This is a genomic window from Mycobacterium basiliense, assembly GCF_900292015.1.
In the GTDB taxonomy this organism is placed as follows: Bacteria; Actinomycetota; Actinomycetes; order Mycobacteriales; family Mycobacteriaceae; genus Mycobacterium; species Mycobacterium basiliense.
Genome location: NZ_LR130759.1, coordinates 5,292,657 through 5,350,327, shown reverse-complemented (window position 1 = coordinate 5,350,327; position 57,671 = coordinate 5,292,657). Strand labels below are relative to the sequence as shown.

Annotated in this window: 30 protein-coding genes and 5 pseudogenes (2 of these 35 cut by a window edge); 16 read left to right on the top strand and 19 right to left on the bottom strand. The window is 70.6% G+C overall.

The annotated features are described in order from the left end of the window. The 3 genes in view from MB901379_RS22745 to MB901379_RS22735 are tightly spaced (at most 17 nt apart) and all read left to right on the top strand, a layout consistent with a single transcriptional unit that may run on beyond the window. A protein-coding gene (locus MB901379_RS22745; RefSeq protein WP_158018661.1) for a WS/DGAT/MGAT family O-acyltransferase crosses the window boundary here: on the top strand, positions 1-1,022 show its 3' portion. 337 nt of this gene lie to the left of the window's left edge; 1,022 of the gene's 1,359 nt are visible here — the last part of the coding sequence; the start codon falls outside the window, past its left edge; it ends in the stop codon at positions 1,020-1,022. Between the two features lies 1 nt (position 1,023). After that, positions 1,024-1,506, top strand: a complete 483-nt coding sequence (locus tag MB901379_RS22740) for an NUDIX domain-containing protein (protein ID WP_158018660.1) — start codon at positions 1,024-1,026, stop codon at positions 1,504-1,506. Between the two features lie 17 nt (positions 1,507-1,523). Then, entirely contained in the window at positions 1,524-2,429 is a 906-nt protein-coding gene (locus MB901379_RS22735) for a haloalkane dehalogenase (RefSeq protein ID WP_158018659.1), read from the top strand. Here the strand turns inward: MB901379_RS22735 and MB901379_RS22730 are convergent. Continuing rightward, entirely contained in the window at positions 2,426-3,511 is a 1,086-nt protein-coding gene (locus MB901379_RS22730) for a DUF2330 domain-containing protein (protein ID WP_158018658.1), read from the bottom strand. The genes MB901379_RS22735 and MB901379_RS22730 overlap by 4 nt on opposite strands. 81 nt (positions 3,512-3,592) lie before the next feature. On the opposite strand from MB901379_RS22730, the gene MB901379_RS22725 reads away from it, so the two are divergent. Beyond that, a complete protein-coding gene (locus MB901379_RS22725; protein WP_158018657.1) occupies positions 3,593-4,837 on the top strand; it encodes a cytochrome P450 in 1,245 nt (414 codons plus the stop codon). A 21-nt stretch (positions 4,838-4,858) separates the two neighbouring features. On the opposite strand, the gene MB901379_RS22720 is transcribed toward MB901379_RS22725, so the two are convergent. The 3 genes from MB901379_RS22720 to MB901379_RS22710 form a co-directional block, all read right to left on the bottom strand. Then, positions 4,859-5,329 carry a hypothetical protein gene (locus MB901379_RS22720; protein WP_232021941.1) on the bottom strand — a complete coding sequence of 157 codons (471 nt, stop codon included), beginning with the start codon at positions 5,327-5,329 and terminating at the stop codon, positions 4,859-4,861. Between the two features lie 68 nt (positions 5,330-5,397). Continuing rightward, on the bottom strand, positions 5,398-6,297 hold the full coding sequence (locus tag MB901379_RS22715; RefSeq protein ID WP_232021940.1) for an alpha/beta fold hydrolase: 900 nt from the start codon (positions 6,295-6,297) through the stop codon (positions 5,398-5,400). 90 nt (positions 6,298-6,387) lie between these two features. Then, a complete protein-coding gene (locus MB901379_RS22710; protein ID WP_158018655.1) occupies positions 6,388-7,464 on the bottom strand; it encodes an ATP-dependent DNA ligase in 1,077 nt (358 codons plus the stop codon). Between the two features lie 37 nt (positions 7,465-7,501). Between MB901379_RS22710 and ligD the strand changes: the two genes are divergently transcribed. From ligD to MB901379_RS24905, 3 genes and pseudogenes are all read left to right on the top strand, one after another. Beyond that, positions 7,502-8,533, top strand: a complete 1,032-nt coding sequence (gene ligD / locus MB901379_RS22705; protein ID WP_158018654.1) for a non-homologous end-joining DNA ligase — start codon at positions 7,502-7,504, stop codon at positions 8,531-8,533. 10 nt (positions 8,534-8,543) lie between these two features. After that, positions 8,544-8,954: a hypothetical protein gene (locus tag MB901379_RS22700; protein ID WP_158018653.1), complete on the top strand. Its 411-nt coding sequence runs from the start codon at positions 8,544-8,546 to the stop codon at positions 8,952-8,954. A gap of 49 nt (positions 8,955-9,003) precedes the next feature. After that, positions 9,004-9,267, top strand: a pseudogene (locus MB901379_RS24905) (adenylate/guanylate cyclase domain-containing protein); the annotation flags it as partial. A 10-nt stretch (positions 9,268-9,277) separates the two neighbouring features. On the opposite strand, the gene MB901379_RS22690 reads toward MB901379_RS24905, so the two are convergent. Next, positions 9,278-10,432: a zinc-binding dehydrogenase gene (locus MB901379_RS22690; RefSeq protein WP_158018651.1), complete on the bottom strand. Its 1,155-nt coding sequence runs from the start codon at positions 10,430-10,432 to the stop codon at positions 9,278-9,280. Positions 10,433-10,572: 140 nt separating this feature from the next. On the opposite strand from MB901379_RS22690, the gene MB901379_RS22685 reads away from it, so the two are divergent. Both MB901379_RS22685 and MB901379_RS23930 read left to right on the top strand, forming a co-directional pair. After that, positions 10,573-10,956 (top strand): PPOX class F420-dependent oxidoreductase, encoded by a 384-nt coding sequence (locus MB901379_RS22685; RefSeq protein WP_158018650.1) that lies wholly within the window; start codon positions 10,573-10,575, stop codon positions 10,954-10,956. A gap of 37 nt (positions 10,957-10,993) precedes the next feature. After that, a complete protein-coding gene (locus MB901379_RS23930) occupies positions 10,994-11,131 on the top strand; it encodes a hypothetical protein (protein WP_162334293.1) in 138 nt (45 codons plus the stop codon). A gap of 16 nt (positions 11,132-11,147) precedes the next feature. Here the strand turns inward: MB901379_RS23930 and MB901379_RS22680 are convergent, their stop codons facing one another. Genes MB901379_RS22680 through MB901379_RS22670 form a run of 3 tightly spaced genes read right to left on the bottom strand, consistent with a single transcriptional unit; the run spans position 11,148 to position 13,070 of the window. After that, a complete protein-coding gene (locus MB901379_RS22680; RefSeq protein ID WP_158018649.1) occupies positions 11,148-12,125 on the bottom strand; it encodes an NAD-dependent epimerase/dehydratase family protein in 978 nt (325 codons plus the stop codon). Between the two features lie 56 nt (positions 12,126-12,181). Continuing rightward, positions 12,182-12,856, bottom strand: coding sequence for a cutinase family protein (locus MB901379_RS22675; protein ID WP_197717843.1), 675 nt, complete (start codon positions 12,854-12,856; stop codon positions 12,182-12,184). A gap of 40 nt (positions 12,857-12,896) precedes the next feature. After that, a complete protein-coding gene (locus tag MB901379_RS22670; RefSeq protein ID WP_158018648.1) occupies positions 12,897-13,070 on the bottom strand; it encodes a CsbD family protein in 174 nt (57 codons plus the stop codon). A 158-nt stretch (positions 13,071-13,228) separates the two neighbouring features. Between MB901379_RS22670 and MB901379_RS24900 the strand changes: the two genes are divergently transcribed. Both MB901379_RS24900 and MB901379_RS22665 read left to right on the top strand, forming a co-directional pair. Further along, positions 13,229-13,378, top strand: a complete 150-nt coding sequence (locus tag MB901379_RS24900; protein ID WP_232021939.1) for a hypothetical protein — start codon at positions 13,229-13,231, stop codon at positions 13,376-13,378. Further along, positions 13,366-13,902: pseudogene (locus MB901379_RS22665) on the top strand (esterase); the annotation flags it as partial. The gene MB901379_RS24900 and the pseudogene MB901379_RS22665, both read left to right, overlap by 13 nt. Here MB901379_RS22665 and MB901379_RS22660 read toward each other — a convergent pair. The 4 genes and pseudogenes from MB901379_RS22660 to MB901379_RS22650 form a co-directional block, all read right to left on the bottom strand. After that, positions 13,899-14,957 (bottom strand): NAD(P)H-dependent amine dehydrogenase family protein, encoded by a 1,059-nt coding sequence (locus MB901379_RS22660; protein WP_158018647.1) that lies wholly within the window; start codon positions 14,955-14,957, stop codon positions 13,899-13,901. The pseudogene MB901379_RS22665 and the gene MB901379_RS22660 overlap by 4 nt on opposite strands. Positions 14,958-15,252: 295 nt before the next feature. Next, positions 15,253-22,209 (bottom strand): PE family protein, encoded by a 6,957-nt coding sequence (locus MB901379_RS25470; protein WP_232021938.1) that lies wholly within the window; start codon positions 22,207-22,209, stop codon positions 15,253-15,255. Positions 22,210-22,280: 71 nt separating this feature from the next. Next, positions 22,281-22,760 (bottom strand): annotated as a pseudogene (locus tag MB901379_RS25465) (PE family protein); the annotation flags it as partial. Between the two features lie 612 nt (positions 22,761-23,372). After that, complete coding sequence (locus tag MB901379_RS22650) at positions 23,373-27,308, bottom strand: PE family protein (protein WP_158018646.1); 3,936 nt, start codon at positions 27,306-27,308, stop codon at positions 23,373-23,375. Positions 27,309-27,992: 684 nt separating this feature from the next. Between MB901379_RS22650 and MB901379_RS23925 the strand changes: the two are divergent. Then, positions 27,993-28,209: pseudogene (locus tag MB901379_RS23925) on the top strand (IS1380 family transposase); the annotation flags it as partial. Between the two features lie 139 nt (positions 28,210-28,348). Here the strand turns inward: MB901379_RS23925 and MB901379_RS22645 are convergent. The 3 genes and pseudogenes from MB901379_RS22645 to MB901379_RS25130 all read right to left on the bottom strand — a co-directional run bounded on the left by MB901379_RS22645 (position 28,349) and on the right by MB901379_RS25130 (position 44,810). Then, positions 28,349-36,127, bottom strand: a complete 7,779-nt coding sequence (locus tag MB901379_RS22645; protein WP_158018645.1) for a PE family protein — start codon at positions 36,125-36,127, stop codon at positions 28,349-28,351. Between the two features lie 168 nt (positions 36,128-36,295). Then, a complete protein-coding gene (locus MB901379_RS22640; RefSeq protein ID WP_158018644.1) occupies positions 36,296-42,322 on the bottom strand; it encodes a PE family protein in 6,027 nt (2,008 codons plus the stop codon). A 930-nt stretch (positions 42,323-43,252) separates the two neighbouring features. Further along, positions 43,253-44,810 (bottom strand): annotated as a pseudogene (locus MB901379_RS25130) (PE domain-containing protein). A 973-nt stretch (positions 44,811-45,783) separates the two neighbouring features. Between MB901379_RS25130 and MB901379_RS22630 the strand changes: the two are divergent. The 3 genes from MB901379_RS22630 (at position 45,784) to MB901379_RS22620 (ending at position 50,075) form a co-directional block, all read left to right on the top strand. Further along, positions 45,784-47,466 (top strand): PE family protein, encoded by a 1,683-nt coding sequence (locus MB901379_RS22630; RefSeq protein WP_158018643.1) that lies wholly within the window; start codon positions 45,784-45,786, stop codon positions 47,464-47,466. 662 nt (positions 47,467-48,128) lie between these two features. Further along, positions 48,129-49,562: a flavin monoamine oxidase family protein gene (locus MB901379_RS22625; RefSeq protein ID WP_158018642.1), complete on the top strand. Its 1,434-nt coding sequence runs from the start codon at positions 48,129-48,131 to the stop codon at positions 49,560-49,562. A 174-nt stretch (positions 49,563-49,736) separates the two neighbouring features. Next, positions 49,737-50,075 carry a PAS domain S-box protein gene (locus MB901379_RS22620; protein ID WP_158018641.1) on the top strand — a complete coding sequence of 113 codons (339 nt, stop codon included), beginning with the start codon at positions 49,737-49,739 and terminating at the stop codon, positions 50,073-50,075. A 569-nt stretch (positions 50,076-50,644) separates the two neighbouring features. Here the strand turns inward: MB901379_RS22620 and MB901379_RS22615 are convergent. The 3 genes from MB901379_RS22615 to tcuA all read right to left on the bottom strand — a co-directional run bounded on the left by MB901379_RS22615 (position 50,645) and on the right by tcuA (position 55,670). After that, positions 50,645-52,612 (bottom strand): PE family protein, encoded by a 1,968-nt coding sequence (locus MB901379_RS22615; RefSeq protein WP_158018640.1) that lies wholly within the window; start codon positions 52,610-52,612, stop codon positions 50,645-50,647. A 388-nt stretch (positions 52,613-53,000) separates the two neighbouring features. Continuing rightward, on the bottom strand, positions 53,001-53,585 hold the full coding sequence (locus MB901379_RS22610; protein WP_158018639.1) for a TetR/AcrR family transcriptional regulator: 585 nt from the start codon (positions 53,583-53,585) through the stop codon (positions 53,001-53,003). A 612-nt stretch (positions 53,586-54,197) separates the two neighbouring features. Further along, a complete protein-coding gene (gene tcuA, locus MB901379_RS22605) occupies positions 54,198-55,670 on the bottom strand; it encodes an FAD-dependent tricarballylate dehydrogenase TcuA (RefSeq protein WP_158018638.1) in 1,473 nt (490 codons plus the stop codon). Positions 55,671-55,899: 229 nt separating this feature from the next. Here tcuA and MB901379_RS22600 point away from each other — a divergent pair, with 229 nt between their 5' ends. Continuing rightward, positions 55,900-56,625 (top strand): FadR/GntR family transcriptional regulator, encoded by a 726-nt coding sequence (locus MB901379_RS22600; protein WP_158018637.1) that lies wholly within the window; start codon positions 55,900-55,902, stop codon positions 56,623-56,625. Positions 56,626-56,783: 158 nt separating this feature from the next. Here MB901379_RS22600 and MB901379_RS22595 read toward each other — a convergent pair whose 3' ends face one another. After that, positions 56,784-57,671: the 3' portion of a PPE family protein gene (locus MB901379_RS22595; protein WP_158018636.1), read on the bottom strand. The gene runs 294 nt beyond the window's last position; 888 of the gene's 1,182 nt are visible here — the last part of the coding sequence; its start codon lies beyond the right edge, outside the window — the gene reads right to left on this strand; it ends in the stop codon at positions 56,784-56,786.

The window sequence follows — 57,671 nt, the reverse complement described above, 5'->3', positions numbered from 1 at the left end:
GCCATCGCCCGCTGTGGGAACTGTACGTGGTGGAGGGGCTCAGTGACGGCCGGTTCGCCATGTACACCAAGATGCACCACGCCATGATCGACGGCGTCTCGGCGATGAAGTTGATGCAGCGCACGCTTTCGGTCGACCCGGACGACGCCGAGGTGCGCGCGATGTGGAACCTGCCTCGGCCGCCGCGCCCACCGGCGGCCGCTTCCTCACCGCTGAATTCCGTGGTCAAACTGGCCGGATCGGTTGCGGGACTTGCCCCTTCGACGTTGAAGCTGGCTCGTGCCGCGCTGTTCGAACAGCAGCTGACGCTCCCGTTCGCCGCGCCGCGCACCATGTTCAACGTCAAGATCGGCGGAGCGCGCCGGTGTGCCGCGCAATCCTGGTCGATGGAGCGCATCAAGGCCGTCAAACAGGCGGTCGGAGTCACCGTCAACGACGCCGTGCTGGCGATGTGCGCGGGTGCGCTGCGCTACTACCTGCTCGAACAGAATGCGCTGCCGGACGCGCCGTTGATCGCGATGGTCCCGGTAAGCCTGCGCTCGAAGGACCAGGCCGACAGCGGCGGCAACCAGGTCGGCAGCATCCTATGCAACCTCGCCACCAACGTCGAGGATCCCGCGGAGCGGGTCAAGACCATCAGCGCCTCCATGAGCGGCAACAAGAAGGTGCTCTCCGAATTGCCGCGGCTACAGGTGTTGGCGTTGTCGGCGGTGAACATGGTGCCACTCACTCTGGCGGGGGTACCGGGCTTTCTGTCGACCATGCCGCCGCCCTTCAACATCGTGATTTCCAACGTGCCGGGCGGTGGCGAGCCGCTGTATTACGGGGGAGCCCGGCTGGACGGCAGCTACCCGCTGTCCAACATCCCCGACGGCCAGGCGTTGAACATCACGGTGGTGAACAACGCGGGCAATCTCGATTTCGGGTTGGTCGGCTGCCGACGCAGCGTGCCTAGCTTGCAGCGTCTCCTGCTGCACCTGGAGGCGTCGCTGAAGGATCTGGAGCAGGCCGTCGGGGTCTAGCTTGCCCAGGCTCAGCGCGGGTGTGCTGTTACACCGGGCCCGCCGCGGCGTCGTCGAGGTCTTCATCGCCCATCCTGGGGGCCCGTTCTGGGCCCGAAAAGATGCCGGAGCCTGGTCGATCCCGAAGGGTGAATACACCGACGAAGATCCATGGCCGGCGGCCCAGCGCGAGTTCTGCGAGGAGATCGGTGTGCCCGTCCCGGACGGACCACGAATCGATTTGGGTCAAGTCAAGCAACCCGGCGGCAAGGTGGTGACCGTCTTCGCCGTGGGATGCGAACTCGACATTGCCGAGGTGTGCAGCAACACCTTCGAGCTGGAATGGCCCAAGGGATCGGGCACGTGGCAGGAGTTTCCTGAGGTTGATCGGGTCGGGTGGTTTCCGGTGGCGCAGGCACGAGCCAAGCTGCTCATGGGACAGCGCGAATTCCTGGACCGATTGATGGCCGATCCCTCGGTGACGGGCCTGGACGAGGGTTCCTAGGGCGTATGTTCTCGGGTATGCAGACATTGCGGACACCCGAGGAAAGATTCGCCAATCTAGTGGAATTCCCTTACCCGCCAATGTATTGCGAGTTGCCAGATGGTGAGGGTGGACAGTTGCGGGTGGCGTGGGTGCACGACGGTCCCGACGGTGCCGACCCGGTGCTCATGTTGCATGGCGAGCCGTCCTGGTCCTATCTGTACCGCAAGATGATTCCGATACTGGCCTCCGCGGGCCATCGGGTCATCTGCCCCGACCTGGTGGGTTTCGGTCGCTCCGACAAGCCCACCCGGCGCGCCGATCACACCTATGCGCGTCATGTGGAATGGATGCGCGCCCTTGCCTTCGACGTGCTGGACCTGACCAACGTGACACTGGTCGCCCAGGATTGGGGCGGGCTGATCGGGTTGCGCTTGGCCGCCGAACACCCCGAACGTTTTGCTCGATTGGTCGTGGCCAACACCGGGCTGCCCAACGGAGACCAGCCGATGGCAAAGGTATGGTGGCGCTTCCGCGAGGCGATCCAGAACGCACCCGACCTGGACATCGGCTGGTTTGTGCAAGGTGGTTGCCGCACGCAGCTGAGCGACGCCGCGCGTGCGGGTTATGACGCGCCGTTTCCCGACGACGATTACTGCGCCGGGCCACGCGCCATGCCTGGCCTGGTTCCGACATCACCCGACGACCCGGCGGCGACGGCCAACAAGACCGCCTGGACGAAACTGAGCGTGAGCCCGACGCCCATGCTGGTGGCCTTCAGTGACAGCGACCCCATCACCGGGCCCATGGCTGAGATCTTCCAGCATGCGATGCGCGGTGCGCAGGGCATCGATCACCCGGTGGTGCGCGGCGCCGGCCACTTTTTGCAAGAGGACGCCGGCGAAGAGCTGGCCAACTACATCGTGGAATTCCTGCGTCGCTAACCCGGGCGCGGTGGGCCGCCGATCACCGCGCCCGGCCCACGATGCCGCACGATCAGCAATATGACCGCGCCGGCGACCGGGATGGCCAGCAACAATCCCGCCAACAGCAGTGCCACCACCGGAATGGTGACGTGGTCGTAGACGACAATCGTTTGCCGGTAGGCGTCGTCGGTCGGCGCATTGCCGAAGGCGAAATCCGACGAGATCCGCGAGGTCTGGTAGACGTCCACCGCGGTCTTGGTCAGATAGGAGCCACGGTTCGCGGCCAATTCCCGCAGCAAAGGGTCATGGACGAGATTGCCAACATCGCCGGCAAATTGGACCTCGGTGTTCTGTGTGGTCTGGTCGGCATCGATGCGTTGCTGACGGTGGTCGGACAAGGTAAAGATGACCACATGTTGTGGGTCCTGCGCGGCGACCGAGAGCCGCATGGGATAGACCAACTGTGACGAACGAAATGTCAGCCGCACCGGGCTGAGCCCGCCCACGATGGGGGTGGTGCTGGTCAACCGCATCGCAACGAACGCCCATCCGTCGCGCACATAGGGATCCAATGCCGCTGCCACTTCCGGCCGGATGGCGTACCCGTTGTCGGCCAGCCACTGCCGCAGGCCGGTCAGGTCGCCACCGGCCAGCGTGGTGGCCTCCAGCGGGCCCAGGTGTACCTGATTGACCACCACGGGATCCCGCCCGGCATGCGTCGCCTCGCGCTGCTTGGCCCCGCCGAACCCGATCCCCACGTTCCATCGGCGTTGGTGCCGGATCTGAGGTTCGGTCAAAGTGTCCAATTCCAGGAAGGTGGCCTGGTCGCCCGCGGCGACGATCGCCGGGTTGGGTGTGGGGACCACCAAGGCGATGTTGTCCGTCGTGGTGTCCATCGTCAGCTGCATGACGATGTTCTCCGTCGACCCGTCCCAATGCGCTAGTGCAACTTCACGATTCATAGTGGCCTGGACACCGCCGGGAGCGATCGCCGCACCGCACGCGCATGCCCGCCCGGGCGCGGCCAGCAACGTGGCCATGGCCGCAGTGGCCATGAGAACGATGACAAGCCCCAACCGGCACACCCCTAGCACGGCCATGCCGCCGATGCTACGCGGGGCTGCGACGCCCGCCACCCCTTTCAAACGCAGCTCCCATGAACGCGCAGGCACAATGTCAACATGACGACTGGGCATCTGGAGCACACCGAGCAAACCGAACCGCAGACATTGCTGCTGCGGTTGCTGGACCCGGCAATCCGGGCCGACCCGTATCCGGTGTGCGCGCAGCTGCGCGAATACGGACCGTTGCACCTGCCAGAGGCCAATCTGATGCTCTTCTCTAGCTTTCAGGACTGCGACGAGGCGCTTCGGCACCCCGCATCGAGCAGCGATCGGGCCAAGTCGACGGTGGCCCAGCGCATGATGCGGGAGCAACCGACGCTGCGGGATGAGTTGCCGCCAGCTTTTCTGTTTCTCGATCCGCCGGACCACAGCCGGTTGCGCAAGCTGGTCAGTAAGGCGTTTGCACCCAAAGTGGTGAACGCGCTACGGCCCGAGATCAGCGCGTTGGTGGATGGATTGCTGGACCGGATCGCCGAAAAGCAGGTTTTCGACGTGGTCGACGACTTTGCCTACCCGCTGCCGGTGGCGGTGATCTGCCGGCTGCTCGGCGTGCCCATCGAGGACGAGTCCCAGTTCAGCGATGCCTCGGCGCTGTTGGCGCAGTCACTGGACCCGTTCCTGGCGTTCACCGGCGAGTATGCGGCCACCTTGAACGAATCACTGGAGGCGGGTATGTGGCTGCGCCAATACCTGCGTGACCTGATCGAGCTGCGACGGTCGGGACCCGGCGACGACTTGATGTCGGCTCTGATCGCAGTGGAGGAGTCCGGCGATCAGCTGACCGAGGAAGAGATCATCTCCACCTGTATTCTGCTGCTGGTGGCCGGACACGAGACCACCGTGAACCTGATCGGAAACGCCGTCTTGGCCCTGCTGCGCGACCGTCGGCAGTGGGGCGCATTGGGCACCAACCCCGGACTGGCGTCGGCGGTCATCGAGGAAACCTTGCGCTACGACCCCCCTGTGCAACTGGTCGGCCGAATCGCCGCCGACGACATGACGATTGGGCGGGTGGAGGTGATCCGGGGTGACGTGATGATCTTGCTGCTGGCGGCCGCGCACCGTGATCCCGCGGAGTATGACCGGCCCGATGTTTTCGATCCGCTTCGGGGATCGCTGCGGCACCTGGGATTTGGCCACGGCGCGCACTACTGCCTGGGCGCTCCGTTGGCGCGGCTGGAAGCCGGTGTCGCCCTGTCGGCGATCACGGCTCGCTTTCCCGACGCGCGGCTAACAGATGAACCGGCCTACAAATCGAACGTCACGCTCCGCGGTCTGCAGGCGCTGTCGGTCGCGATCTAAGCGCGAATCGCGGGGTGGCGACTAGATGTTATCGGGGCTTTCGGGGTTTTCGCTGTCGTCGCCGTCCTCCTCGGCGGGAGGCGTCGCGGGCGCGGCCAAGATGATGGAAATCGGTATCGGGGTTGTGATCTCGAATTTACCTTCTTCGTCGTAGTAGGCGCCGATTGTGTATTCGCCCTCGGTCTCGATCGGGAATGAGAGTTCCTGGGTGAAACACCGGTATTTGGATGCTCGATTGGCTTCGTCCGGCCAGTGCCAACTGGCTCGAAGGTATCCGCGCGGCACTCCTGCCGGGTCTTTGCACACCACGTGCAGTTCCGGGTCGTAGTCGCCGCCCACGGGCGCATGCACCACCAAGACGATGGGAACCTTGGCCCACAACGGAATCTGATCGACCTGAAACCAGGTCATCGGTATGCGGGTGGCATTGATCGCACCGTGTTCGTCCAGCGCCGCCGTACCGGCAACGAACAATGTGGATACGTGCAACATCAAGTCATCTTAAATTGCGGCCAATACTTGAATCCGTACGTTGGAATTCTTGGCGCGCCGCGCTGCTGCTAGCGGATGCTGTGCAGGAATTCGATCGTCACTTTCGACAGCTGGGTCGGTTGCTCGGCGACCATGCAGTGGCCAGCGTGGTCGATTTCCACCCGACTGGCGCGGGCCCCCATCCGGGCCTGCAGGTCTCGGGATTTCTGTGGTGGCGCGATGAAGTCCTGCAGGCCCTGCACGATGAGAATTCTCGCGGTGCCGCCCAGCTGGTAATCGGCGACTGGTGTTGTGGTTGAGGCGGCCCACTCGCTGACGCCACCTCGGGTGTACCAGCCGGTGTACCAGACTCGGGGATCGTTACCGGGTGCAAAAAATCCCTTCTTGACCGCGGCCTGGAAGCGGTCGACCGGTGCGTTGTCGTCGATCACGGTGTTGAGGATCTGCAGCGCCTCCGGCTCGGGTGTTCCGGCGCCGGCTGCCCACAGGGTCAGCGATCGCACCAACTGCGGATGATCGACCGCGACCGTGCGCATCACCCGGTTGCCATAGTCGTGGCCGATCAGGTGCGCCGACGTGGCGCCCAGCGCGGCAACCAACGCACGCACATCGTCGGCCAGATCGTGCAGGGTGATGTCCCGCAGCCGCTCATCGGAGTTCCTGGTGGCCCCGATCCCACGTGGGTCAAAGCTCACCACGCGGTAGCCCGCACGGGCCAGCGTGGGCAGCACGATGTCGTAATCCAGGGCGCCGCGGGCCAAACTTGGGTGAATCAGCACCAGCTCGTCACCGCCGCGCGCCTCGCGGGTGGCTATCCGCATATCGCTGACATCTACGACACCGGGAATGATCTCGATTCGGGCTCTTGCCGGGCCCGAATCCTGCTCCCCGCGCCCACACGCCGTCGCGGCCATCAAGCCGGAGCCGACCGTGAATCCGGCCAACCCCAACCCCAGCGCTGAGAACACTTCTCGTCGTTTCTGCACATCACACTCCACGTATCCGACACAGCCACGAACCACCATCCCCGCCGAAGCCGGCGTCGGCAACTTCGCCAGCTAGGGCGCCGTGCGGGCGCCGAGGCCGGGCACGATGTCGCCCAGGCTGAACGTCACCGGCTGTTCGAGCTGGGCGTAGGTGCAAGAGCGCGGATCGCGGTCGGGGCGCCACCGGTTGAACTGTGCGGTGTGGCGAAACCGCGCGCCCTCCATATGGTCGTAGCGCACCTCCACCACGCGCTCTGGTCGCAGCGGCACGAAGGAAAGGTCTTTGCCGGCGTTCCAGCGAGAGAACTCGTTCTTGCGGGGAGTGCGCTCGCCGGCTTCGTGGGCGGCCCAGTTCCACGGATGGTTGTCGAAGTCGGTGACTAGCGCCTGCATCTCGGTGAACAACTGCCGACGCCGCGCCATCGGGAAAGCGCCGATCACACCGACCGAGGCGAGTTGCCCATCCGGCTGGTAGAGGCCCAACAGCAGTGAGCCGATCGCGTCCGGACCGGACTTGTGCACCCGATACCCGGCGACCACGCAGTCGGCGGTCCGCTCGTGCTTGATCTTGAACATGACGCGCTTATCCGGCTGATAGGTGATGGTCAGCGGCTTGGCGACCACCCCGTCGAGGCCGGCGCCCTCGAACTCGTCGAACCAGCGCTGTGCCGTCACCAGATCGGTGGTGGCCGGCGTGACATGGATCGACGGGCCCGAGCCGACCGCGTCGACCAGCGTCGCGCGCCGCTCGCTGAACGGCCGCCCGGTGAAGTCCTCGTCGCCGAGGGCTAGTAGGTCGAAGGCGATGAACGAAGCCGGCGTGTGTTCGGAGAGCATCCGCACCCGCGAGTCAGCCGGATGGATGCGCTGTTGCAGCGCCTCGAAATCCAGGCCGTGATCGGTGGCGATAACGATCTCGCCGTCGATGACGCAGCGCTGCGGCAGTTCGGCCTGGACCGCGGCGACCAACTCGGGGAAGTAGCGGGTCATCGGCCGCTCGTTGCGGCTGCCCAGCTCCACCTGATCATGGTCGCGAAAACAGATGGACCGGAAGCCATCCCATTTTGGCTCGTATGACGCATCCGGCGGAATGGTCTTGACCGACTTGGCCAGCATCGGCGAGATCGGCGGCGTGACTGGTAGGTCCATTGCCCCATTGTTGCCTGCGGCATGCTGGAATCCAGATATGGCTGCTGCAGCGGAAGAACTCGACGTTGACGGTGTCGCGGTCCGGGTGACCAACCCGGACAAGGTGTATTTCCCGCGGCTGGGGTCGAAGGGCACCAAGCGTCGGCTGATCGAGTATTACCTGGCCGTAGCGACCGGCCCGATGCTGACCGCACTGCGGGACCGGCCGACGCATCTGCAGCGCTTTCCCGACGGCATCGATGGCGAGGAGATCTACCAGAAGCGGGTGCCCCAGCACCATCCCGACTACCTGCAGACCTGCCGGGTGACGTTCCCGTCCGGTCGCACCGCCGATGCGCTGCGGGTGACCCACCCGGCCGCGATCGTGTGGGCCGCGCAGATGGGCACCATCACGCTGCATCCCTGGCAGGTGCGCTGCCCCGACACTGAGCATCCCGACGAGTTGCGCATCGACCTGGATCCGCAGCCCGGCACCGGCTTTGTCGAGGCGCGCTCGGTTGCCGTCGACGTGCTGCGTCCGCTGCTCGACGAACTCGGCCTGGTCGGCTACCCCAAGACCTCCGGGGGCCGCGGTGTGCACGTGTACTTCCGGATCGCCACCGACTGGGACTTCATCCAAGTGCGCCGTGCCGGCATCGCGCTGGCCCGCGAGATCGAACGCCGCGCCCCCGAGGCGGTCACCACGTCGTGGTGGAAGGAAGAACGCGGCCAGCGGATTTTCGTCGACTTCAACCAGAATGCGCGCGACCGCACCATGGCATCGGCATACTCGGTGCGGCCCACCCCGATTGCGACCGTGTCGATGCCTTTGACGTGGGACGCACTTGCCGATGCCGACCCGGATGACTACACCCTTGCCACGGTGCCCGATCTGGTAACGGCGCGCAGCGACGACCCCTGGGCCGGGATGGACGACGTCGCGCAGTCGCTTGTTCCGCTGCTAGAGATGGTGGAGGCCGACGCGGAGCGCGGGCTTGGTGACCTGCCGTATCCGCCGAACTATCCGAAGATGCCGGGCGAACCTAAAAGGGTGCAGCCGAGCCGGGACACCGACCTCAAGGGGGGCTAGCATCGGCCCCATGGCGCTGACCGTTCCGCCGACCACGCAGCGCGACTTAGAGGGCTGGGCCGACTACACGGCCCCCATCGTGCTGACGCCAGCGGCGGCCGCCGACGTGTCGCCAGGCTGCGGTGATCCGGCGTTGGCGGTCATCGGGTTCTACGCCGCACTGATGCGAAACGATGACGTGACCGGCTACCTGCTCACACCTGACGACAATGTCATGGTGCGCAAGCTCGAGACCTTGCGCAGCTGGACCTTTCGCAGGCTTGAGGTGCGGTCCGTTCGGTTGCGGGGCAGTCGCAAGGCGACCATTCGCATTGCCGTCGAGATCGATGTGGATGGCAAGCGCGACGACGGGACCGACGAGATCAAGCTGCAGCGCGACGGCGACGACGGGCCGTGGCGGATCGAGCGTCCGCCGACCTAGGCGATCCGTAGGCGCCCGGGTCCTAACCCGGGAAGACGGACACTCTGGGTCCGGCGACGACATCATGGCGATGTTCGGCGCGCCGACCGACCTTGCGGACCATGCGATCCGCGCATGGTTGGCCGCACTGGCCATTCAGGATGAGACGCGGCGGCTGGCCGGTGAAATCGAGCACCGCGACGGCGTCGCCCTGCAACTTCGGGTCGGCCGCAATTCCGGCCAGGTGGTTGCCGGCGAAATCGGTTCCGCCGCTTTGGGATACACCGCGATTGGTGAGCAGGGCGGTATGGCTCAGCGGATGGAGTCGGCGGCCGGCTACCCGGCTATGGGGCCTTGACTTCACTCTTGGGGTCGATGAGGATCTTCGCGTGCGCCTCCGGGTCGCCGAGGGCCTCAAACGCGGCCTCCACGCCGGGCAGTCCCACCCTGCCGGTGATGAGCGGCGTGGCATTGATCTTCCCGTCGGCCAGCATGTGCAGCGTGTCGCGGAATTCGATGGGGGTGTAGCCGAGCACAAACCGCAGATCGATTTCTTTGTTGATCGCCATCGCTGGGCGGATGTGGTCTGCGCCCATGCAAACTCCGACGACGACGACCCGCGAGAACAGCGGTGCGCTGGCCATGATGGTATCGATGACTCCTGGGACGCCGACACACTCGAAGATGATGGGGTGCTTGGGAGCCGCAGCCCCGACCGCTTCGGCGGCGCGCCACACGTGCCACCAGGGCAGCCGCAACCTATGCAGCTTTTCGACCGTGCCGAGCGCGAGGTCGAACGCGTCGATGATGCTGTGCACGTGTCCCTTCCCGTGTTCGTAGGGCGAGTCCCGAGTGGGGTCGACGACGACGTCGGCGCCGCAGGCGGTTGCCAGCGCGCGCCGGCCCGCTGAAAAGTCGCTCGCGATCACCATCCGTACTCCGTGCGTCTTCAGCATGCAGATCACAGCCAGTCCGATTGGCCCGCAGCCGATCACGATGGCAACGTCACCTTTACCCACCTCGCCACGCCGCACGGCGTGCCACCCGACGGCCATCGGCTCGGTCAGCGCGGCGATCTCGGGGGCCAATCCATTCGGCACGGGGAAGGCCAGCGCCTGCTCGACGAGCAGCTGTTCGGCGTAGGCGCCCGGTGCCAGCGTGGACAGCCCGATTCCGTGCACCTCGTCACCGCGTCGCAACAGCGGCAGGGCAACCACAGGGGTACCGGGCCGGGGCGTCTTGCGGGTGCGTGGGCCGTGGTCAACCACCTCGCCGCAGAATTCGTGTCCGAACACGACCTGTTGACCCGACCGCATGAAGGCGTCGTACCCCGATTCGGCCATGACATCGGCAAGCTCGTCGCAGTGCTTGCGGGCATGCAGATCCGAACCGCAGATGCCGCACCGGAGCACCTCGACCAACAACTGTCCCTTGGCCGGCGTCGGGGTTGGTTGATCGACTACCTCGAGCTTTGCGTTGGTACAGGTCACCGCCCTCATCGCAGAGTTCCTCTCCTCGACCAATGCAGGTCGACCCTAACTCGCTGCGCGCGTGCGCTGAAGTTGCGATCGTCACGATTAACGTGGGCGCATTTGGATATTGTCTTTTGTGACATTCACCCACAGAGCGGAAGAGTCGCGTGGCTGCCAATTTTCGAGACGTCATCAAGTCCAAGTACCTGCTGTTGACCACTTTCACCAAAGACGGCCGGCCCAAACCCACCGCCATATGGGGGGTGCCCGACGGCGACCGGCTGCTGGTGATCACCGATGACGGATCGTGGAAAGTCAAGCGGATCCGCAACACGCCGCGAGTGACGCTCGCCAAGAGCGGGGCGTTGGGCAAGCCCAAGGGCGAGCCGGTCGAGGCCGTCGCCCGGGTGTTACCCAAGTCGGAGACCAAGCGGGTCTACAACGCGGTGCTGAAGCGCTACTGGTATCACGCCTGGTGGTTCTATCCACACTCGCTCGTGCGCGGCGGAATCGACAAGGTCCACATCGGTCTTGAGGTCAAGTCCGCCTGACGGCCGCCCAGCTCGGGCACCTGTCACGATGGATCGTGTGACCTCCGCGATTGTGGCGACGCTGGCGCTGTTGGGGATCGGCATTGTGACCAACGAACTTCTTCGGTTACGAAGGTGGCTGAAGAATTCGCCCGCCGAGGGGGACGACGCCGAGCCTCCCGATGAGCCGACGTGAACCGAACCGCGCGCGGCTAGCGGCGCAGGGCCGCGACGGTATCGGAGAGAGTGACGCGCGGGTCCCGATAGATGATGCCGAGTTCTTTTTCGCTCGGTGAATCATCGGATTCCGGCATCTGGGTGTAGTACTGCATTCCGGCTGCGGTGAACGGATTCTCGAAGGGTAGATAGGGGCCGGCGAGGTCGAGCAACGAACCGGCAACTCGCAGCACGGTGTCCGGGACCGGGAAGGTCAGCATGGGGGTGTTGGCGACCTGTTCGAGCATCTTGGCCAGCTCGGCCACCGGAATCCGGTGCCCGCCGACCATGTATCGCCGCGGCCCCATCCCGGGCTCCAGCAGGGCCGCGTGCACCGCCGCCACATCACGGACGTCGATAACCAACCACGCGGCCCGCCGGCCGGGAATCGTGTGAATCTGTAGCGCCGCCTTGACCCCTTCGCCGGCCTCACCGAACTGGTTGCCCACGGGCGGACCAAGCACCATGCCCGGATAGGTGATATTCACCGGTGCGCCGGCGTCCTGCAAACCGCGAGCATAGATTTCGACTTGCGCCTTGGACGTGCCGTAGCCGTCGGTGCCACCGACAACCGGCAGGTCCGCCGTCAGCCTTTCCAAATCCGGATGGAACAACGCGGTGAAGCTCGACACATGCACGATCGGATCGAGTCCGAGTTGCACGGCCTGGCCAAGGACGTTGCGGGCACCCTCCATGTTGGTGCTCTGCATCCGCGGGGTCTGGCGTGGGTCGGTTGCGACCAGGGCGGCACTGTGGACGACGGCGTCGCATCCGGTCAACGCCTCACGCACCGAGTCGCGATCCTTGATATCGCCGACGACGAAGTCGGAAACGTCGACGCCGAGTTCGGCCACCGACGTGTCCAGCTTCGCGGGATTGCGGACCAGGAAGCGGACCGAATGGCCCTCGTCCGCGATGGCCCTGGCGGTCCAGCCGCCGACAAATCCGGTGCCCCCGGTTACCAGTACGCGCATACTGTGATTCTGCCCGGCGCGCCCCCGGTGGTATCCCCGGGGGCGCCGCGGTCGCGTTAGAGGTGGCTGGCCGCGAAATCTGCGCCTTGGGACGTCATTCCGTTCACCACGTAGGCCGCATGGGCGGCGGGGTTGTTCCCCGCTCCGCAGATGCCGTCGCCATCCGCGCACAACTCGATCGTCTTGGGCTGGTAGAGGGGCCCGATGACGATTGGCGGCGCTCCGTATTGGTTGAGGAAGTCATCCGACGGCGTCCCGAACAGCGTGACCGCCGCAACGTGGCTGGCGATTTCCGGCGGCATCGGCTCGGGTACCGCAGCGGCGGGAACACCCGGCGGCACGGCGGCCGAGGTGACGTAGCCGGCCACGGCCGCACCCTGCGAGTACCCACCCAGCACTTCCTTGGTGTTGGGGCAGTTCGCCGCCGTCGCTTCGATATGAGAGCTGGCGTCGCGAATCCCCGCAATGACCGTTTGGGGGAAGTCAGGGTTGGAGAAGTCGGTGCTGGCCGGGTAATTGATCGGGTATACGGCAAGCGATCTGGAGCCGATCTGCGAACGCAGCGCCTCCACAAACGACCCGCCGATGCCACCGACGCCCGGTGGTTCTCCGGTACCGCGGGCGAACAACACCTCGACGTCGGGGCAGGGTTCGGCGGCCGCCGGCGGGGCGGGCATGCCCAGCATCGCCGACACACTCACCAGCATCGCCACCACAGCGCTAACGGCCATCCCGCGGCGGTGGACTCGCCGTCGTCGTGACGTGTCTGGACTACTTTCGGAGAGCATCCTTAACCTTCTCACCAGCGTCTTTCAGGCTCGCCTTGGCCTGGTCGAGGCGACCTTCATCCTTAGTGTTCTTGTCTCCGGTGGCGTGCCCGATGGCTTCTTTGGCCCGTCCACCCAAGTCCTCGATCTTGTTCTTGACCTTATCTTCAGCGCTCATGCGTTTTGGGCTCCTCATTACTGAGCGGTAATCGTTGCTGCAGCGAATACCCGATAGCGAGGGAGCGTGAAACCTCTACATTTGAGGCCTCGGCCCGCCGGACTCTGTGCTGATAATGTCGATTTTGTGATGGCCCCGGAAGCATCGGGTCCGAAACCGTGACAAAGACCGCCCTTCTGGTTACCGGCGATGGTTTGCCACGCGGTGTATCCGGTGCTGCCGATCCGCACTTTTTCAGCGCCCTCACGATCTTTGCCCGACTTTCCCCGGGCGGCGATTCGGTGGGGGAGCGCCCGCGCAGGTTCTGATGCCGCAGTCCAAGCTGGCCAACCCGATTTTCAATGTCATCGCGCCGCGGGTCGCCGGTCTGGCGTTCTCCGGCGGCTTTGGCGCGATGTACTTCCCTGGCGTGAAGTCCCTTGTGCAAGGCGATACTTCGTTCCAGGACGGCGAAGTCCCAGGCGCCAACGGCGTGGTGACCGGGCGCGGCCTGGCCAAAATGTATGCCGCACTGGCCAACGACGGCCATCTCGGCTACCACGAATCACCAGTTCCCGGTTTACTCAACGGCTTTGGCCATGTCGGATTGGGTGGCACGTTGGGCTGGGCAGACCCGGAGACCGCAAGCTCATTCGGTTACGTGCACAATCGGTTGCTGACGCCGCTGTTGTTCGACATGGGGTCGTTCGCGGGCCTGGTGCGTCCGTTGCGCAACGCTATCCGGGCCGCCCGCCGCCACGGCTTCTTCGAAGTGCCCGAGTTTGGCGCGAACTACCCCAAACCCGCTCGCCAACAGGTGGTTTCCGAGCATGCCGCCGTCGGGGACGGCTAGCGCCGTGGAACCACGCCCCGGGGAACTGTCAGCGGTAGGTCGTTGTAGGTGACGATGCCAGGCTGGGCGGCAACGACCGCGGGGATCGAGTTGATGGTGGGCATGGCGGTCATGATGTGCCCAAGCATCATAAAGTCGGCAATCGTCTCCGCCTCGAAATAGGGCGGCGGCAGAAAGCTCACCGTGGTGGTCACCGTCGGCCGTCCGTCGACCTTGATGACCCAGCCGTCTTGGTCGATCCTCCAGTCTGGCTCAAGCGTTTGCCCCTTACGCCACCGGACGTTGAGCTCGACGAGGGTTCGGTGGCCTAGCACTCCCTGCCAGCTCGCCGCCACGCCGGCCACGCAGCCCGCGGGAATGCTCCACGACCCGAGGTTGAGTTCGGCGGTGGTTTGCGCGTATTCGGCCTCGCAGTGCACGTCGTCGAGCTCGAGGCCGAGCGCGTCGGCGATCAACCGGACCGCTTCGCCGAAGATGGCCGTGCCCACGGCGGTCATGGCCTGCAGCTCGGGGTGGTCGATCGGCTGGCCGAAGCCGACCGGCCGCTCGGTCGCGGGGGAGTCGTAGAACGTGGTGTCGGCGGCCTCGTTGACGGTGACCTTGTCGACACGGTTGCAGACCATCGTCGACACGATGGCCAACAGCTCGGCGAAGCCGGGACTGACGCCGGACCCGAAGATCGTCGACCCGCCCTGGTGGCAGGCATCCAGAATGCGATCGCGACCGGGGCCCAGGTTGTGTCCGGTGATGAAGGCGGCCGTGGTCACCACGTTGACGCCCGCGGAGAGGATGCGGACCAGCTCGTCGACGTCGATCCACATCGGGTTGTAGACCACGCAGTCCGGTTTCAGGGCCAGCAGCGCGTCGGTGTCGTTGCTGGCGGTCACCCCTAACGGGGCGATGCCGCAGAGATCGCCGGCGTCACGGCCGACCTTCTGCGGCGACCAGGCATAGCAGCCGACCAGTTGCAGCGCGGGGTGGGCGGCGATGGCTTGCAGTGAGCTTTTGCCGACGTTTCCGGTGGTCCATTGCACCACCCGATAGTTGTTTGGCACTCGCTCAGCATAGGTACAGTGCCGGCCCCGCCGACAGTGCGTCTTTGCCGAACCGGCGTGCGAGGGGATCGCTTGGTCGGCCAATCTCGGCGCCCATCAACTCTTCGGCATGGGCGGCTGCCGAGGCCGGTGGGCGGTGATGCTGTCGCTACTCGTCCCGCCGAGGCTGCCGTTGCCGCCCTGGCCCCTGAGGACGATCGCCGTCCCTGGCCGGCTATCGGCGGCAGCTCGGTTCCGGTGGTCTGGCCCGTTAACTCAAAGACGCTGTGCATGCCGCCGATCCGCCTACTGTGGCTCACGGAAACGGTTGTACGACGTAATTTCCGAGTTCTCCATCGTTGCCGTCCCTGCCGCCGCTGCCGGCGGTGCCGTCGGGGTTGCCGCCGGCCCCGCCGCTACCCCCGCTGCCGGCACTGCCGCCATAGCCGGGGGGTGCACCATCGCCGCCGGTTCCGCCGTTGCCGCCGAATCCGCCGTCGCCGCCGGTACCGCCAGGGACCCCGGGGGCGGTGCTAGTGCCGCCGGTCCCGCCGGTGCCGCCGAATCCGCCGTCGCCGCCGGTGCCGCCGTCGCCGCTGCCTTTGCCATGACCGCCGGCCCCGCCGGCGCCGCCGGAGCCGCCGTAACCACCGTCGGCGCCGACCCCGTTGCTGCCGATCCCGCCTTGCCCGCCCTGGCCGCCGGTGCCGCCCTGGCCGCCTATGCCGCCGTTGAAGTTGACGTCGCCGAACCCACCGGCTCCACCGGCGCCGCCGGTGCCGCCGCCACCACCTTTACCTCCGCTGCCAGGCGCTCCGAGGCCGGAACCAGCGTCGCCGCCCGCGCCGCCTTTCCCGCCGGTGCCGCCGGTGCCGCCGGTGCCGCCATCGCCGCCGTCACCGTTCACGCCCGTTAGGCCGTAGCCGCCGGCACCGCCGTTGCCGCCTTGGCCCCCGTTGCCGTTGGTTCCGCCGACACCTGCGTCGCCACCAGCTCCACCTGCGCCGCCATTGCCGCCGGTGCCGCCTTGAAAGATTTCAAAGCTGTAGCTGCCGCGGCCGCCTTGACCGCCGACGCCACCCTCGCCGCCGATGCCGGCATTACCGACGGCGCCGCCGTTGCCGCCGCTGCCGCCGGCACCCGCAGCGCCGCCGGCTCCACCGGCGCCGCCATCACCACCACTACGGGCGATGCCGCTCGCATTGGCGCCTACGCCGCCGTAGCCGCCTTTGCCGCCGTTGCCACCGGTGCCGCCGTCGGCGCTGATGCCGTCGCTGCTTAGGCCGCCTTGGCCGCCTTGGCCACCCTTGCCGCCGACTCCGCCGGCGCCACCGGCGTTGCTGGTCTGCGGTTCACCGAATCCGCCGTTGCCGCCCGTGCCGCCATTACCGCCGGTGCCCGCGGCGCCGCCGGTGCCGGCGTCGCCGAGCCCGGTGCCCGCGTTGCCGCCGTTGCCGCCTGTGCCGCCGTTGCCGCCGGTACCGCCGACACCTTCCAGGGTTCCGCTAGCCGCGTATCCGCCGGTTCCGCCGGTGCCACCGGCTCCGCCGTCGCCGTTGGTACCGCCGAGGCCCGCGTTACCGCCGTCGCCGCCGTCGCCGCCGCGGCCGCCGTCATCGCCCGCGTCGGCCGCGAAAGGGCCGCCGGCTCTACCGGTGCCGCCGTTGCCGCCTCGGCCGCCGTCGCCGGCGTTGCCGGCGTTGCCCACGACTCCGCCATTGCTGGCCGCACCGCCGTCGCCGGCATCACCACCGGCTCCACCGGTCCCTCCGGAGCCGCCGGTCGCCACCGTGCCGGTCCCACCGTTACCGCCACGACCGCCGACTCCACCGTCGCCACCTTGGCCGCCGCTGGTGCCTGCGCCGGTGCTATCGGTGCCGCCGAGTCCGCCGGTGCCACCATCGCCGCCTTTGCCGCCTTGACCGCCGATGGAGTCGTTACCGGCGGCACCGCCGTTCCCGCCGGCCCCGCCATGGCCGCCGCTGCCCGCTGCGCCCGCTGCACCGGTTGCGCCGATGCCGGTGCCGGCGTTCCCGCCGTTGCCGCCGTTCCCGCCGTCGCCGCCGTCGCCGCCCACCGCGCCATCGGCGCCGAAGCCGTTCTCACCGGCCTGGCCGTACCCGCCGTTGCCGCCTGTCCCGCCGGCGCCGCCGGCGCCATTGGTGCCGCCGGTGCCCGCGTTGCCGCCGTTGCCGCCGTTACCGCCAGCGCCGCCGGCAAAGCCCGCATCGCCGAGTTGGGCGCCGTACTCGCCGGCGCCCCCGTTGCCTCCGTTGCCGCCGCGGCCGCCGGTGCCGGCGTTGCCGGTGTTTCCGCCCACGCCGCCGGCGCCGCCCGAGCCAGCGTCACCCCCGTTGCCGCCGTTGCCGCCATCACCGCCGTCTGAGACGATCCCGTCTCCGCCCGCGCCGCCGTTGCCGCCGATGCCGCCGTCTCCGCCGGTGCCGCCGTCTGCGCTGATGCCGTCGCTGCTCGTCCCGCCGAGGCCGCCCTGGCCGCCTTGGCCGCCGTTGCCGCCCCTGCCGCCGTTGAAATTCTCGACGCCGGCCCCGCCGGTACCGCCGGTGCCACCGATGCCACCGGTGCCCGCGGCGCCGCCGTCGCCGACTCCGCCAGCGCCGCTGCCGGCGTTGCCGCCGTTGCCGCCGATACCGCCGTTGCCGCCGTTGCCGCCGGTTCCGCCGTCGGGACTTTGACGGATGCCGTCGACACCGGCACCGCCGTTGCCGCCGGTACCGCCGGTACCGCCGGTGCCGCCGGTGCCGTTGGTGCCGCCGGCGCCCGCATCGCCGCCGTTACCGCCGTCGCCGCCGGCTCCGCCGGCAAATCCGGTGCCTACGCCGGTGCCGCCAGCGCCGCCGGTGCCGCCAGCGCCGCCGTCGCCGGCAACGCCCGCATTGCCGGCGTTGCCGCCGTTGCCGCCGGCCCCACCGACGCCCGCGTCGCCCCCGGTACCGCCAGCGCCGCCGGTGCCGCCGTCGTCGTAGGTGCCGGTGCCGCCGTGGCCGCCTTGGCCGCCGGTGCCGCCGTCGCCGCCGGTGCCACCGTCGGCGCTGATGCCGCTGCTGTCCAGCCCGCCGAGGCCGCCGTGGCCGCCTTGGCCGCCGGTGCCGCCTTGGCCGCCGGTCCAGCCCGTGCTGTCGCCGAGGCCGGCGGCGCCGCCGGTACCTCCGGCCCCGCCGGATCCACCGTTACCGGCTGCGCCGCCGTTGCTGAGTTCGCCGGCGCCGAAACCGGCGTTGCCGCCGTTGCCGCCGTCTCCGCCGGTGCCGCCGGTGCCGCCGGTGCCGCCGTCGGAGGAGGCTTTGCCGTCCAGTCCGGCCGGGCCGGTGGCGCCATTTCCGCCGTCACCGCCGGCGCCGCCGGCGCCATTGATGCCGCCAACGTCCGCGTTACCGCCATTGCCGCCTTCGCCGCCCTGGCCGCCGGCGAAGCCAGCGTTCGTCATGCCGCTACCGCTGCCGTCGCCGCCATGACCGCCGCGGCCCCCGTCGCCGCCGTTGCCCGCGTTGCCTGGAGTAGCGCCGGATCCGCCGGCCCCGGCGTGACCACCGGCACCGCCGGTGCCGCCGTCGCCGGCCGGACCCGTGGTGCCCGCACCGCCGCTACCCCCGGCACCGCCGATCCCGCCGTTACCGCCGGCGCCGCCGGCAAGGTTGCTTCCGACGGTGCTCGCCCCACCGTTGCCACCTTGGCCGCCGACGCCGCCATTACCACCGTCGAAGTTGTCGCCGCCATCCCCGCCTTCAAAGGCGTTCCCGCCGTTCCCGCCGGCTCCGCCGCTGGCAGCCGCTCCGGCTCCGTTACCAGCGTTCCCGCCGGCCCCGCCAGTTCCGCCCATGCCGCCGTCGCCGCCGCTCTTGGCGAAGCCAGCCGCACTGCCGCCACCGCCGCCCTGGCCGCCGCGACCGCCGGCCCCGCCGGTGCCATTGGTTCCGCCGGCGCCGGCGTCACCGCCGTGTCCGCCCGCTCCGCCGTCGCCTCCGTCGAAGCCGTCATTGCCACCGTGGCCGAAGCTGCCGCTGCCGCCGTGTCCGCCCGCTCCGCCGTCGCCGCCGATACCGGCGTCGCCAGCAATACCGCCATTGCCCCCACCGCCGCCATCGCCGGCCGCGCCTCCGTTACCGCCGGCGCCGCCGTCGGTGCCGTCGCTGCCCAGGCCCGAATTTCCGTCGCCGCCCTCGCCGCCCTGGCCGCCGTTGCCGCCGATGCCGCCGTCCGCGTTGATGCCGTCGCTGCTCATCCCGCCCAGACCGCCTTGGCCGCCCTGACCGCCATCCCCGCCCTGGCCGCCGCCGTCGCCGCCGGTGCCGCCGTTGCCGCCGGTGCCGCCCGTGCCGGCCGCACCGCCGCTGCCGTTGGCGCCTAGGCCGGTGCCGGCGTTGCCGCCAGCACCGCCGGTGCCACCGGTGCCGCCGTTACCGCCGCCGCCGCCGGTGGCCCCGACACTGTCTGCGCCGGGAGCGCCGGCCCCGCCGGCCCCTCCTTGACCGCCGGCTCCGCCGCTGCCGTTAGTGCCACCGAAGCCAGCGTCGCCGCCGGCCCCGCCGGCCCCGCCGTTGCCGCCGCCGGTGCCGTCGCCGCCGGTCCCGCCGGGACCCGCGGGCGATCCCGCGCTGCCGACTCCACCAGTACCTCCCTGGCCACCGGTACCTCCGGTGCCGGCGTTGCCGGCGATACCGCCGTTTCCACCGCTGCCTCCGGCTCCGGCCTGGCCCCCAGCGCCGCCGGTGCCGCCGTCACCGCCGGCGCTATCGAACCCCGCACCACCGGCGCCGCCTCGACCGCCGGTGCCCCCGGTGCCGCCGGTGCCTCCGTCGGCCCTGACCCCGCTACTACTCAAGCCTCCTTGACCGCCAGTGCCGCCGGCTCCTCCCGCGCCGCCTTGGCCGCCGGTACGGGTGACTTGACCGGAGCCACCGGTACCGCCAGCGCCGCCGGTACCGCCGGTGCCCGCCGCGCCACCGGCGCCGTCTGCGCCGGCTCCGGCTCCCGCGTCGCCGCCGGTCCCACCTTGGCCGCCGTTACCGCCGGTGCCGCCGTTGGCTCCGAAGCCGTCCGCCGCCGCGGCGCCCTGGCCGCCGGTTCCGCCGATACCGCCGGCGCCGCCGGCGCCGTTGATGCCGCTGGCGGCTGCGCTGCCGCCGGCGCCGCCCTGGCCGCCTTGTCCGCCGGCAAACCCGGCCAGTCCCGCGCTGAGTCCATCGCCGCCGGTTCCGCCCTGGCCGCCGGTGCCGCCGGTGCCGCCGGTACCCGCATCGCCGACGGCGCCCGTGCTGCCGCCGGTGCCGCCGGTGCCGGCGGCGCCGCCTGCTCCGCCGGCGCCTGCTTGGCCGCCGGTGCCGCCGGTGCCGCCGGTGCCGCCGATGTCGGTGGCGCTGTCTTTGCCGGTGCCGCCGGTGCCGCCGGTGCCGCCGGTGCCGCCGGTCCCGCCCGCGCCGCCGGAGCCGTTGGTGCCGCCGGCGCCGGTGTCTCCGCCTTGGCCGCCCTGGCCGCCTTGGCCGCCGGTGAACCCGATTTCGCCGGTGCCGCCCGTGCCGTCGGCTCCGGCCGCGCCCTGACCGCCCTGGCCTCCCTGACCGCCGGTGCCGCCGGTGCCGCCGGTACCCGCATCGCCGACGGCGCCCGTGCTGCCGCCGGTGCCGCCGGTGCCGGCGGCGCCGCCTGCTCCGCCGGCGCCTGCTTGGCCGCCGGTGCCGCCGGTGCCGCCGGTGCCGCCGATGCCGGCGGCGCTGTCTTTGCCGGTGCCGCCGGTGCCGCCGGTGCCGCCGGTGCCGCCGGTCCCGCCCGCGCCGCCGGAGCCGTTGGTGCCGCCGGCGCCGGTGTCTCCGCCTTGGCCGCCCTGGCCGCCTTGGCCGCCGGTGAACCCGATTTCGCCGGTGCCGCCCGTGCCGTCGGCTCCGGCCGCGCCCTGACCGCCCTGGCCTCCCTGACCGCCGGTGCCGCCGGTGCCGCCGGTACCCGCATCGCCGACGGCGCCCGTGCTGCCGCCGGTGCCGCCGGTGCCGGCGGCGCCGCCTGCTCCGCCGGCGCCTGCTTGGCCGCCGGTGCCGCCGGTGCCGCCGGTGCCGCCGATGCCAGTGGCGCTGTCTTCGCCGGTGCCGCCGGTGCCGCCGGTGCCGCCGGTGCCGCCGGTCCCGCCCGCGCCGCCGGAGCCGTTGGTGCCGCCGGCGCCGGTGTCTCCGCCTTGGCCGCCCTGGCCGCCTTGGCCGCCGGTGAACCCGATTTCGCCGGTGCCGCCCGTGCCGTCGGCTCCGGCCGCGCCCTGACCGCCCTGGCCTCCCTGACCGCCGGTGCCGCCGGTGCCGCCGGTACCCGCATCGCCGACGGCGCCCGTGCTGCCGCCGGTGCCGCCGGTGCCGGCGGCGCCGCCTGCTCCGCCGGCGCCTGCTTGGCCGCCGGTGCCGCCGGTGCCGCCGGTGCCGCCGATGCCGGTGGCGCTGTCTTCGCCGGTCCCGCCGGTGCCGCCGGTACCGCCCCGACCGCCGACTCCGCCGCTACCCCCGGAACCGTTGGTGCCGCCGGCCGCGGCGTTACCGCCCTGCCCGCCGGTCCCGCCGGCGCCGCCGGCGAATCCGACACCACCGGTAGCGCCGCGGCCGTCGGCCGCGTCCATACCAGCCGATCCGGCCCCACCGGCACCACCTTGGCCGCCGGTGCCGCCGGTACCTGCCACACCGGCGGCGCCGCTGGAGCTAAGCAGTTGGCCAGCACCGCCCGCGCCTCCGGCGCCAGCTTGGCCACCGGTGCCACCGTCGCCTCCCGTGCCACCGACTCCGCCGAGCCCGGCGGCCGCTCCGTCTGCGCCTGCACCGCCGATCCCACCGACTCCGCCGGCGCCGCCGAACCCGCCTTGGCCGCCGGATCCAAGTAGCAGCGCGCCGCGGCCACCGACGCCGCCGTTACCGCCGGTGCCTCCGGTGCCGCCGGTATCGCCGAGCGCCGCACCCGCGCTGCCCGCCCCACCCGCGCCACCGGCCCCGCCGGCGCCACCGGCCCCTCCGGGCGCGAGCCAGCCGCCGTCACCGCCGGCGCCGCCAGTACCTCCGGTGCCCCCGGTTGCGCCGTCGGCGCCCGCGTCCAAACCGGCGCCGCCGGCCCCACCGGCACCGCCAGCGCCGAACAACAACTGGGCCCGGCCCCCGGCCCCGCCGGCGCCCCCGCCGTAACCGCCGGCGCCGCCGTCCCCACCGCCACCCCACAGCAACCCGCCGGCCCCACCAGCACCCCCGGTCCCCCCACCGAACCCACCGGTGCCGCCAGCACCACCCACACCGAAGAGCCACCCCCCGGCCCCCCGGCCCCACCCGTGGCCCCGCCGGTTCCCCCGGCCCCCCCGGTGCCGCCGTTGCCCCACAAACCGGCGGCACCGCCGGCGCCACCGGCCTGCCCCGGCGCCCCAGCGGCACCATTCCCGCCGCTGCCGAACAACAACCCACCCGGCCCGCCAGCTTCACCCGGGATCGTCGCGTTGACGCCGTCACCGATCAGCGGTCGCCCCAGCACGGCCTGAGTAGGCCCATTAATCAGACCGAACAACAACTGGTCAACGCTGGCGGCCTCGGCCGACGCATACGACTCCGCACCCACCCGCAACGTCTGCACAAACTGCTCATGAAAAGCCGCCGTCTGCGCGCTGACCGCCTGATACTCCAACCCGAACCCATTGAACAGCGCGGCAATCCGTGCCGAGACCTCGTCGGCGCCCGCAGCCAACATCTCCGTCGTCGAGCCCACCACCGCCTCATTGGCAGCGCCAACTGCCGATCCCACGGCCGTCAAATCCTCGGCCGCCGCAGCCACGACCTGCGGCGAGATCAACATGAACGACATCGAGCCTCCGTACCGAAATGAACATGGCCCAGCCAGCACTCCCATTGCTGACCTAGCACATAGTTGATGTGGTGATTGATCTGGATGCTAATGCTCGCCGGCTCTGCCCGCAGGGCTTTGTTGACATCTGACAAACTTGACCGGTATGGCCCGCCAGGCCCGCGGGGGATCCTGCACGACCCGAGGCCGGGGTCGGCGGTGGTTTGTGCCGGCTGGCTGCGCAGCTCACGTCGGCGAGTTCGACGCCGAGTACATCGGCGATCAACCGGACCGTTTCTCCGAAGGTCGCTGTTCCCTGGTCTGCCTTCGCCGGCAGCTCGGGGTGGTCGATGGGCTAGTCGAAGCCCACTGGTCGCTCGTCGACGGGGACTCGTAGAACCTCGTAGGACCTGGTGTCGGCCGCCTCGATGACGGTGATCTTGCCGACTCGGTTGCCGACCATCGCCGACCCAATGGCCACAACTCGGCGAAACCGGGCCTGGCTTCCGCCGCCGGCGCAACGCCGATAAACGCCGCATGACCAGGCTAATCCCACGGTTCGACCGCGTTGTATCGACGCACGTCGCCTGCCAGGGCTGAACGCGCGATGATCGGGATTCGTCGTCAGGTGTTACCCGGGCCACCTGGCCCGCCGCCGCCGCCGATGCTGCCGCCACCGCCAGCGCCACCGTCGTTGCCGCTAGGGCCGCCGCCCGGGCCGCCATCTTGACCGGCGGCACCCGGCTGCCCCGGCCCATGGAGACCAGTGCCGCCATGACCACCGGTGCCGCCGTCGCCGCCGTCGCCGCCGAAGCCGCCGAGCCCGGAGCCGCTTCCGGTGCCGCCTGTGCCGCCGTGTCCGCCCATGCCGCCTTGGCCACCGTCGCCGCCGCCCAGACCCTTGCCCGCACCGCCACCGCCGCCCTGCCCGCCCATACCGCCTTGCCCGCCGACTCCGCCGGTGCCGTTGCCGCCGCCGGCATTGCCACCGGTCCCCCCGGCGCCGCCTTGTCCGCCGATGCCACCGGCACCACCCTGGGCAGCGTCGTCGTCCTTGCCGGTAGCGCCGACGCCGCCGGCTCCGCCGGCTCCGCCGGCTCCGCCCGAACCGCCGTCGGTTCCGCTGCCGCCGGTGCCACCGGCGCCGGCCTCGCCACCAGCTCCGCCGACGCCATCGTTCGCGGTGCCGCTGGCGCCGCCCGTTCCCCCGGTGCCGCCGATGCCACCGGTTCCGCCGTCGCCGCCGCCAAGGCCGTCTATGCCGGCGCCGCCCACTCCGCCGGCGCCGCCTTCGCCGCCCATTCCGCCGGGGCCCGGGGCTGAGAGACCACCGGCGGAGCCGGTGCCGCCCTGTCCGCCGCGTCCGCCGGTGCCTCCGGTGCCGCCCGTGCCGTTGATCCCGTCAGCGGCGCCGTCGGTGCCGCTGCCGGCCGCGCCTGCTGCGCCTCCCGCGCCGCCTTGACCGCCGGAAGCGCCAGCGCCTCCCGTGGTGTCGGTGTTGGTGCCGCCGGTGCCGCCGGTGCCGCCCGTGCCGCCGTTTCCGCCGTTTCCGCCTTGGCCGCCGCCGACGCCGCCGATACCGATGCCGCCGGCGCCACCTGTGCCCCCGGCGCCGCCCTGGCCGCCCTGGCTTCCCGGGGTGGGTGTATCTGAGCTCGTGCCGATGGCGCCGGTGCTGCCGGTGCCGCCGGTGCCGCCGGCGCCGCCGGTGCCGCCGGTGCCTATGTTTCCGACCGCGCCGCCGTCGGTGCCGCTACCGGCCGCGCCCGCCGCGCCTCCAGCGCCGCCTTGACCGCCGGCGGCACCGTCGCCGCTGCTACCAGTGTTGGTGCCACCGGTGCCTCCGACACCGCCGGTGCCGCCGTTGCCGCCGGCGCCGCCGGCGCCGCCGCCTTGGCCGTTGATACCTGCACCTCCCGAACCGCCCGCACCACCGGCGCCGCCGGAGCCTCCAGTGCCGCCGGGGGTGGGGGTGGGATCCGAGACACCTTGAGTGCCGATTTGGCCGGCGCCGCCGGCACCGCCGGTGCCGCCCTGCCCGCCGGTGCCGTTGGCGCCGTTGGCGCCGCCGTCGGTCCCGCTGCCTGCCGAGCCGGCGGTGCCGCCGATGCCGCCTTGGCCGCCGTCAGCACCGTTGCCGCCGCCGATCCCGCCGAGCACGGTGCCGCCTTGGCCACCGGTGCCGCCTTGGCCGCCGGTGCCGCCGGTGCCACCGTTGCCACCGTTGAGGCCGTCGATACCGGCGCCGCCGTCGCCTCCGGTGCCTCCGGTGCCGCCTTGGCCGCCGGTGCCGCCGGCGGTGGGGCTGGTGGAGTTGGTGCCCTCGGTGCCGGTGGCTCCGGTGCCGCCGCTGCCGCCGTCACCGCCGTGGCCGCCGTGGCCGATGAGCCCGATGGCGCCGCCGTCGGTGCCGTGACCGGCGGCTCCTGCGGTGCCGCCGGTACCGCCCTGGCCGCCATTGGCGCCGGCGCCGCCGGTAGTGCCGGTGTTAGTACCGCCGACGCCTCCGGTGCCGCCGGCGCCGCCGGTGCCGCCGGTGCCGCCGGTGCCGCCGCCGAAGCCACCGATGCCGGCTCCTCCAGTGCCGCCGGCGCCTCCAGCACCGCCTTGACCTCCTTGAGTGCCTGCGGTGGGTGAGTCGGGATCGTCGACACCAGCGGCGCCGTCGCCGCCGGTGCCGCCGTCCCCGCCGGTGCCTCCGGTGCCGCCGGTGCCGTGCTGGCCGTTGGAGCCGCCGTCGGTGCCGCTGCCGGCGGCTCCCGCGCCGCCTCCGGTGCCGCCTTGGCCGCCGGCAGCACCGTCACCACCGCCGGTGCCGGTGTTGGCACCGCCGTGGCCGCCAGTGCCGCCGGCACCGCCGGTGCCGCCGTGGCCGCCGTTGCCGCCGTTGAGGCCATCGATGCCGGCCCCGCCTGCGCCGCCGGCCCCGCCGCCACCGCCTTGGCCGCCTTGGCTGCCTTGGCTGGGTGTGGTTGCGTCGGTTCCCGGGGTGCCGGTGCCTCCGATGCCGCCGTTACCGCCGTTACCGCCGTTGCCGCCGTGGCCGATGAGTCCGATGGCGCCGCCGTCGGTGCCGTGGCCGGCGGCTCCTGCAGTGCCTCCGGTGCCGCCAGCCCCGCCGTCGGCACCAGCGCCGCCAGAGGTACCGGTGTTGGTGCCGCCGGTGCCGCCGTCCCCGCCGGTGCCGCCGACGCCGCCGGTGCCGCCGGTGCCGCCGCCGACACCGCCGATACCGGATCCGCCGGTACCCCCTTGGCCGCCGGAGCCGCCTTGGCCGCCTTGGCCGCCGATAGTGGGGGACTGCGAACTGCCGCCGGTGGTGCCGGTACCGCCCGTCCCGCCAGCGCCGCCGCCCCCGCCGATCCCGCCGGCGCCGATGCTGCCGCCGCGGCCACCGCTTCCTGCGGCACCGGCGGCGCCTCCGGTACCGCCTTGTCCGCCGCTGCCGCCCATGAAGGCGCCGGTGTCGCCGATGCCTCCGTCCCCGCCGGTGCCGCCGCCGCCACCGGTGCCGCCGCTGCCGTTCACACCGCTTAGTCCGAAAGGCGACCCGGCGCCGCCGGCCCCGCCGGCTCCCGCGTTGCCGCCGGTGCCCCCCGCCCCGCCGGTACCGCCTGTGGTCTGGTAGCCCACTCCACTACCGCCGGCCCCGCCATCGCCGCCGAGTCCGCCGGCTCCGCCGTCACCGCCGGCTCCGCCCACACTGAACAGCCCGGGAAGTCCTGAGGCGGCCCCGCCGGACCCGCCGGCCCCACCGTTGCCGCCGGCCATGCCGGTGGCGCCGGCGCCTCCGGCGGGAGCACCTGGAGCGCCTGCGCCGCCCGCCCCACCGGCCCCGCCCGCCCCGCCGGCCCCGCCGATTAGCCCCGGCCCGCCCGCGCCTCCGGTGCCGCCCGACCCGCCGACTTGTCCTACCGCCCCGGCCCCACCGGCCCCACCGGCCCCGCCGGCCCCACCCGACCCGCTAAGCAACCCGCCGGCGCCGCCGGGCCCGCCATTGCCGCCGGACTGACCGGGGGCTCCGATGCCGCCGGCGCCGCCGTGGCCGCCGTTGCCGATCAGTCCGGCCGCTCCACCGGCCCCACCGGCCTGACCGGGCGCCCCCGAGCCACCGTTACCGCCGTTGCCGTACAAGATCCCCCCGGCTCCGCCGTTAGCGCCGGTGCCGTCGACCCCGTTGGCCCCGTTGCCGATCAGTGGCCGTGCCAGCAATGCGTTTGTGGGGGCGTTGATGATCGCTAACAGGTGGCGTTCAAGGATTTGCAGCGGCGAGGCGTTGGCCGCTTCGGCGGCGCCGTATACGTTCTGGCTGCCGGCCAATGCCTGCACGAACTGGGCATGAAACTGCCCCATCTGTGTGCTCAGCGCCTGATACTCCTGGGCATAGCTGCCGAACAACCGAGCAATCGCCGCGGAGACCTCGTCCTGGCCGGCGGCCACCAGCTGGATCGTCGAAGCCGCCGCCGCTGCATTCGCCGCCTCGATCGTCGACCCGAGTCCGGTTAAACTCTCCGACGCTGCCAGCAGCGCCTCCGGCATGACAACAACAAAAGACGCCATTTTCCGACCCCTATCCAGCGCTACAACGAAGCAGGAACTGCGGGGAATATTACAAGTGTCGTTACTCAGATTCGGCGAAATTTGTTGAGAAAATATTAACCAAATCGATCAAATTAATAACTGACCGACTGACTATTTATTGTTTCAATAGTTCGCGCTATTGGGACCTCCTGGAACGCGCCGGTATCACGGGCATCATTAGGTGACCGGTTGGCTATCTAGTCGACCCGGCGATGCGTTGGAAGCTGCCGATTCGCAGGCCTCTCGCGGTGCCGCCACCGCGTTGGACCCGCAGATGCAGCAGCTGAGGGCGGCCGTTTCGCGCGGCGTAGCTGCCCGACGCTCGAAGAGAATTCTGGTCCCGAACCGGCTCAGTTTCGCCGTACGGCCCGACGACAACGCGAGTGGTCCGGTGTCGGATCGGATTTCCACGCGTCGATGTGCGGCGGTTGAATCGCTGATCCGCCGATGGTAGTAATAGGTGCATCCACAATCGGGCATCTTAGACAGATTGTTGGCTAATAACATTCCGGCTGTTAGTGCCTGAAATCTACCGAACGATGCGGTAACGCTCGTGCGCAAAATTACGCGGGTTGGGGGCGAGCGGTCACAGCTCATTTACGCGCCCGCCGCTGCGGGCCTTCGCTTGACCGCCCCGAGATCGGTGCGGGGAAGCCTGCCGGGTTGCTGCGAGCCGATCTGGTCACCTGGTGCCGGCTCATCAGATTCAGCAGCCACCCCGACCCGACCCGCGCCGAGGTCGCCAGCTTATGGAGTCCTGCACGTCCCAGCCCACATCACCCGCGGCGCCCGCCGCACCCGACTACACATCGACGCCACCTGGCGATCGGCCGTAGCCATCGCTACCGCATGGCAACGCGCCCGCACCGCCTTCGGTTGACTAACAGCCCATCTGGCCGACCAAGCACGAAAGCACCGGCCCCGGGCAAGCCCGCCACTCCGGGGACACGGGGCGTCCCAACACGTGCTAGACCACACAAACCCGCATCACACGTACCCATCGCCGAGTTCGACCGACATCACCCTCGGCGAAAAATTGAGGTTAGTGTTCCCAGGCCGCCGGCCCCGGTTGCTAACCCTTCAAACTGGTCCGTTTCACTCGGCGGTACTGTCGCCGCAACCGGCAACATAGGTGGTGGGCTGAACAAGCTTCCGGATGCCGTACCGGGGCCTCCGTTGCCTCCGCTGCCGCCTTGTCCGCCCGGCGCGCCGGCGCCGCCGGCTTGGCCGCTAGGGGGGCTGCCTTGGCTGCCGCCGTCGCCAGGGGCTCCGGGTAGTCCTTGGCCACCGGGGCCGTTGCCTCCGGTGCCTCCAATGCCTCCGGTGCCACCCGAGCCGCCGGAGCCGCCTGTACCACTGCCTACGCCGTTCCCGCCGGAGCCGCCTGCGCCGCCTGTGCCGGCCAGCCCGCCGTTGCCACCCCCGATAGCGCCTTTGCCTGCACCGCCCTGTCCACCGTCGCCACCATTACCGCCTTGGCCGCCATCTCCTCCGTTGCCGTTGCCCAAATTGCTGCCACCGTTGCCGCCGATGCCGCCCGCGCCACCTTGCCCGCCCGCGCCGCCGTCACCGGCAGGACCCTGGCCGCTGCTGGCGCCGCCCTGGCCGCCGTTGCCACCCACGCCCCCGCTCCCGCCGGCGCCGCCAGTCAGGCCGGGTACGCCGAGACCGCCCTGTCCGCCGTTGCCGCCCAGACCGCCTTGGCCCCCTTGGCCGGCGGTTCCGTTGCCGCCGCTGGTGCCGCCAGTTCCGCCGTTGCCGCCGTCGCCACCTGGGCCGCCCGGTGTTGGGTTTTCGTCGCGGTTGCCGCCGGTTCCGCCCTCGCCGCCTTGGCCGCCATTTCCACCGTTACCGGCGTCGCCCGTTTCCGAATTGCCGCCGCTACCGCCTTGTCCGCCGTTGCCGCCGCTGCCTGCGTAGCCGACCTTCGTTCCAGCGTCGCTGCCGCTGCCGCCGGCGCCGCCTTGACCGCCATTTCCGCCGATACCGATACCGCTACCTTGTCCGCCGGTGCCGCCCTCGCCGCCTTGGCCGCCATTTCCGCCGTCACTGACGTCGGTTGCGATCCCGCCGGTGCCTGCAGCGCCACCGGTGCCGCCATCGCCACCTGAGCCGCCATCGGTGCCGTTGCCGCCCGCTCCGCCAGTACCGCCGACACCGCCAGTACCTGAACCCAGTGGGGCATCGCCAGCGGCGCCACCTTGGCCACCCTGTCCGCCTGCGCCGCCTTGGCCGCCGGTACCGCCGCCGTTGCCGGCGATACCTGCGCCGCCGGCTCCGCCTTGTCCGCCGTTACCGCCGTTGCCGCCACTTTGGGCGGGTTGAGAAATACTGCCGGACTCGCCGAAGGCGCCATCGCCGCCGGTGCCGCCTTGGCCGCCGGTCCCTCCGGTGCCGTTGTTTCCGTTGGTGCCGCCGTCGGTTCCGCTGCCGCCAAGACCTGCGTTGCCGCCGGTACCACCGTCGCCTCCGGTGGCACCGTCTTCGCCGTCGCCGCCAGTGTTGTTGCCGCCGTGGCCGCCGGTGCCGCCAGTGCCGCCGTTGCCGCCTTGTCCGCCGTTACCGCCGCCGATGCCGTTGATTCCGGTGCCGCCCTGTCCGCCTTGTCCGCCTGGGCCGCCGTTGCCGCCGGTACCGCCGTTGCCCGGTGTGAGGCCGTTGGCGCCGAGGGGGCCGGTACCGCCGTGGCCTCCGGTTCCTCCAGTTCCTCCGGTGCCGCCGGTTCCGTTGGTACCGCCATCGGTGCCGGTGCCGAGAGTGCCGCCGTTGCCGCCGGTGCCGCCGGCACCGCCGTTGGCGCCGGTGCTGCCGGTGCTGCCGGTGTTGTTGCCGCCGGTGCCGCCATTGCCGGCGGTGCCGCCAGTGCCGCCGTTGCCGCCGGCGCCGCCGGCGATGCCGTTGATTCCGGTGCCGCCTTGCCCGCCTTGTCCGCCCGTGCCGCCGTTGCCGCCGGTGCCGCCGACGCCGGGTGTGAGGCCGTCGGCGCCAGCGGGGCCGGCGCCGCCCGTGCCGCCGGTGCCGCCGTTGCCTCCTTGGCCGCCGTTGCCATGGGTGCCGCCGTCCGTACCGCTGCCTGCGGTGCCGCCGGTACCGCCCGCGCCGCCATCGCCTCCGTCACCGCCGTTGCCGCCAGTGGAGCCGGTGTTGGTACCGCCAGGTCCCGCAATCCCGCCGTTGCCGCCGGCGCCGCCTTGGCCGCCGTTGCCGCCGCCGATGCCGTTGATTCCTGCGCCGCCAGCACCGCCTGCGCCGCCGATGCCGCCTTGCCCGCCTTGGCCACCCGTTTCAGGTGAGATGCCGCTGTCGCCGGGGGTGCCGTTGCCGCCGTTGCCGCCGTTGCCGCCGTTGCCGCCGTTGCCGCCGGCGCCGTTGGCGCCGCCAGCGCCGCCGTCGGTGCCGCTACCGGCCGCTCCTGCAGCACCGCCGGTGCCACCGTGACCACCGTCAGCGCCTTTACCGCCGGTGGTGCCGGTGTTGCTGCCGCCCGCTCCGCCGTCCCCGCCATTGCCGCCAGTGCCGCCTTGGCCGCCGTCGCCGCCTCCGGTGGCGTCGATGCCGGTGCCGCCTGCGCCGCCTGCGCCGCCGGTCCCGCCTTGGCCACCTTGAGTTCCCGAGGTGGGTGAGTTGGGGTCATCGGCGCCATCGGCGCCGTGGCCGCCATCGCCACCGGAACCGCCCGTGCCGCCTTGCCCGCCGGTGCCGTTGGTGCCGTTGTGGTTGCCGTCGGTGCCGGTGCCGCCGGTGCCAGCGGCTCCGCCTTGTCCGCCAGCGCCTCCAACGGCGCCGTCTGCGGCGAATTGGCCTTGGCCGCCGGTGCCGCCGTGACCGCCGGTGCCGCCGCTACCGCCTTGGCCGCCGGCGCCCCCACCGGAGGCGGCAATGCCGGCCCCGCCGGCGCCGCCGGTGCCGCCGGTGCCGCCGGTGCCGCCGGCGGTTGGCGAGCTGGAACTCGTCCCGGTGCCGCCGGTGCCTCCAGTGCCTCCGGTACCTCCGTCTCCGCCGCCGCCGCCGGTGCCGTGCGCGCCACCATCGGTGCCATGGCCAGCTGAGCCCCCGGTGCCTCCGGCGCCGCCTTGACCTCCGCCCGCACCCGTGCCACCGGAGGATCCGTGGCCGCCGTCGCCGCCGGTGCCGCCGTTGCCGCCTTGGCCGCCGTTGCCGCCTTGGCCGCCGTTGCCGCCCTGGCCTCCGTTGATCCCGTCGATGCCAGCTCCGCCGGTGCCGCCGGTGCCGCCTTGGCCGCCGTTGCCGCCTTGGCCGCCTAGGTGTGCTGGGGCGGGAACGCTGGGGTCGTCGGTGCCGGTGGTGCCGACGCCGCCGTTGCCGCCTTGGCCGCCATTGCCGCCGGTGCCGCCGTTGCCGATGAGCCCGATGACACCGCCGTCGGTGCCGTGGCCGGCAGCTCCAGCGGTACCCCCGGTGCCGCCTGCGCCACCGTCAGCGCCCGCACCGCCGGTGGTGCCGGTATTTGTGCCTCCGGTCCCTCCGGTGCCGCCGTCACCGCCGGTGCCGCCGTTGCCTCCGGCGCCGCCGCCAACACCGCCGATACCGGCTCCACCGGCTCCACCGGCCCCCCCGGTGCCGCCTTGACCACCTTGAGTGCCTGAGGTGGGTGAGTTGGGATCATCGATGCCGGTTCCGCCTTGGCCGCCGGTGCCGCCGGTGCCGCCGTTGCCTCCTTGTCCGCCGGTGCCGTTGGTGCCGTTGGCGCCGCCGTCGGTGCCGGATCCGGGTGTTCCGGCGGTGCCGCCTTGTCCGCCTTGTCCGCCGTTGGCGCCGTCGCCGCCATTGGCGCCGTTGTTTGCGGAGGTTCCGGTGCCGCCGGTTCCTCCGTCGCCGCCGGTGCCGCCGGTGCCGCCTTGGCCGCCGGCCCCGCCGCCGATGCCGTTGATGCCGGCTCCGCCGTTACCGCCTTGGCCGCCGCCGCCGCCGTGTCCGCCGGTGCCGCCGGGGGTGGGTGGGGCGGTGGGGGTGCCGTCGGTGCCGGTGGTGCCGGTGGCGCCGTGGCCGCCGGTGCCGCCTTGTCCGCCGACGCCTCCGGTGCCGTGGGTGCCGTTGGTGGCGCCGTCGGTGCCGGCCCCGCCGGCTCCGGCCGTGCCGCCGGTGCCGCCTTGTCCGCCGTTGGCGCCGTCTCCGCCATTGGCGCCGTTGTTTGCGGAGGTTCCGGTGCCGCCGGTTCCTCCGGTGCCGCCGGTGCCGCCGTTGCCGCCTTGGCCGCCGGCCCCGCCGCCGATGCCGTTGATGCCGGCTCCGCCGTTACCGCCTTGGCCGCCGCCGCCGCCGTGTCCGCCGGTGCCGCCGGGGGTGGGGGTGGAGCCGCTGGTGCCGGTGGTGCCGGTGGCGCCGTGGCCGCCGTTGCCGCCGGTGCCGCCTTGGCCGCCGGTGCCGTGGGTGCCGTTGGTGGCGCCGTCGGTGCCGGCCCCGCCGGCTCCGGCCGTGCCGCCGGTGCCGCCTTGTCCGCCGTTGGCGCCGTCTCCGCCGTTGGCGGCGGTTCCGCCGGTGCCGCCGGTGCCGCCGGTGCCTCCCGTACCGCCGGCCCCGCCGGCCCCGCCGCCGATGCCGTTGATGCCGGCTCCGCCGTTGCCTCCGGTGCCGCCGGTGCCGCCTTGGCCGCCGGTGCCGCCGGGGGTGGGGGTGGAGCCGCTGGTGCCGGTGGTGCCGGTGGCGCCGTGGCCGCCGTTGCCGCCGGTGCCGCCTTGGCCGCCGGTGCCGTGGGTGCCGTTGGTGGCGCCGTCGGTGCCGAGCCCGGCCGCTCCGGCCGTGCCGCCGGTGCCGCCTTGTCCGCCGGCGGCTCCGGTGCCGCCGTTGGCGCCAGTGTTTGAACCGCCGGTGCCGCCGGTACCGCCGGTGCCTCCCGTACCGCCGGCCCCGCCGGCCCCGCCGCCGATGCCGTCGATGCCGGCTCCGCCGTTACCGCCTTGGCCGCCGGTGCCGCCTTGGCCGCCTTGGGCGCCCGCGACGGGGGCTAGGGGATCGTTGGACCCGTCCATGCCTGCGCCGCCATTGCCGCCGGTGCCGCCTCGGCCGCCGATGCCTCCGGTGCCGTGGGTGCCGTTGGTGGCGCCGTCGGTGCCGGCCCCGCCGGCTCCGGCCGTGCCGCCGGTGCCGCCTTGTCCGCCGGCGGCTCCGGTGCCGCCGCTGGTGTTGGTGTTGGTGCCGCCGACCCCGCCTTGGCCGCCGGTGCCGCCGGTGCCGCCTTGGCCGCCGGCCCCGCCGCCGATGCCGTCGATGCCGGCTCCACCGGTCCCGCCGGCGCCGCCGTTGCCGCCGTGGCCGCCGGTGCCGCCGGCGGTGGGGGTGGAGCTGCTGGTGCCAGTGGTGCCGGTGGCGCCGGTGCCGCCGTTGCCGCCTTGGCCGCCGGCGCCTCCGGTGCCGTGGGTGCCGTTGGTGGCGCCGTCGGTGCCGACCCCGCCGGCTCCGGCCGTGCCGCCGGTGCCGCCCTGGCCGCCGGCGGCGCCGTCACCGCCGCCGCTGGTGGCGTTGTTGGTTCCTCCGGTTCCTCCGGTTCCTCCGGTGCCGCCGATCCCGCCGGCCCCGCCGGCCCCGCCGCCGATGCCGTCGATACCGGCTCCACCAGTGCCGCCTTGGCCGCCGGCGCCGCCGTGGCCGCCTTGGCCGCCGGCGGTGGGGGTGGAGCTGCTGGTGCCGATGGTGCCGGTGGCGCCGTTGCCGCCGATCCCGCCTTGGCCGCCGACCCCTCCGGTGCCGTGGGTGCCGTTGGTGGCGCCGTCGGTGCCGACCCCGCCGGCCCCGGCCGTGCCGCCGGTGCCCCCGACGCCACCAGCAGCACCGGCCCCACCGGCGGTGCCGGTGTTATCGCCGCCGTAACCGCCGACCCCGCCAGCCCCGCCGACCCCGCCGGCCCCGCCGGCCCCGCCGCCGACACCGCCGATACCGGCCCCACCGGTCCCACCGGCGCCGCCGGCCCCGCCGTGACCGCCTTGACCGCCGGCGGTGGGGGTGGGGGTGCTGGCGCCGACCGCACCGAAACCGCCGGCCCCGCCGGTGCCGCCGGTGCCGCCGTGGCCGCCGGTGCCGTTGGCGCCGTTGGTGGCGCCGTCGGTGCCTTGGCCCGCGGCTCCAGCCGCTCCGCCGGTGCCGCCTTGGCCGCCGGCGGCTCCGGTGCCGCCGCTGTCGCCGGTGTTGGTGCCCCCACTGCCACCGATACCGCCGGTGCCCCCCGTACCGCCGGTGCCGCCGGCCCCGCCGCCGACACCGCCGATACCGGCTCCACCGGCCCCGCCTTGGCCGCCGGCGCCGCCGGTGCCGCCGGTGTCGCCGGCGGTGGGGGTGTTGGGGTCGGTGAGGCCGGCCTGCCCGGCCCCACCCTGTCCGCCGTGTCCGCCGTGTCCGCCGAGTCCGCCGACCCCGTTGGCGCCGGCGCGGCCTCCGGTTCCCGCGACACCGGCGGCCCCGCCCGCGCCGCCCTGCCCACCGGCGCCTCCGGAGAGAGCGCCGGTGTCGCCGTGCCCGCCGGTGCCCCCGGCACCACCCCCGCCACCGATACCGCCGCTGCCGTTAACCCCGCTAAGCCCCAACAGTCCGGCGGACCCGCCGGCTCCGCCGGACCCGCCAGCCCCACCAGCGGCGCCCTCACCGCCGGCACCGCCGGCCATTCCCAGACCGATCCCGCTGCCGCCGGCGCCGCCGCCACCACCGGCCCCACCGGCCCCGCCACCGCCACCGGCCCCACCCGCGCTGAACAACCCGCCCATACCCAGCCAGCCCGTAGCGGCCCCACCCGCGCCACCGACTCCGCCATGACCGCCGGTACTGCCCGCCCCGCCGGACCCGCCCCCCAACCCGGCCTCACCGATGGCTCCGGCCCCGCCCTGACCCCCGGCCCCGCCGTCACCGCCGGCCCAGCCGAATAGCGCACGGGTCAGGCCCCCGGCCCCGCCGGCCCCGCCGTCACCGCCGGCCTGACCCGCCGCGCCGGCCCCGCCCTCACCACCGGCCCCGCCGGCACCACCAAACCCACCCATAAGGCCTCCGGCCCCACCACCACCACCGGTACCACCGGCCTGACCCAAACCCCCGGCCCCACCGCCACCACCAGCCCCGCCATCACCCCACAACCAGCCCCCAGCGCCACCAACACCCCCGCCCGCGCCCGTCCCGCCCGCTCCGCCGACCCCACCATTGCCGATCAACCCCGCGGCCCCACCAACCCCACCCTGAGCACCAACACCCCCGACCCCGCCGGCCCCGCCATTGCCGACCCACCAACCGCCCCGGCCCCCGGCCCCCCCAACCTCGCCAGCGCCCCCAGCCCCGCCGACCCCGCCGTTGCCGATCAACCCCGCGGCCCCACCAGCCCCACCGGCTTGCCCCGGCGCCCCTGACCCCCCAGCCCCGCCGTTGCCGATCAACAACCCCCCGGCCCCGCCGGGCTGGCCACTACCGGGTGCACCGTTAGCGCCATCCCCGATTAACCCGCGCCCCCACAACGCATACGCCGGCGCATTGACCACACCCAGCACCTGCTGCTCAAAGGCCTGCAACGGCCCCACACCGGCCGCCTCGGCCAGCCCATAACCTTGCCCACTGCCGATCAACGACTCCACGAACCGCGCATGAAACTGACCCGCCCGCACACTAAGGAGCTGATACTGCTGGGCATAACCGCCGAACAACTGCGCGATCGCCACCGACACCTCATCACCACCAGCGGCCAACACCTGCGTAGTCGCCCGCGCCGCCGCCGCATTCGCCTCACTAATCGCCGATCCAATCCCGGCCAAACTCCCCGACGCCGACACCAACACCTCAGGCGAAACAACAACAAAAGACGACATCTCCACACTCCAAATCAACCGGGCGGCGAAGTCAGATGCTGGTCACGGCGCCGCAGGCGATGCATCACCAACGACAGATCGGGTCGGCAGATAGGTCGGGAGTCGTAGGAGGCTCGCGAATGAGACTTGGCGCCGTGTGAGGCTGTCAGCGGACCCGTCGGTCGTGGCTCAAGGTCCACCGGTGCCCCCGTCGCCGCCGTTGCCGCCCGGGCCTCCGGTACCGCCGTCGTTACCGATCGGAGCTCCGCCTGGATCGCCGACGTCGCCAGGGGTACCGGACTGCCCTGGGTTGCCCAGGCTGCCGGTGCCCCCGGTGCCCCCGGTGCCACCGGCACCGCCTTGGCCGCCAACGCCGCCGCCGGTACCTGTTCCGCCGGTGCCGCCAGTTCCCCCGGTGCCGCCTTTGCCGCCGCTGCCGCCGGTGTGATTGGCGCCGTTGCCGTTGCCGCCCGCGCCGCCGCCGCCGGCGCTGCCACCCTGGCCGCCGGTGCCGCCGGCTCCGCCATCGGTGCCGCTACCGCCATCGCCACCTTGGCCGCCGACACCGCCCTCACCGCCTGCTGCGCCATCGTTGGAGACGCCGGTGCCGCCAAGGCCGCCGGTGCCGCCGGTGCCTCCTGTGCCGCCTGTGCCGCCAGCGCCGCCGCCGACGCCGCCGATGCCGGAGCCGCCGAGGCCGCCGGTGCCGCCAGTGCCGCCTGCACCACCGCTGCCGCCGGGGGTCGGGTTGTTGCCGGCGCTGCCCGCAGCGCCGGTGCCGCCCGTACCGCCGATACCGCCGATACCGCCTACGCCGCCGGAGCCGTTACCTCCATTGGCACCCCCGTCGGTGCCGGTGCCGCCCGTTCCTGCAGCACCGCCGGTGCCGCCCTGACCGCCCGCGGTGCCATCTCCGTCGGCGCCGGTTGTGCCGTTGCCGCCGGTGCCCCCTTGGCCACCGGTTCCGCCTTGGCCGCCAGCGCCGCCGCCGACCCCGCCGAAACCCGCGCCGCCGCTGCCTCCTTGGCCGCCGGCACCGCCCTGACCGCCCTGTGTACCAGGAGCGGGTGTAACGAACGTCGAGCCGTCCAGACCTCTACCGCCCTGGCCACCGGCGCCGCCAGAGCCTCCGGACCCGCCGCTACCGTGGCTGCCATTGGCACCGCCGTCGGTGCCGGTGCCGCTGACTCCTGCGGTCCCTCCGGCGCCGCCTTGGCCGCCAGCTCCCCCGTTGCCGGCGTTGGCTCCGATATTGGCGCCGCCGGTGCCGCCGGTGCCGCCGGTGCCGCCGGTGCCGCCGGTGCCTCCTTGGCCACCACCGATGCCGTCGAGGCCGGCGCCGCCATTGCCGCCTTGGCCGCCGGCGCCTCCTTGACCGCCGATTCCGCCGTTGCCGCCGGGGAGGCTCGAGTGGGAGGCAGTGCCAGTTGTACCGGTGCCGCCGGTGCCGCCGGTACCGCCCGTGCCTCCGGAGCCTCCGGTGCCGTTGCTGCCGGAGACGCCGCCGTCGGTCCCGGCACCGCCTGCTCCCGCGGTGCCGCCGGTACCGCCTTGACCCCCGTCAGCGCCGGCGCCGCCGCTGATGCCGTTGTTGGTGCCTCCGGTGCCTCCGGTGCCTCCGCTGCCGCCGGTGCCGCCGGTGCCGCCGGCGCCGCCGCCGATACCGCCGATGCCGGCGCCGCCGGCCCCTCCGGCGCCGCCGGCGCCGCCTTGGCCGCCCTGGCCGCCGGTAGTGGGTGTAACACCATCGGAGCCAGTAGTCCCGGTGCCTCCGCTACCGCCAGTGCCGCCTTGGCCACCCTCTCCGCCAGTGCCGTTGGCGCCGCTGGTCCCGCCGTCAGTGCCGGTTCCGGCGACTCCTGCGGCGCCACCGGCTCCTCCCTGGCCGCCGTCGGCTCCGTTGCCGCCGGTGGTGCCGGTGTTGTCTCCACCAAAGCCGCCTTGGCCGCCCTGGCCGCCGGTGCCACCGCTGCCGCCGTTACCCCCGCCGATGCCGCCGAAGCCGGACCCGCCGGTGCCACCGGCCCCGCCGGCGCCTCCTTGGCCGCCTTGGCTCCCGGTCTGGGGTGAATTCGGATCGTTGGAGCCGATGCCGCCGGTGCCGCCCGTCCCGCCGCTGCCGCCTGTCCCTCCGTCACCGCCGGTGCCGTTTGCGCCGCCGTCGGTTCCGGTTCCGGCAGTGCCGCCGGCGCCGCCCATGCCGCCCGCGCCTCCAGCGCCGGTGACAAGGCTTCCCGTGCCTCCGGTGCCGCCGTCACCGCCGGTGCCGCCGTTGCCGCCGGCGCCGCCGCCGACGAGAAGGGCGCTACCGGCTCCACCTGCTCCACCGGCTCCACCTTGGCCGCCTCGGCCGCCTGTTCCGCCAGTATTTCCAGTGCCAGTGCCGGTTCCGCCTTGGCCGCCGGTGCCGCCGGTGCCGCCGTTGCCTCCTTGTCCGCCGGTGCCGTTGGTGCCGTTGGCGCCGCCGTCGGTGCCGGATCCGGGTGTTCCGGCGGTGCCGCCTTGTCCGCCTTGTCCGCCGTTGGCGCCGTCGCCGCCATTGGCGCCGTTGTTTGCGGAGGTTCCGGTGCCGCCGGTTCCTCCGTCGCCGCCGGTGCCGCCGGTGCCGCCTTGGCCGCCGGCCCCGCCGCCGATGCCGTTGATGCCGGCTCCGCCGTTACCGCCTTGGCCGCCGCCGCCGCCGTGTCCGCCGGTGCCGCCGGGGGTGGGTGGGGCGGTGGGGGTGCCGTCGGTGCCGGTGGTGCCGGTGGCGCCGTGGCCGCCGGTGCCGCCTTGTCCGCCGACGCCTCCGGTGCCGTGGGTGCCGTTGGTGGCGCCGTCGGTGCCGGCCCCGCCGGCTCCGGCCGTGCCGCCGGTGCCGCCTTGTCCGCCGTTGGCGCCGTCTCCGCCGTTGGCGGCGGTTCCGCCGGTGCCGCCGGTGCCACCGTTGCCGCCGTTGCCGCCTTGGCCGCCGGCCCCGCCGCCGATGCCGTTGATGCCGGCTCCGCCGTTGCCTCCGGTGCCTCCGGTGCCGCCGTGGCCGCCGGTGCCGCCGGGGGTGGGTGGGGCGGTGGGGGTGCCGTCGGTGCCGGTGGTGCCGGTGGCGCCGTGGCCGCCGTTGCCGCCGGTGCCGCCTTGGCCGCCGGTGCCGTGGGTGCCGTTGGTGGCGCCGTCGGTGCCGAGCCCGGCCGCTCCGGCCGTGCCGCCGGTGCCGCCTTGTCCGCCGGCGGCTCCGGTGCCGCCGTTGGCGCCAGTGTTTGAACCGCCGGTGCCGCCGGTACCGCCGGTGCCTCCCGTACCGCCGGCCCCGCCGGCCCCGCCGCCGATGCCGTCGATGCCGGCTCCGCCGTTACCGCCTTGGCCGCCGGTGCCGCCTTGGCCGCCTTGGGCGCCCGCGACGGGGGCTAGGGGATCGTTGGACCCGTCCATGCCTGCGCCGCCATTGCCGCCGGTGCCGCCTCGGCCGCCGATGCCTCCGGTGCCGTGGGTGCCGTTGGTGGCGCCGTCGGTGCCGGCCCCGCCGGCTCCGGCCGTGCCGCCGGTGCCGCCTTGTCCGCCGGCGGCTCCGGTGCCGCCGCTGGTGTTGGTGTTGGTGCCGCCGACCCCGCCTTGGCCGCCGGTGCCGCCGGTGCCGCCGGCCCCGCCGGCCCCGCCGCCGATGCCGTCGATGCCGGCTCCGCCGTTACCGCCTTGGCCGCCGTTGCCGCCGTGGCCGCCGGTGCCGCCGGCGGTGGGGGTGGAGCTGCTGGTGCCAGTGGTGCCGGTGGCGCCGGTGCCGCCGTTGCCGCCTTGGCCGCCGGCGCCTCCGGTGCCGTGGGTGCCGTTGGTGGCGCCGTCGGTGCCGACCCCGCCGGCTCCGGCCGTGCCGCCGGTGCCGCCCTGGCCGCCGGCGGCGCCGTCACCGCCGCCGCTGGTGGCGTTGTTGGTTCCTCCGGTTCCTCCGGTTCCTCCGGTGCCGCCGATCCCGCCGGCCCCGCCGGCCCCGCCGCCGATGCCGTCGATACCGGCTCCACCAGTGCCGCCTTGGCCGCCGGCGCCGCCGTGGCCGCCTTGGCCGCCGGCGGTGGGGGTGGAGCTGCTGGTGCCGATGGTGCCGGTGGCGCCGTTGCCGCCGATCCCGCCTTGGCCGCCGACCCCTCCGGTGCCGTGGGTGCCGTTGGTGGCGCCGTCGGTGCCGACCCCGCCGGCCCCGGCCGTGCCGCCGGTGCCCCCGACGCCACCAGCAGCACCGGCCCCACCGGCGGTGCCGGTGTTATCGCCGCCGTAACCGCCGACCCCGCCAGCCCCGCCGACCCCGCCGGCCCCGCCGGCCCCGCCGCCGACACCGCCGATACCGGCCCCACCGGTCCCACCGGCGCCGCCGGCCCCGCCGTGACCGCCTTGACCGCCGGCGGTGGGGGTGGGGGTGCTGGCGCCGACCGCACCGAAACCGCCGGCCCCGCCGGTGCCGCCGGTGCCGCCGTGGCCGCCGGTGCCGTTGGCGCCGTTGGTGGCGCCGTCGGTGCCTTGGCCCGCGGCTCCAGCCGCTCCGCCGGTGCCGCCTTGGCCGCCGGCGGCTCCGGTGCCGCCGCTGTCGCCGGTGTTGGTGCCCCCACTGCCACCGATACCGCCGGTGCCCCCCGTACCGCCGGTGCCGCCGGCCCCGCCGCCGACACCGCCGATACCGGCTCCACCGGCCCCGCCTTGGCCGCCGGCGCCGCCGGTGCCGCCGGTGTCGCCGGCGGTGGGGGTGTTGGGGTCGGTGAGGCCGGCCTGCCCGGCCCCACCCTGTCCGCCGTGTCCGCCGTGTCCGCCGAGTCCGCCGACCCCGTTGGCGCCGGCGCGGCCTCCGGTTCCCGCGACACCGGCGGCCCCGCCCGCGCCGCCCTGCCCACCGGCGCCTCCGGAGAGAGCGCCGGTGTCGCCGTGCCCGCCGGTGCCCCCGGCACCACCCCCGCCACCGATACCGCCGCTGCCGTTAACCCCGCTAAGCCCCAACAGTCCGGCGGACCCGCCGGCTCCGCCGGACCCGCCAGCCCCACCAGCGGCGCCCTCACCGCCGGCACCGCCGGCCATTCCCAGACCGATCCCGCTGCCGCCGGCGCCGCCGCCACCACCGGCCCCACCGGCCCCGCCACCGCCACCGGCCCCACCCGCGCTGAACAACCCGCCCATACCCAGCCAGCCCGTAGCGGCCCCACCCGCGCCACCGACTCCGCCATGACCGCCGGTACTGCCCGCCCCGCCGGACCCGCCCCCCAACCCGGCCTCACCGATGGCTCCGGCCCCGCCCTGACCCCCGGCCCCGCCGTCACCGCCGGCCCAGCCGAATAGCGCACGGGTCAGGCCCCCGGCCCCGCCGGCCCCGCCGTCACCGCCGGCCTGACCCGCCGCGCCGGCCCCGCCCTCACCACCGGCCCCGCCGGCACCACCAAACCCACCCATAAGGCCTCCGGCCCCACCACCACCACCGGTACCACCGGCCTGACCCAAACCCCCGGCCCCACCGCCACCACCAGCCCCGCCATCACCCCACAACCAGCCCCCAGCGCCACCAACACCCCCGCCCGCGCCCGTCCCGCCCGCTCCGCCGACCCCACCATTGCCGATCAACCCCGCGGCCCCACCAACCCCACCCTGAGCACCAACACCCCCGACCCCGCCGGCCCCGCCATTGCCGACCCACCAACCGCCCCGGCCCCCGGCCCCCCCAACCTCGCCAGCGCCCCCAGCCCCGCCGACCCCGCCGTTGCCGATCAACCCCGCGGCCCCACCAGCCCCACCGGCTTGCCCCGGCGCCCCTGACCCCCCAGCCCCGCCGTTGCCGATCAACAACCCCCCGGCCCCGCCGGGCTGGCCACTACCGGGTGCACCGTTAGCGCCATCCCCGATTAACCCGCGCCCCCACAACGCATACGCCGGCGCATTGACCACACCCAGCACCTGCTGCTCAAAGGCCTGCAACGGCCCCACACCGGCCGCCTCGGCCAGCCCATAACCTTGCCCACTGCCGATCAACGACTCCACGAACCGCGCATGAAACTGACCCGCCCGCACACTAAGGAGCTGATACTGCTGGGCATAACCGCCGAACAACTGCGCGATCGCCACCGACACCTCATCACCACCAGCGGCCAACACCTGCGTAGTCGCCCGCGCCGCCGCCGCATTCGCCTCACTAATCGCCGATCCAATCCCGGCCAAACTCCCCGACGCCGACACCAACACCTCAGGCGAAACAACAACAAAAGACGACATCTCCACACTCCAAATCACCAGCAGGGTATGTGTGCTTTCAAAGCAAGGAAGTGTGAAGGACATTACATGCGTTCCGCCAAAGGCAAAACGAATATTGCGGAGTTTTTTCAGACGAACGCTGCGGTGTTCCTGACGCGCTATGCCCGGTGGCCGTCAGCTGAGCTAATAAAGTGCTATTGACCAGCGAGTATAGTTATTCGTATAGGTTTGACTGCCAATCTGACGATGCGATGTTCGAGCCTTTTGGAGAGACTATTAATAGTCAGCTGGTCAACTATTTATTATTGGGCGTTACGCGCTTAGATTCGAGGAACGCCGGCCATGCGATGCTGAACCGCGGACGCCCGCCTAATGGACTTCCTCAAGTTCAATAAAAGCTGCATTGTCCGACACGTGATCCGGCTATTATCGGCCGTCGAGTCGCAACACGATTCAACGTGAACCGGGTGCTTGCAATGTCAGAGGTAGGGGGACCAGCGATGTCGTTGGCGATTGCTGCGTGGTGCTGGTGCTAGTGGCCGACGGCTACCGATCGGCTGGCACCAGTTCGTCGATCAGCGTGGCCAGCGCGGCCGCGGCGTCGTCGAACACCGCGGCGTTGGTCGCGGCCTGCTGATGAGGTATCGGCGAGCATTGCAGTATCGTTGCCAGGCCATACGCGGATAGCGGTTCTACGGCGCCGGCATGCTCGCCGATCCCAGCTGCCAGTCAGCCCGGTCGGATTTGTTGCACGTCGTACCACCCTCAAGTCCTGCTGCGTGCCGAATAACCGCGCAATCTCCGCTGGCACATGGTCGGAGCGGGTCGCCACCAGCCGGGTCGTTGAGCCCTCCGTCGCTGCATTCGCTTCGATCATCGTCTCTGCGCTAATGGGATCGGCTGCACAGCTCCGGGTCTGCCATCGGTCCTCCCGCAATGCGCCATAGCCGTCTAGGGTGCCCCGTTGGTCCCCTTTGCGCCGAGCAGCTGCCCGCCGGTCCCGCCGACCCCGCCCGGCCCGCCGCCGGTGCCGCTGCCACCGTCGCCGCCATTGCCAATCAGCCGGGCGTTGCCGCCGTTGCCGCCGATTCCGCTGCCAAGACCGGTAGAAATCCCGGCGTTGCCACCGCGACCGCCATTGCCGATCAGGCCGCCCATACCGCCGTCACCGCCGGTGCCGCCGTTGGGGTTGGTGACGAGGCCGGCACCACCAGCGCCGCCGGCTCCACCGTTGCCGAACAATGCCCCGCCATTGCCACCCGCCCCGCCGTTTCCAGCGACGGCTATTGGACTGGCGTTACCGCCGGTGCCTCCGGCGCCGCCGCTGCCCAACAGCCCGGCGGTCCCGCCGGCACCGCCGTCGGCGCTACTACCGCCATTGCCGCCGGCTCCGCCGTTGCCGAATATGAGGCCGCCGGCACCGCCGTCGGCACCCGCTTGGGGTAAACCATCGCCGCCGGCTCCGCCGTTGCCGAATAGGCCGGCGTTGCCTCCCACCCCCGGGGTTCGGAAGCTGCTGAGGCTCCCACCGCCGTCGCCGCCGTTGCCCCACAGCAGTCCGCCGTTGGCTCCGGGCTGTGACGACCCGCCGTTACCGCCGTCGCCGATGAGCAGCCCGGCCCGACCGGCGACACCACCGACCCCACCGCCGCCGCCGTTACCGCCATCGCCGAACAGGTAGGCGTCGCCCCCGTCCCCACCCAAGGCGGAGCCGCTACGGTCATTCCCGCCGTTGCCGCCGTTGCCGTAGAGCCATCCGCCGTCGCCGCCGGCACCACCGGCACCACTCTGGGCACCGAAGCTGCCAGAGGAAAAGCCGCCGTTGGCGCCGGTTCCGCCGTTGCCGATCAATCCCGCCGAGCCGCCCGCGCCACCGTTACCACCGCTGCCCGGGCCAGGAAATGCAGCGTTACCGCCGACACCGCCGGCCCCGCCATTGCCCCACACCAGCCCCCCGGCCCCACCAGCACCACCGGCCCCAGCATTGCCCGCGCCGTTATCACCACCGGCCCCGCCGCTGCCGCCATGGCCGAACAACCCGGCAGCACCCCCAGCCCCCCCGTCTTGCCCGACACCACCCGAACCACCGTTGCCGCCATTGCCGACCAAGATCCCGCCCGCACCGCCGGCTTGCCCGGTGCCATCGGCCCCGTTAACACCGTCACCGATCAACGGCCGACCCAACAACGCCTCAGTGGGCCCATTGATCACCCCCAATAGCACCTGTTCAACGTTGGCCGCCTCAGCGGCGGCATACGCATCCGCGCCAGCGCGCAACGCCTCAATGAACTGGGCATGAAACGCCGCGGCCTGAGCGCTCAGCGCTTGATAAGCCTGCCCATGCGCACTCAACAGCGCCGCAATGGCCGCCGAAATCGGCACCGGCGGCCACCACCACAGTGGTCGACGACGCCGCGGCCACATTAGCCGCACTGATCGACGAGCCGATACCAGCCAAATCGGTGGCCGCAGACACCACCACCTGCGGCGCGGCAATCACAAACGACATCACTGTCCCCTCCCACCTCTACAGCGACCGGCCCAACCCAGGTGGTCCCCAATGGCCACGAGCCGAACCATAAAGGTATGTAACACATCCGGACTAGCAATTCGATGAGTTTGGCCGAATCCCTAAGTAAACGTAAGCGATATTGCGTAAATAGAAGAGTCAGTATGCAGCTGACCGTCTGGCTATTAACCAATATCGACTTATTGGCCTGGTGTCGCGTGTTGCGGGCCACTGGGAGTGGCGGGAAACCTTGCGCGCCCGCTACCGCCGAAGGTGCCGCGGTGGCTTGGGGCACTGCCATGTCCGCCAACGCTCCTAGGGCCGCCGCAGCCTTAGCGCGTAGGTGGGAACCCGCGATTCCGCCCCAGCCGAGCCAGCCCGTGCCTCCAGTGCCGCCGTTGGCGCCATTGCGGTTACGGCCCGCTTCCGTGTTGCCACCTCCGACCCTGCGCGGCCGTATTCGCCGCGCTGATAGCCGATTCCATTCCGGCCACACTCCGCAACGTCGCCGCCAACTCAGGGGCGGGACGGGTGAACACATGCCGTGCGCCCGGTCCAAGGTAAAGCGAGCCTTGTGTAAAACGATTCGACTGGACTGGTACTGGACTGGTTCCGATGCTCGTATGCCGCCCATGGCGGCAGGCGCTAGCCGCCGTGTGAACGGTTTCTGGCTAACGTGCATCGGTGCTTGAGTCATCGCGAGCCGATATCGGCCGGTTTCGGCAACTGAGATGCATTCCATCTCACGTGCCAGCGGTTTGGTGGGACGCTTCCGGGAAGTAATAGATAACCAACTGGTTATCTATTACTCGTTTACCCTTCGTGGCGCAGTATCGCTTACGTTTACCTAGGGATTCGGCCAAACTCATCGAATTGCTAATCCGGATGTGTTACATACCTTTATGGTTCGGCTCGTGGCCATTGGGGACCACCTGGGTTGGGCCGGTCGCTGTAGAGGTGGGAGGGGACAGTGATGTCGTTTGTGATTGCCGCGCCGCAGGTGGTGGTGTCTGCGGCCACCGATTTGGCTGGTATCGGCTCGTCGATCAGTGCGGCTAATGTGGCCGCGGCGTCGTCGACCACTGTGGTGGTGGCCGCCGGTGCCGATGAGGTTTCGGCGGCCATTGCGGCGCTGTTGAGTGCGCATGGGCAGGCTTATCAAGCGCTGAGCGCTCAGGCCGCGGCGTTTCATGCCCAGTTCATTGAGGCGTTGCGCGCTGGCGCGGATGCGTATGCCGCCGCTGAGGCGGCCAACGTTGAACAGGTGCTATTGGGGGTGATCAATGGGCCCACTGAGGCGTTGTTGGGTCGGCCGTTGATCGGTGACGGTGTTAACGGGGCCGATGGCACCGGGCAAGCCGGCGGTGCGGGCGGGATCTTGGTCGGCAATGGCGGCAACGGTGGTTCGGGTGGTGTCGGGCAAGACGGGGGGGCTGGGGGTGCTGCCGGGTTGTTCGGCCATGGCGGCAGCGGCGGGGCCGGTGGTGATAACGGCGCGGGCAATGCTGGGGCCGGTGGTGCTGGTGGGGCCGGGGGGCTGGTGTGGGGCAATGGCGGGGCCGGCGGTGTCGGCGGTAACGCTGCATTTCCTGGCCCGGGCAGCGGTGGTAACGGTGGCGCGGGCGGCTCGGCGGGATTGATCGGCAACGGCGGAACCGGCGCCAACGGCGGCTTTTCCTCTGGCAGCTTCGGTGCCCAGAGTGGTGCCGGTGGTGCCGGCGGCGACGGCGGATGGCTCTACGGCAACGGCGGCAACGGCGGGAATGACCGTAGCGGCTCCGCCTTGGGTGGGGACGGGGGCGACGCCTACCTGTTCGGCGATGGCGGTAACGGCGGCGGCGGTGGGGTCGGTGGTGTCGCCGGTCGGGCCGGGCTGCTCATCGGCGACGGCGGTAACGGCGGGTCGTCACAGCCCGGAGCCAACGGCGGACTGCTGTGGGGCAACGGCGGCGACGGCGGTGGGAGCCTCAGCAGCTTCCGAACCCCGGGGGTGGGAGGCAACGCCGGCCTATTCGGCAACGGCGGAGCCGGCGGCGATGGTTTACCCCAAGCGGGTGCCGACGGCGGTGCCGGCGGCCTCATATTCGGCAACGGCGGAGCCGGCGGCGCTGCTAGGGGCTTGTCGGACGGCGATGGCTTCGCGGGAGGCAATGGCGGCAACGCCGGGCTGTGGGGAATTGGCGGCACCGGTGGGTCCGGCGGGTTCGGCGCAAGCGGTGGAGCTGGCGGCGTTGGCGGTACTGGTGGCAGGGGTGGGATGCTCTTTGGCGCGGGCGGAACCGGTGGGACCGGGGGCATTGGCTATGAAGCGGCCGGCTTCGGTGTCGGCACCGGTGCTGCCGGAGGAAACGGTGGCGATGCTGGCCTATTCGGTACCGGAGGCGCCGGGGGCACCGGCGGCACGGGTGTGTTCGGTGGCAGCGGAGGCACCGGCGGTACCGGTGGCGCCGGCGGGCTGGTATTCGGCGACGGCGGCCGGGGTGGCGACGCCGGCACCTCATCCGGTTCGGGTAGCGGCACTGGTGGCAATGGTGGCAGCGCCGAGTGGATCGGCAACGGCGGCAACGGCGGCAACGGCACCGGGGGCGGGCCCGGCGGCAGCGGCGGGCCCGGCGGCAAATTGGCCGGCAAAAACGGAACCGACGGCACACCCTAGCGATATGCCGGGCGCGGCCACGCATCACCGCCCGGAGCTGGCCACCGATGGGCTCATCGCGTGCTGTGCAAAAGAGCGGCGCTACCGCGTGTTGCTCGCTGCTGCCGCCAACCTGTCTACGACTACCATCTGCCCGCGCCGTCATGCGGGCCACGGACCACGGACCACTCCGCTGAAGCGTTTCCGGGTGGTTGTCACGGGCGATAGCTTCCCACGCCTCCGGTGGAGGGATTGCCGACGTGGTGGTGGGTCTTTGCTGACGGTGGCCACGGTAGTAGTGGCGGCGATGCCGATGGCTACCGAAGTGCGGGCGTGCTGCCGCCGATGTACCCGCGTGTGGGTTCGAGGTCGAGGTCGCGTGCTGACCTTTCGGCTGCCGGTCAGTGAAAAGCCGCTAAGCCCGAATCCTTAGCAACAGTTTGCGCTGTGACTGCACAGCGTTAGCTCGCTAGCTCAGCCTTATGCCTGCGCGGCCGCCATTTACGTGCAAGGTCATTGGCCACTCCGTGGCCGCATTTTTTGGGCAGGTGGAAGCGTTGTAAGTATGTATATAGACGACCGTCTGGCTATTAATCCAATGTTAATTAGTGGGTTTGTCTATTGCTTTTGCAGCGTGGCAATCGGGTGTAATTTTTTTGGAGGGCGAAAGGGGAGTTGCACTCATGGTTGATAGGCGCTTTGAGGTATTGCGCGATGGGTTGATTCCGCGGCCGGGTCGGCATCGTTCGGTGGTGGTGGTGGGGGCGGGGATTAGCGGTGTGGTGTGTGCTCGGTTGCTGCACGATGCGGGGTATGAGGTGCAGGTGTTGGAGGCCCGTGACCGCGCCGGGGGGAGGTTGTGGGCCGTTGATGGCGTTGGTGGACAGTATTACGAGCTTGGTGGGATGCGTTTTTCGGAGAGCAACCAGCTGGCGATGGAGGTGTTTCGGCAGGCCGGCGTGACGGTGTCGCCGTTTCCGTTGCAGCACAAGTCGTTTTTCTTTGGTGGTCGCCATTTTCACCCAGACGGTTTTCTGCCGTCGAGTGCGGGTTTTGATATTCCGCCCGAGGATGACCGCCCGTTGACTGAGTTGCTCGATCGGGTGATGGCTCCTGTCAATGCGATCTATGAGCGTCAGGACAACGATGAGGAAGAGGCATTTTTTGAGTGCTTGGATCGTTTCGATAGATATTCGATTCAGACCTGGTTAACCGAGCGCGGTTTGTCGCCGGGAGCGGTCAATTGTTTAAGTCTTGTCAATAACATCGAGGGTCGGCTGAATTTCTCATTTTCGGAGTGGGCTGAATATGTGCGGGTTGATGCGTTTGGGCCCAACCTACTTTACGTGGAGGAAGGCACCACGGAACTGATGCGCCGTCTTGTTGAGCCGATAGCTCATCTGGTCCGTTTCGGGGTGCAGGCCACTCGGATTGAGCAGAGTCTAAGCACGGCCACCGTGCATTGGCGTGCCGGCGGGCGCGAGGGTTCGATCCGTGCCGACGAGGTGATTTTGGCGGTGCCGCCAATTGTGCTGCGTCACATTCCCATTGAGGGGATGTCGACTGCCAAAGACGCGGCGTTACGGCGGACCTATTGCGGGCGGGCGGCGAAGGTTTTTCTGCGGTTCAACCGGCGCTGGTGGGACGACATCGTCGGCGACAAGGGGGGGTTGGCGGTGACCGATCTGCCGGTGCGCAATGTGTTGTTCACCGTGGCCGGCCAGGGCGACGACCCCAGCCGGGGCGCGATCATTGGGTCCTATACGTGGGAGTCCGACAGCATGGTGTTTGCTAACTTGCCCGTTGAAGAACGTATCGAGCGGGTGTTGTCCGACGTTGAGTTGATGTATCCCGAGGCCGTTGGCAGCTTTGAGGGCGGGGTCGCGCATGACTGGGGCTCGGATCGCTGGGCCGGGGGCGTGGGTGGATTGTTCCGGCCTACCGAGATGTCGGGGGATCACTACCGCGACCTGATTGAACCCCTGGGCCGGGTGTGGTTTGCCGGTGAAACTTACGACCGGCGCAGCCGTCGCTGGGTCGAAGGCGCACTGAAATCCGCGGTCAAGAACTGCATGGCTCTGCACGATAACGCCCGTGACAATCTCCCCCTGGACTAGCCGTGTCCCAACCCTGCTGGTATCGCGATGGGGGTGCGAGCCACAGCCGCATACCCGTCCCGCATTCTCCTGATCCACAGATCTGCTGGGACATATCCACAACGGACGCTCAACGCAGGCATACATCCAACGGCAGATCGCCGTCGCAACACTAGGGAAACATTGGGAGGATCAGTGGAAATCTACGCCGACGACAAAGGGTCGATCCTGGCGGTAACCGAGCCCGAGCTGCTCGGCTACACATCCGAAGAGCTGATTGGCAAGAAGGTCGAGATCATCGTTCCCTACAAATACCGTGAAGCTCACCGGCGCGGCCTCAAACGATGGTCGGAATCAGGCGAAGCGAAAGTCATGGGTACCTGGCTACTGATCGAAGCCCGCCACCGCGACGGCGATCTAGTACGCATGGAACTCGTGCTAACCCAACGCATGGACAACACCGGCAGACGTGTCGTCACCGCCAACATCAAACCGGTCTCCGACGACGACATGTTCCGCCTCGCCCCAATCTGACACGCCAGCTATATCCGCCGAGTGGTCCCCCTTACGTGTATTTCGCGTGGTCTGCGTGGCAGGTGCCGCTATCCGGTTTCAGCAAAACGACGACATGAGCGTGCGGGTAAACCAGCGCTGCGCAGAGGACCTACTAGCTATTTCACCTCGCGACGTGCCCCACTAGCCAGAAAGAAGACGCACAGTACGGGCGGACACCGAATGTGTCGTCGCCGACGGAAACGCGAACAACGCCGGGAACGACAGACGGTCGCTTCTGCCAGTGACTAACCTTGCTCGTCCGCTCAGCTCAGACCAGCGTTGCCAACACGTATCGCCCGGTGTTGCCGCTGCCGGACTCCGTGTTGAGCCTTGATCAACTCAAGGCAAAAATTCCCGTCATCTGGAGCGGTCTCACGCAATGGGCCCAGTTTGGGTCACGCACAAGGGCAGCTCCGTCGATAGCTGCAGATGTGCAATGCAATTCCAACGTGAGGAGCCACCACCTGATATCGCGCGACCCATGTCAGCCCAGCCGGAAGCCGTGGCACCTGCCGATCGAACCGCATGACAGCGCCGCGACGTGCTGCTCAGCCAGGCGTGCCAGTGGAACCCGGCTGACCCGGCTGGCCTAGCAGTGTCCCGCCGACGCCGCCGGTTCCGCCGCCTCCACCTGCGCCGCCGGCGACTCCACCGTTGCCGCCCTCGCCGCCGTCGCCGCCGTTACCGATCAGGCTCGCCTTACCGCCATCACCCCCGCGCCCGCCATCCCCACCGGTGCTGGGGTTTGTGTCGTTTCCGCCGTCTCCGCCGTTCCCACCCGAACCGGCGTTGCCGATGAGGCCGGCCGAACCGCCGTTACCGCCAGCGCCTCCGTTCCCGCCGGTCGCGTTGGCCGCTCCGCCGTCACCGCCGGCTCCGCCGTTGCCGCCGTTGCCGAACAATTGCCCGCCGGCGCCTCCGGCGCCCCCGCCGGCGCCGGGCGCGCCTGTGAGGGCCGTCGCCAAGCCGCTGTGCCCGCCGGCGCCACCCGACCCGCCGTGGCCGATAAGCTTGGCGGCCCCGCCAGCCCCGCCGGCCCCACCAGTGCCGAATGTGAAGGCGACGTCTCCACCGTCGCCGCCGGATCCGCCATCGCCCAGGAATTGGCCGCCCGCACCGCCAGCACCGCCCAGGCCACCGTCGCGACCGGAGCCGCCGTCCCCGCCGCCTCCGCCGGCGCCGCCGTTGCCAAGCAACCTGGCGTCGCCGCCGGTCCCGCCGTTGCCACCGCCGATCCCGCCTTGCCCGCCGGCGCCTCCGTTGCCGATCAGCCCGGCGGTGCCTCCGGTACCACCGGCCGCAAGGAGCCCACCATTTCCGCCGGCCCCGCCGCTGCCGATCAGACCGACGGAACCACCCGCGCCACCTGGACCGCCGCCACCGCCAAATGGCCCACCATCCCCGCCGGCTCCGCCTTGGCCGATCAGCCAGACATCGCCGCCGGCCCCGCCCGCGCCGCTGGCCCCGTGGGTGACGGTGCCGTCACCCCCTTGCCCGCCTTGCCCGCCGGCACCGCCATTGCCCCACAGCCCGTGGCTGCCGCCGCCAGCTCCGCCAGCTCCGCCAGCGCCGCCGACGTCGCCGCCTTCCCCGCCGTGCCCGCCTTGTCCGCCGGCGCCGCCATGGCCCCACAGCCCACGGCCGGCGCCACCGATCCCGCCGTCGCCGCCGGTGCCGCCTGTGGAGTTGGCGCCCTGGCCAAGTCCGCCGTCTCCGCCGGCGCCGCCGTCCCCGCCGCGGCCGTGAATCACGCCGCCGACACCGCCGGAACCGCCGGCGCCCGCGCTGCCGCCGTCACCGGGCGTGTCCGCCCCCTGTCCGCCTTGTCCGCCGGCGCCGCCGTTACCCCACAGTCCGGCGGCGCCACCGGCGCCACCGCTTCCACCCGGGACACTGGATGCGCCGGTCCCGCCGTTGCCACCGGCCCCACCGCTACCAAAGAGCCAGCCGCCATTCCCGCCGTTTCCGCCGGCGGCGCCGGTGCCGCCGCTTCCGCCGTTGCCGCCGTTGCCGAACAGTCCGGCGGCGCCGCCATTCCCGCCGGCTTGTCCGGCTGCACCGCTTCCGCCGTTGCCGCCGTTGCCGTACAAGATCCCGCCGGCCCCGCCACTGGCCCCGGTCCCAGCAGGCCCGTTTGCTCCATCGCCGATCAGCGGGCGCCCCAGCAACGCGTTGGTGGGGGCGTTGATCACGCGTAGTACCTCTTGCTCAAGAATCTGTAACGGCGCTACGTTGGCCGCCTCGGCGAGGCCATACGAATTCCCACCGCGAGTCAACGCCTGCACAAACTGGGTATGAAACAAGCCCATTTGCGCGCTGATCGCCTGGTACTCCCGGGCATAGCCGCTAAACAACCGCACGATTGCCGTCGAGACTTCGTCCTGAGCCGCCGACACCACCTGCGTTGTCGAACCCGCGGCCGCGGCATTAGCGGCTTCGATAGTCGAACCGATCCCGGACAAATCCTGCGACGCTGCCACCAATGCCTCCGGCGCGGCGATAACAAACGGGAACATCCTCGCCTCCGATCGACTGTAGGGTCTACATTCCTGGAATTGTGAGCGACATTACATTCATGCGATCGCGTGGAAGGCGAGTTTGCGTCGATCTGTAGAAAAGCACGTGAAAATATCAAAGTGACCGACTAACTATTAATTGGGTAACTCGCACACGCTGGATTAACTATTGTTTGACATGCGTCTGCGGAGTCCCGGATCGTTGGTCGACAATGGCGGACGCTTGGTGCTTCGCCGGGTTCACGGTTGTGTCAAGGTCGACCGCCGGGTGTGCCAGGGACACGTCTGGGACAGGCGGGAGGATGTGGTTGACACACGCGATGACCGCCCCGAGACACGGCCAGCCGCGACCCGTAACAGACTCCGCGGACGTAACCGATGGCGCCGGCTAGGTCTCGCCCTCACATAGGTCGGTAAGAAGGGGCAGGGTGACCGCCTCGAATCGTGCATAGGGCTTGTCGGAGCCATCGATCTTCGCGCGGAACACCGCGCCTTCCCACGCCTCGATGATCAGCGCCGCCACTTCGCGGCGTTTGCTCTCGTCGTCGTGGGTAAAAACGGCGGCAAGCCGCTTTTCCCACATGGTCATGATTGTGCGCATGCGATCGGCGACGACGGTGCTGGATGCCGCCAACTCCAATCCGACATTGCCTAGCAAGCCACCCAACAGGTACGCGTGACGTTCGTAATCGTCGGCCAGGGCGCGAAAGTATGTTGTAAGGCGTTCCAACGGCGGCTGTTTGGTTCGCAGCAGCGGACCCACCTCGTGCTCCAGCTCGGTCCAGCAGTATTCGAGTACGCCCACCACGAACTCGTCCTTACTGGAGTAATAGCTGTAGAAGGAGCCTTTGGGGACTTCTGCGCGCTCAGCAATCTCCTTGACACCGGTGGCCTTGACCCCGTGCAGTCGGAAGAGCTGCAGACCGGCGACAAGGAGCTTAGTGCGAGCCCGCGGATTAGGGGGCCGGGGCATGTTTTTCTCCTTGGTGTGTCAGCTGCCGCACGACCAGTCGATAGTGGGTGGTTCGCCTGCGCCCGCCGACCGATCGGTGGAACTTGCGTCGGCCGTGCCTGGCAGTGTTCAAAAGGTCAGGATCGCGGTGTTTGGGAAGTAGTCGAAGCGGGCGAAATCGCCCGTATCGAGCGCCCGGGTGCAACGCGGCTGGCTTCGCGGATAGCCGCAGGCAAATCGTCCGCGAGCGGGAGCTAAGACCCGGCACGGGCATAAAGATGTAGAAGTACCTCGCCTGGGCCGAGATGGTCGCTAGTTGTTCGGAGTAAGGAGCAGGCGATGATGCATGAAAATGGAGATCGGATGACGACATGGCGTGTGTCATGGCGAATCCTTTCTGGTAGTTGAATTTCTGGTAGTTGAAATGAGCTCAGACAGCTATGCCGATCGTTGGGTGTGAGCGGGCTGACTATGCGTCCACATCACCGGTGGCTAGCTCCGTTGCCCGCCACCGGTGATGTGGACACCGCACAGACTCCGTGTGCGGGGCGGATCTTACCCAGCATCGCGAATTCTGAATGCTATGTAGGAAAAGGGAATTCAGCTATCGCCACGGCGACGCGACGTGGGGATTCATGGTAGTGCGGCGTGGTAGCCGGCGGCTCGGCCAGTGATGGCGCCTCGGATGAGCCCGGTACCAGCGGGGTAGTGGTGGTAGAAGAACCCACCGGTTAGCTCGCCAATCGCGTACAGCCCCGGGATCGGTTGGTTAGCGGCGTCGAGCGCGCGCGACGAGGTGTCCACCTTGATGCCGCCAAAGGTGAAGGTAATTCCCCCGGTGGTCGGAAACGCTACGAACGGACCGCTCTCGATCGGTGCCGCCCAATTCGACTTGGGCGGAGTGATACCGACTGTGGCCTTCCCGTCGCGGCAGGACAGGTCGAACTCACGATCGTCACGAATCGACGCGTTGTACTGCGCAACTGTGCGGACAAAACCGTCGACGTCGATGCCGGCCAGATCGGCGAGTTCAGCGAGCGTGTTTGCTTCGATGCGCGTAGCCGCATCGTATTTCTCGTCAAGATATTTCACGCCGTTGGCGTCGAAGATCTGCCACCCAATTGCTCCAGGTTGCTCGAGGGTGGAGCGTCCGGCGATGACATACACCTCCGACGGAACACCTTGGCCCTCATCGAAGTAGCGCCTGCCCTGACTGTTGACACAGATCCCGACCCGGAAGTTGATGAGAGTGGCGAGTGTGCGGTCCGGCACGTCCAGTGGCTGTTGATCTGGTGCCGCGATGTCGACCGGAGCGACATGGCAGCCGGACAGTTGCCCGTATGGTTGCGCACCGACATCGAGTGCGGCCGTCAGCAGCTTGCCAGTGTTGTGGCGGGTGCCGCGAACCTTGATTCGCCCCCACTTCTCGCCGAGGTATTTTGTCCGCAACCTCGGACTCGCCTCAAAGCCGCCGGATCCGAGTATGACCTTGCCCAGCCAGTCCCGGTAGTGGCCGTCGGGTCCTCGCGCGACGACGCCTATTACCCCGCTGTCATCGGTGAGCAGCCGAACTCCTGCTGTGCCGTAATGAATTTCGACGCCTAGTTCGTGTGCCTTCGCCAGTTCGCTCCGGATCAGGCCTTCGCCGCCGTTCTTGGCCTGAATGACCAGACCTCCGTAGTAGCTGCGTCGTTCCGGCGAGGCGGAGCTGAGCATATCCGCCAGCTCCCACTGCACGCCCCGCTCGGTCAACCACCGGATCATGTCGTAGCTTTCGGAAACAAGCCACCCGACGAGCTCCGGGTCGCCTTCGTCCTGCCCGAGGCGGTGGATCGTCGCGGCGTAGGCTTCCGCGGGGTACGGCTCGATGCTGATGGTTTCGCGCTCCTCCGGCGCAATGTCGGGCAGAAGATCGAGCACTATTGCCGGGTCGGCAAATGCAAATCTGACGAGCCCGGGTGTATAGCGGGTGTTGCCGCCCATCTCCTCCTCGGACGCCTTTTCGAGGACATGCACCTCGGCCCCGCCTTCTCGGGCAGCGATTGCCGCGACCAACGCTGCGTTTCCCGCTCCAACAACGATCACTCTGTTGGTCACCCCGGGCATGGTGGCCCTCCTTTCAGTTTCGTTCCCATGAGTGAACCAAGTCATCTGATGAATGTCAATAATCAGCAGATGACTTGGTAACGGACCCTGGATCGCCGGGTGGAGTCGAGTCCATCGAGACAGCGAGTGGGAATGTTCGCTCCGGGCGACCGTCGTGGCGCCAGCGCAGACCGGCGGCCGTCATCCGCCATTGCTAACCGTGCGCGTGCATGGGCATACAATCGCAGGCATGTCAGGTAGGGGTTCTCGATCGGAATCTCGGCTGGTTGACCGGGTGGTCAAGGAAATACAGCGGCGGGTCTCTACGGGAGTGTTTGCTGTGGGGTCGAAGTTGCCTGCCGAACCCCAGCTGATGGACATGCTCGGTGTTGGCCGCTCGACGCTTCGCGAAGCGGTACGAGTGCTTGCCCACGCGGGCGTGCTGGACAAGCGGCAAGGCTCGGGCACCTACGTCGTGGGTACGCCGATTTCGGACGCCTGGAACGATCGGCTCCGACGCGCCACCATGACCGAGATCTATGACGCTAGGAACGTGCTCGAGGTTCAGTTGGCGAAAATGGCCGCTCGGAATCGCAGCGCAGAGGATCTGCAGCGAATGCAGCAGGCTCTAGATCGTCGACGGTCGGCGTTGGAGTTCGAAAACACCCGAATCGCCGCCGAGGCCGACTTGGAGTTCCATCTTGCTATCGCTGTGGCAAGTCGCAATCCGATTCTGATTGACCTGTTCCGGTCGTTCACGACGACCCTGAAGCCTGCTATCGAGGCGGTTATGAACGCGGGCGACGCTGAGCATGAAGCCGCGTCGATCGCTCGCCATCAAGACGTCTACATAGCTATCAGCGCGGGCGAGGTCGGCGCGGCCGGAGACGCGATGGCGGCTTGCCTCGGCCTGGCGCAACCGCTGCTGGACCGCACATCTGGTGAAGACGCAGAAGTTCCGGTCGCGCTTGGGTAGCGTCGCCAACGTGCAATCCGATTGTCCCTTTTCGCGTTCGGGGAACCATGCCCTCGCCGGCAAGTTCAACTAACAGCGCTCCGCGATGGTCGACGTCTGTTGACGCAGTCCCGCACCGGGCCGACTGCCGAGGCCGTGTTCCGCGACGTGAGCGCCGTCTATCCGCCGACGACGGGGCGAGGCATCTTGAACGTGTGCCGGCCGCTGCGCAACACGAGGCGGCCCGGGGGTCGTCGTCCGTTGCCTGCCATAGGCATTGCGCCGGTCGTGTTGATCGTCGGGGAACCAGACGTGGCGGGAATATCTCGAAAACCGGTGTGCGATAACGATGGTGAACCGGACGCGTTGCCCGTGAGCGGACTTGTTGCCGGCCAACTTGCGGGGACCGACAGTCCTCCCCGCGATCCGGCATCGCCCATCCGGGCAAGTGCCAGGCCGCGAACTGTTGCCGACGGTGAGGCGGCAACCCCGGAAGTAGTCGCCTGAACCGCAGCTTTAGCCGCTTGGAGTTGGGCCTGCTGAGCCCCGATCACGAACTGTGCCGTTGAAAACACTGCATAGGTTGTCGACCATAGCGGCTGCAGCGGTCCGACGATGAGGGTATCGATGTCCTTGAAGACCCTAAGCATCGCGGAGAAGGCATCGGCCGGAAAGCGGGACGACGCGCCGGAATTTGCAATCGGCCCGACCGCAATGGTGGGTAAGCGATGAGGAACGACAGACATCAGCTGTGACTGGGCTAACTGGATCTCGATCTTCGAGGCGCTGGCGGCTCGGGTTGCAGCGGCCGACTGAGCAGGCTGGTCGCTACCGTTTGTGAACGGTGGCGGCCAGGTGAACGGCGACAATGTGGTCGCCGCCGCCGAGGCGGTGGCGTAACTGTACATGGCGGCGGCGTCTTGGGCCCACATCTCTGCGTACGCAGTGTCGGTGGCCGCGATTGCCGGCAAATTTTGCCCGAAGTAGTTGGTGGCCAACAGTATTGACAATAGCAAGCGGTTGTCCGCAATTGCCGTCGGTGGAACGGTGGCAGCGTAGGCCGTCTC

Coding starts and splice junctions, on each gene's coding strand:
- MB901379_RS22735 (WP_158018659.1), top strand. CDS start 1,524: ATGCAGACATTGCGGACACCCGAGGAAAGATTCGCCAATCTAGTGGAA.
- MB901379_RS22730 (WP_158018658.1), bottom strand. CDS start 3,511: ATGGCCGTGCTAGGGGTGTGCCGGTTGGGGCTTGTCATCGTTCTCATG.
- MB901379_RS22725 (WP_158018657.1), top strand. CDS start 3,593: ATGACGACTGGGCATCTGGAGCACACCGAGCAAACCGAACCGCAGACA.
- MB901379_RS22720 (WP_232021941.1), bottom strand. CDS start 5,329: ATGTTGCACGTATCCACATTGTTCGTTGCCGGTACGGCGGCGCTGGAC.
- MB901379_RS22710 (WP_158018655.1), bottom strand. CDS start 7,464: ATGGACCTACCAGTCACGCCGCCGATCTCGCCGATGCTGGCCAAGTCG.
- ligD (WP_158018654.1), top strand. CDS start 7,502: ATGGCTGCTGCAGCGGAAGAACTCGACGTTGACGGTGTCGCGGTCCGG.
- MB901379_RS22700 (WP_158018653.1), top strand. CDS start 8,544: ATGGCGCTGACCGTTCCGCCGACCACGCAGCGCGACTTAGAGGGCTGG.
- MB901379_RS22690 (WP_158018651.1), bottom strand. CDS start 10,432: ATGAGGGCGGTGACCTGTACCAACGCAAAGCTCGAGGTAGTCGATCAA.
- MB901379_RS22680 (WP_158018649.1), bottom strand. CDS start 12,125: ATGCGCGTACTGGTAACCGGGGGCACCGGATTTGTCGGCGGCTGGACC.
- MB901379_RS22675 (WP_197717843.1), bottom strand. CDS start 12,856: ATGGCCGTTAGCGCTGTGGTGGCGATGCTGGTGAGTGTGTCGGCGATG.
- MB901379_RS22670 (WP_158018648.1), bottom strand. CDS start 13,070: ATGAGCGCTGAAGATAAGGTCAAGAACAAGATCGAGGACTTGGGTGGA.
- MB901379_RS22650 (WP_158018646.1), bottom strand. CDS start 27,308: ATGGCGTCTTTTGTTGTTGTCATGCCGGAGGCGCTGCTGGCAGCGTCG.
- MB901379_RS22645 (WP_158018645.1), bottom strand. CDS start 36,127: ATGTCGTCTTTTGTTGTTGTTTCGCCTGAGGTGTTGGTGTCGGCGTCG.
- MB901379_RS22640 (WP_158018644.1), bottom strand. CDS start 42,322: ATGTCGTCTTTTGTTGTTGTTTCGCCTGAGGTGTTGGTGTCGGCGTCG.
- MB901379_RS22630 (WP_158018643.1), top strand. CDS start 45,784: ATGTCGTTTGTGATTGCCGCGCCGCAGGTGGTGGTGTCTGCGGCCACC.
- MB901379_RS22625 (WP_158018642.1), top strand. CDS start 48,129: ATGGTTGATAGGCGCTTTGAGGTATTGCGCGATGGGTTGATTCCGCGG.
- MB901379_RS22615 (WP_158018640.1), bottom strand. CDS start 52,612: ATGTTCCCGTTTGTTATCGCCGCGCCGGAGGCATTGGTGGCAGCGTCG.
- MB901379_RS22610 (WP_158018639.1), bottom strand. CDS start 53,585: ATGCCCCGGCCCCCTAATCCGCGGGCTCGCACTAAGCTCCTTGTCGCC.
- tcuA (WP_158018638.1), bottom strand. CDS start 55,670: ATGCCCGGGGTGACCAACAGAGTGATCGTTGTTGGAGCGGGAAACGCA.
- MB901379_RS22600 (WP_158018637.1), top strand. CDS start 55,900: ATGTCAGGTAGGGGTTCTCGATCGGAATCTCGGCTGGTTGACCGGGTG.